The 56937-nt window shown below is 41.3% G+C and carries 46 protein-coding genes and 1 riboswitch; of the genes, 23 read left to right on the top strand and 23 right to left on the bottom strand.

Translation table 11 applies throughout. The features are described from left to right. Window positions 1-149: 149 nt before the first annotated feature. From dxs to xseB, 3 genes are read right to left on the bottom strand one after another with little or no spacing between them, the layout of a single operon-like run. Entirely contained in the window at window positions 150-2015 is a 1866-nt protein-coding gene (gene dxs / locus IEY48_RS13410; RefSeq protein WP_188921131.1) for a 1-deoxy-D-xylulose-5-phosphate synthase, read from the bottom strand. 22 nt (window positions 2016-2037) lie between these two features. Further along, window positions 2038-2919 (bottom strand): (2E,6E)-farnesyl diphosphate synthase, encoded by an 882-nt coding sequence (gene ispA / locus IEY48_RS13415; RefSeq protein WP_188921133.1) that lies wholly within the window; start codon window positions 2917-2919, stop codon window positions 2038-2040. Window positions 2920-2955: 36 nt separating this feature from the next. After that, the gene (xseB, locus tag IEY48_RS13420; protein ID WP_188921135.1) at window positions 2956-3192 is read right to left on the bottom strand and encodes an exodeoxyribonuclease VII small subunit; all 237 of its coding nucleotides are present in this window, start codon (window positions 3190-3192) and stop codon (window positions 2956-2958) included. Window positions 3193-3559: 367 nt separating this feature from the next. Here xseB and pomA point away from each other — a divergent pair, with 367 nt between their 5' ends. The 3 genes from pomA to thiI all read left to right on the top strand — a co-directional run bounded on the left by pomA (window position 3560) and on the right by thiI (window position 7058). Continuing rightward, on the top strand, window positions 3560-4327 hold the full coding sequence (pomA, locus tag IEY48_RS13425; RefSeq protein ID WP_188921137.1) for a flagellar motor protein PomA: 768 nt from the start codon (window positions 3560-3562) through the stop codon (window positions 4325-4327). Window positions 4328-4330: 3 nt separating this feature from the next. Continuing rightward, a complete protein-coding gene (locus IEY48_RS13430) occupies window positions 4331-5257 on the top strand; it encodes a flagellar motor protein MotB (RefSeq protein WP_188921139.1) in 927 nt (308 codons plus the stop codon). Window positions 5258-5603: 346 nt separating this feature from the next. Beyond that, entirely contained in the window at window positions 5604-7058 is a 1455-nt protein-coding gene (gene thiI / locus IEY48_RS13435; protein WP_188921141.1) for a tRNA uracil 4-sulfurtransferase ThiI, read from the top strand. 708 nt (window positions 7059-7766) lie between these two features. On the opposite strand, the gene IEY48_RS13440 is transcribed toward thiI, so the two are convergent. Next, complete coding sequence (locus IEY48_RS13440) at window positions 7767-8819, bottom strand: helix-turn-helix domain-containing protein (protein WP_188921143.1); 1053 nt, start codon at window positions 8817-8819, stop codon at window positions 7767-7769. Window positions 8820-8968: 149 nt separating this feature from the next. Here IEY48_RS13440 and IEY48_RS13445 point away from each other — a divergent pair, with 149 nt between their 5' ends. The 4 genes from IEY48_RS13445 to IEY48_RS13460 are packed head-to-tail and all read left to right on the top strand — an operon-like array spanning window position 8969 to window position 13143. Next, window positions 8969-11083: a TonB-dependent receptor domain-containing protein gene (locus IEY48_RS13445; protein ID WP_188921145.1), complete on the top strand. Its 2115-nt coding sequence runs from the start codon at window positions 8969-8971 to the stop codon at window positions 11081-11083. A gap of 12 nt (window positions 11084-11095) precedes the next feature. Next, window positions 11096-11734: a PepSY-associated TM helix domain-containing protein gene (locus IEY48_RS13450; protein WP_188921147.1), complete on the top strand. Its 639-nt coding sequence runs from the start codon at window positions 11096-11098 to the stop codon at window positions 11732-11734. A 15-nt stretch (window positions 11735-11749) separates the two neighbouring features. Next, window positions 11750-12250 (top strand): DUF2271 domain-containing protein, encoded by a 501-nt coding sequence (locus tag IEY48_RS13455; protein ID WP_188921150.1) that lies wholly within the window; start codon window positions 11750-11752, stop codon window positions 12248-12250. Window positions 12251-12285: 35 nt separating this feature from the next. Then, window positions 12286-13143 (top strand): DUF4198 domain-containing protein, encoded by an 858-nt coding sequence (locus IEY48_RS13460; protein ID WP_188921152.1) that lies wholly within the window; start codon window positions 12286-12288, stop codon window positions 13141-13143. Window positions 13144-13359: 216 nt separating this feature from the next. On the opposite strand, the gene IEY48_RS13465 is transcribed toward IEY48_RS13460, so the two are convergent. After that, window positions 13360-13584 carry a hypothetical protein gene (locus IEY48_RS13465; RefSeq protein WP_188921154.1) on the bottom strand — a complete coding sequence of 75 codons (225 nt, stop codon included), beginning with the start codon at window positions 13582-13584 and terminating at the stop codon, window positions 13360-13362. 178 nt (window positions 13585-13762) lie between these two features. Between IEY48_RS13465 and IEY48_RS13470 the strand changes: the two genes are divergently transcribed. From IEY48_RS13470 to rlmM, 4 genes are all read left to right on the top strand, one after another. After that, window positions 13763-14674 carry a transcriptional regulator GcvA gene (locus IEY48_RS13470; protein ID WP_188921156.1) on the top strand — a complete coding sequence of 304 codons (912 nt, stop codon included), beginning with the start codon at window positions 13763-13765 and terminating at the stop codon, window positions 14672-14674. After that, window positions 14655-15368, top strand: a complete 714-nt coding sequence (locus IEY48_RS13475; RefSeq protein WP_188921158.1) for an alpha/beta family hydrolase — start codon at window positions 14655-14657, stop codon at window positions 15366-15368. Before IEY48_RS13470 ends, IEY48_RS13475 begins: the two co-directional genes overlap by 20 nt. Window positions 15369-15389: 21 nt before the next feature. Continuing rightward, window positions 15390-15770 carry a DUF423 domain-containing protein gene (locus IEY48_RS13480; protein WP_188921160.1) on the top strand — a complete coding sequence of 127 codons (381 nt, stop codon included), beginning with the start codon at window positions 15390-15392 and terminating at the stop codon, window positions 15768-15770. A gap of 97 nt (window positions 15771-15867) precedes the next feature. Then, window positions 15868-16956: a 23S rRNA (cytidine(2498)-2'-O)-methyltransferase RlmM gene (gene rlmM, locus IEY48_RS13485; protein WP_188921162.1), complete on the top strand. Its 1089-nt coding sequence runs from the start codon at window positions 15868-15870 to the stop codon at window positions 16954-16956. Between the two features lie 88 nt (window positions 16957-17044). Here rlmM and IEY48_RS13490 read toward each other — a convergent pair whose 3' ends face one another. Next, on the bottom strand, window positions 17045-18055 hold the full coding sequence (locus IEY48_RS13490) for an isocitrate dehydrogenase (RefSeq protein WP_188921164.1): 1011 nt from the start codon (window positions 18053-18055) through the stop codon (window positions 17045-17047). A 380-nt stretch (window positions 18056-18435) separates the two neighbouring features. Here IEY48_RS13490 and IEY48_RS13495 point away from each other — a divergent pair, with 380 nt between their 5' ends. Continuing rightward, entirely contained in the window at window positions 18436-21240 is a 2805-nt protein-coding gene (locus tag IEY48_RS13495; RefSeq protein ID WP_188921166.1) for a S9 family peptidase, read from the top strand. Window positions 21241-21346: 106 nt separating this feature from the next. Here IEY48_RS13495 and xni read toward each other — a convergent pair whose 3' ends face one another. The 4 genes from xni to IEY48_RS13515 all read right to left on the bottom strand — a co-directional run bounded on the left by xni (window position 21347) and on the right by IEY48_RS13515 (window position 27425). Then, on the bottom strand, window positions 21347-22111 hold the full coding sequence (gene xni, locus IEY48_RS13500) for a flap endonuclease Xni (protein WP_188921168.1): 765 nt from the start codon (window positions 22109-22111) through the stop codon (window positions 21347-21349). Next, on the bottom strand, window positions 22111-23469 hold the full coding sequence (gene ppnN, locus IEY48_RS13505) for a nucleotide 5'-monophosphate nucleosidase PpnN (protein WP_188921170.1): 1359 nt from the start codon (window positions 23467-23469) through the stop codon (window positions 22111-22113). Before ppnN ends, xni begins: the two co-directional genes overlap by 1 nt. A gap of 62 nt (window positions 23470-23531) precedes the next feature. Next, window positions 23532-25088 (bottom strand): sensor domain-containing diguanylate cyclase, encoded by a 1557-nt coding sequence (locus IEY48_RS13510; protein WP_188921172.1) that lies wholly within the window; start codon window positions 25086-25088, stop codon window positions 23532-23534. A gap of 180 nt (window positions 25089-25268) precedes the next feature. After that, complete coding sequence (locus IEY48_RS13515) at window positions 25269-27425, bottom strand: tetratricopeptide repeat protein (RefSeq protein ID WP_188921174.1); 2157 nt, start codon at window positions 27423-27425, stop codon at window positions 25269-25271. A gap of 202 nt (window positions 27426-27627) precedes the next feature. Between IEY48_RS13515 and IEY48_RS13520 the strand changes: the two genes are divergently transcribed. Then, on the top strand, window positions 27628-29457 hold the full coding sequence (locus tag IEY48_RS13520; RefSeq protein WP_188921176.1) for a M61 family metallopeptidase: 1830 nt from the start codon (window positions 27628-27630) through the stop codon (window positions 29455-29457). 70 nt (window positions 29458-29527) lie between these two features. Here the strand turns inward: IEY48_RS13520 and IEY48_RS13525 are convergent, their stop codons facing one another. Next, the gene (locus tag IEY48_RS13525) at window positions 29528-30085 is read right to left on the bottom strand and encodes a glutathione S-transferase family protein (protein WP_188921178.1); all 558 of its coding nucleotides are present in this window, start codon (window positions 30083-30085) and stop codon (window positions 29528-29530) included. A gap of 9 nt (window positions 30086-30094) precedes the next feature. Beyond that, complete coding sequence (gene rdgC, locus IEY48_RS13530) at window positions 30095-31006, bottom strand: recombination-associated protein RdgC (protein WP_188921180.1); 912 nt, start codon at window positions 31004-31006, stop codon at window positions 30095-30097. Window positions 31007-31330: 324 nt separating this feature from the next. On the opposite strand from rdgC, the gene IEY48_RS13535 reads away from it, so the two are divergent. The 5 genes from IEY48_RS13535 (at window position 31331) to IEY48_RS13555 (ending at window position 38140) form a co-directional block, all read left to right on the top strand. Continuing rightward, window positions 31331-32275: a porin gene (locus IEY48_RS13535; RefSeq protein WP_188921183.1), complete on the top strand. Its 945-nt coding sequence runs from the start codon at window positions 31331-31333 to the stop codon at window positions 32273-32275. Between the two features lie 198 nt (window positions 32276-32473). Next, window positions 32474-33163, top strand: coding sequence for a phosphate regulon transcriptional regulator PhoB (phoB, locus tag IEY48_RS13540; RefSeq protein WP_188921185.1), 690 nt, complete (start codon window positions 32474-32476; stop codon window positions 33161-33163). 168 nt (window positions 33164-33331) lie between these two features. Next, on the top strand, window positions 33332-34627 hold the full coding sequence (gene phoR / locus IEY48_RS13545) for a phosphate regulon sensor histidine kinase PhoR (protein WP_188921188.1): 1296 nt from the start codon (window positions 33332-33334) through the stop codon (window positions 34625-34627). Between the two features lie 360 nt (window positions 34628-34987). Beyond that, complete coding sequence (locus IEY48_RS13550) at window positions 34988-35959, top strand: PstS family phosphate ABC transporter substrate-binding protein (protein ID WP_188921190.1); 972 nt, start codon at window positions 34988-34990, stop codon at window positions 35957-35959. Between the two features lie 381 nt (window positions 35960-36340). Next, window positions 36341-38140, top strand: coding sequence for a M1 family metallopeptidase (locus IEY48_RS13555; protein ID WP_188921191.1), 1800 nt, complete (start codon window positions 36341-36343; stop codon window positions 38138-38140). 1067 nt (window positions 38141-39207) lie between these two features. Here IEY48_RS13555 and IEY48_RS13560 read toward each other — a convergent pair. After that, window positions 39208-39693 (bottom strand): glutathione peroxidase, encoded by a 486-nt coding sequence (locus IEY48_RS13560; protein ID WP_188921193.1) that lies wholly within the window; start codon window positions 39691-39693, stop codon window positions 39208-39210. A gap of 152 nt (window positions 39694-39845) precedes the next feature. Between IEY48_RS13560 and IEY48_RS13565 the strand changes: the two genes are divergently transcribed. Next, entirely contained in the window at window positions 39846-41240 is a 1395-nt protein-coding gene (locus tag IEY48_RS13565; RefSeq protein ID WP_188921195.1) for a magnesium transporter, read from the top strand. Window positions 41241-41382: 142 nt separating this feature from the next. On the opposite strand, the gene IEY48_RS13570 is transcribed toward IEY48_RS13565, so the two are convergent. The 8 genes from IEY48_RS13570 to IEY48_RS13605 form a co-directional block, all read right to left on the bottom strand. Further along, window positions 41383-41544: a small highly charged protein gene (locus IEY48_RS13570; protein WP_188921197.1), complete on the bottom strand. Its 162-nt coding sequence runs from the start codon at window positions 41542-41544 to the stop codon at window positions 41383-41385. A gap of 312 nt (window positions 41545-41856) precedes the next feature. After that, the gene (locus tag IEY48_RS13575) at window positions 41857-42291 is read right to left on the bottom strand and encodes a copper resistance protein NlpE (RefSeq protein ID WP_188921199.1); all 435 of its coding nucleotides are present in this window, start codon (window positions 42289-42291) and stop codon (window positions 41857-41859) included. A gap of 200 nt (window positions 42292-42491) precedes the next feature. Next, window positions 42492-43619, bottom strand: coding sequence for a patatin-like phospholipase family protein (locus tag IEY48_RS13580; protein WP_188921201.1), 1128 nt, complete (start codon window positions 43617-43619; stop codon window positions 42492-42494). Between the two features lie 178 nt (window positions 43620-43797). Beyond that, window positions 43798-45513 (bottom strand): proline--tRNA ligase, encoded by a 1716-nt coding sequence (locus IEY48_RS13585; RefSeq protein ID WP_188921203.1) that lies wholly within the window; start codon window positions 45511-45513, stop codon window positions 43798-43800. Window positions 45514-45630: 117 nt separating this feature from the next. Next, window positions 45631-46242 (bottom strand): acyltransferase, encoded by a 612-nt coding sequence (locus IEY48_RS13590; RefSeq protein ID WP_188921205.1) that lies wholly within the window; start codon window positions 46240-46242, stop codon window positions 45631-45633. 4 nt (window positions 46243-46246) lie between these two features. Next, on the bottom strand, window positions 46247-47026 hold the full coding sequence (tsaA, locus tag IEY48_RS13595) for a tRNA (N6-threonylcarbamoyladenosine(37)-N6)-methyltransferase TrmO (protein ID WP_188921207.1): 780 nt from the start codon (window positions 47024-47026) through the stop codon (window positions 46247-46249). A gap of 95 nt (window positions 47027-47121) precedes the next feature. Then, the gene (gene rcsF, locus IEY48_RS13600) at window positions 47122-47517 is read right to left on the bottom strand and encodes an Rcs stress response system protein RcsF (protein WP_188921209.1); all 396 of its coding nucleotides are present in this window, start codon (window positions 47515-47517) and stop codon (window positions 47122-47124) included. Window positions 47518-47668: 151 nt separating this feature from the next. After that, a complete protein-coding gene (locus IEY48_RS13605) occupies window positions 47669-48079 on the bottom strand; it encodes an H-NS histone family protein (RefSeq protein WP_188921211.1) in 411 nt (136 codons plus the stop codon). 437 nt (window positions 48080-48516) lie between these two features. Here IEY48_RS13605 and IEY48_RS13610 point away from each other — a divergent pair, with 437 nt between their 5' ends. The 4 genes from IEY48_RS13610 (at window position 48517) to IEY48_RS13625 (ending at window position 53086) form a co-directional block, all read left to right on the top strand. Beyond that, the gene (locus IEY48_RS13610) at window positions 48517-49266 is read left to right on the top strand and encodes an electron transfer flavoprotein subunit beta/FixA family protein (protein WP_188921213.1); all 750 of its coding nucleotides are present in this window, start codon (window positions 48517-48519) and stop codon (window positions 49264-49266) included. Between the two features lies 1 nt (window position 49267). Then, window positions 49268-50191, top strand: a complete 924-nt coding sequence (locus tag IEY48_RS13615) for an electron transfer flavoprotein subunit alpha/FixB family protein (protein WP_188921215.1) — start codon at window positions 49268-49270, stop codon at window positions 50189-50191. A gap of 317 nt (window positions 50192-50508) precedes the next feature. Beyond that, window positions 50509-50723, top strand: a riboswitch (Lysine riboswitch). Between the two features lie 79 nt (window positions 50724-50802). Continuing rightward, window positions 50803-52362 carry a Na+/H+ antiporter NhaC family protein gene (locus tag IEY48_RS13620; RefSeq protein WP_188921223.1) on the top strand — a complete coding sequence of 520 codons (1560 nt, stop codon included), beginning with the start codon at window positions 50803-50805 and terminating at the stop codon, window positions 52360-52362. Window positions 52363-52507: 145 nt separating this feature from the next. Further along, window positions 52508-53086: a thymidine kinase gene (locus IEY48_RS13625; protein WP_188921217.1), complete on the top strand. Its 579-nt coding sequence runs from the start codon at window positions 52508-52510 to the stop codon at window positions 53084-53086. 135 nt (window positions 53087-53221) lie between these two features. Here the strand turns inward: IEY48_RS13625 and IEY48_RS13630 are convergent, their stop codons facing one another. Continuing rightward, on the bottom strand, window positions 53222-55012 hold the full coding sequence (locus tag IEY48_RS13630) for an acyl-CoA dehydrogenase C-terminal domain-containing protein (protein ID WP_188921219.1): 1791 nt from the start codon (window positions 55010-55012) through the stop codon (window positions 53222-53224). A gap of 375 nt (window positions 55013-55387) precedes the next feature. Further along, the gene (locus tag IEY48_RS13635) at window positions 55388-56581 is read right to left on the bottom strand and encodes a cation:proton antiporter (RefSeq protein WP_188921221.1); all 1194 of its coding nucleotides are present in this window, start codon (window positions 56579-56581) and stop codon (window positions 55388-55390) included. Window positions 56582-56937 lie beyond the last annotated feature (356 nt).

Genomic DNA, 56937 nt, shown 5'->3' on the forward strand with positions numbered 1-56937 from the left:
CGCATGATAGGACAGGGTATGTGTTCAGCAACTATGCTGAATGGAAGTATGCATGAGCCGTATACGAGGTCCGTACGTACGGTTCTGTGAGAGGGATGGGGCGGTGACGCCTCACCCTACTCGATTATGCTTTAAATCATCGTAAACCTTTATGCAATAAAGGCCTGGATTTGCGCCAAAATACCTGGAGCGTCCAGTTGCAGTTCTGCGGTAATTTCATCGGGTGAGCCGTGCTTAATGAACTCATCTGGCAAACCAATCAATAATACCGGTTTTATAATCCGCATCTTTTGTAGTGTTTCTAATACGCTAGAGCCTGCACCACCTAAAACGGCGTTTTCTTCAACAGAGACAATAATATCGTGGCTATTAGCAAGCTCTGCCAGTAAGTCGACATCCAAAGGTTTCACAAACCGCATATCTGCAACAGTGGCGTCAAGTTGCTCTGCTGCTTCTAGTGCTGCCGCTAGGGTGGTACCAAAGTTAACAATGGCTATCTTTTTACCCTGACGTTTTATTAACCCCTTACCTATCGGTAGGGCGGTCATCTGTTCGACTTGCTCTGCACCGGTAGCGCTCCCTCTTGGGTAACGTACAGCTGTAGGACCGTCTTGATAACAATATCCGGTATACAGCATTTGGCGACATTCGTTTTCGTCAGATGGCGCCATAATCACCATGTTAGGGATACAACGCATAAAGCTTAAGTCAAAAGCACCTTGGTGAGTTGGGCCGTCTGCACCCACAATGCCACCACGGTCAATGGCAAACAATACGGGTAAACGTTGCAAGGCAACATCATGGATTAATTGATCATAACCGCGTTGTAAAAAGGTTGAATAAATCGCAACGACCGGTTTCAGTCCTTCACAAGCAAATCCGGCGCCCAACGTTACGGCATGTTGTTCGGCGATGGCTGCATCAAAATACTGTTTGGGAAAACGCTGGGAAAACTCAACCATACCCGAGCCTTCACGCATTGCTGGCGTTATCGCCATCAACTTGTCATCCTGGGCTGCGACATCGCATAACCATTTACCAAAAACTTGCGAGAACGTCGGCAAGCCTGGCTTGGTTGCCGGCTTTTTAAATTGGCTAGGGTCAAATTTAGGCACTGCATGCCAGCCGATAGGATCTTTTTCTGCAGGCTCATAACCACGACCTTTCTTGGTCATGATATGCAGCATTTGTGGGCCTTTTAAATTACGCATATTACGCAGAGTTTCAACTAATGAATCCACGTCGTGGCCATCAATAGGGCCAATGTAATTAAACCCTAACTCTTCAAATAATGTGGCTGGAACAACCATACCTTTTAAGTGTTCTTCGGTGCGCTTGGCCATTTCTTTAATGACGGGCATGCCTTTGAGCACTTTTTTGCTGTTTTCGCGGATAGTGGTGTAAAAACGCCCTGACATCAATTGAGCTAAATGGTTGTTTAGCGCGCCGACGTTTTCAGAAATCGACATTTCATTGTCGTTCAACACAACCAGCATATCTTTGTGTAAATCACCTGCGTGGTTCATGGCTTCAAACACCATACCACCTGTCATGGCGCCATCACCAATCACCGCCACCACTTTACGATCTTCGGCTTCTTTTTCCGCAGCAACAGCCATGGCTAAAGCTGCACTGACAGACGTACCCGAGTGACCCACACTAAAGGTGTCGTATTGGCTTTCTTCACGCCATGGGAAAGGGTGCAAACCATTTTTTTGTCTAATGGTGTGCATACGTTCACGGCGGTCAGTTAAAATTTTATGTGGATATGCCTGATGGCCAACGTCCCAAATTAATCGATCAAATGGGGTATTGTAGACATAATGAAGGGCCACAGTTAATTCAACTGTGCCTAAGCCAGACGCAAAATGTCCGCTGGAAATACCAACAGACTGAAGTAAGAATTGTCTAAGTTCATCAGACACTTGTGGAAGAAGACCTTGCGGCAACTTCCGTAATTCTTCTGGCGTATTAGCTTGTGCTAGTACTGGGAATTTAGAAATATCGAAACTCATAGCGAGATATTCTGACTCTTTATTATAATCTTCGCTCAATAATGTAGCGGGCGAAGTCTGCAATTAACTGGCTATTGTATGGCAATTTAGTCAGCGCTGATAGTGCATCTTGTATTAGTTGTTCCGCACAGGCCTTTGCACCATCAAGACCCAACAGTTTCGGGAAGGTGCTTTTATTGGATTGCTCATCACTTCCTTGAGGTTTCCCAAGCTCTTCCGTGCTTGCGGTTATATCTAAAATATCGTCCTGAACTTGAAACGCTAAGCCTAAGGCTTGGGCGTATTGCATCATCAGTTGATATTGTTCTGCGGGTGCATTGGCTGCAATTAACGCCATTTCTACGGCACAGCTAATTAATGCCCCGGTTTTTTTATTGTGTAATTCGGTTAAGCGTTGTAGATCAATACTGTGATTCGTGGCGCTTAGATCAATGGCCTGACCGCCACACATGCCTTGATAACCTGCTGCTTTTGCTAATACTCTCACCATAGCAAGTTGTTGAGTGGGGCTTAAATCATCACTGATTGATGTCATGATTTCAAATGCTAACGTTTGCAGAGCATCGCCCGCTAAAATCGCTGTCGCTTCATCAAATGCGATGTGAACCGTAGGTTGGCCGCGGCGCAGAGCATCATTGTCCATAGCCGGTAAATCGTCATGGATTAATGAATAAGCATGTATGCATTCAATGGCAGCAGCAGCTTTGTCTAGAGCATTAATATTAACACTGAACATGTCACCGACAGCATAAACTAAAAAAGGGCGAATGCGTTTACCGCCCAATAGTGCGCCGTGTAACATTGCGGCTTTTAAATTGGGAGCAGCATCATCAAGTTGATTTAAATGCTGTTCAAGAATGGCATCAACTCGTTTTTGGTAAGTTTTGATTGCTTCAGCTAACACGTATTAAGACCTATGCTTCAATTTAACGAATTGAGATTATTCAGCGTCAACGGTAAATGGTGCGAGTTCGGCATCATTTTCATTTAATAAGATAGACACTTTTTGCTGAGCTTGTTCAAGCTTAGTTTGGCTTTGACGGACCAAATTAATACCACGCTCAAATTGTTTTAGCGCGTCATCAAGTGACACTTCACCTTGCTCTAAGTGAGCGACAATGGTTTCGAGCTCAGATAACGATTGCTCAAAACTGAGATTTTCTGGTTTTTTAGCCACGATTAATTTTCCTTTCTTTGCGCGTGTGACAAGGTATATCAGCCCAGCGTATCGGTCAAATACAGTCGTCGGTTATTTGCTCAACAGCACGCTTTGTTATTGAATTTTTTTAGAAACAATAAAATCGAGCTAAACTTGAGCCGACTTTGTCCGATAAAGAGTTAAGATTTTAAATTGTTAACGAAAATGATTTCTTGAAACACGTATTACTGATTATCATAATGACTTGAGAAACTTTTGCAGCAATGCAAAACGATTCACCTTATGATTGCATCATACGATTGATATAACATATCGAATTTACCGTGCGAAGCCGTTTTTAATAGAGCACAAAAAGCAGAGTCATCACTGCGATTGAGGAGAGGTTGTGGATTTAGCTACCCTAATAGGTATTATTGGTGCTTTTGCATTTATTATTGGCGCCATGGTGACCAGTGGCGGTATCGGTTTATTTATCGATGTACCTTCTGTATTGATCGTAATCATGGGCTCTTTGTTTGTTGTCATGATGAAGTTCAACCTAAAGCAATTTTTAGGGTCGATAAAAATCGGCATGAAAGCCTTCATGTTTAAAATTGATAAACCTGAAGATTTAATTGAACAATCTGTCACCATGGCTGATGCTGCCCGTAAAGGGGGGTTTTTGGCGTTAGAAGAAGCGGTGATCACCAATACTTTTATGCAAAAAGCGGTCGATATGCTGGTTGATGGTCACGATGGTGACGTGGTGCGTAATGCCCTTGAAAAAGATATCTCGTTAACCGAAGAACGTCACAAAATGGGGATCAGTATCTTTAAAGCCATGGGGGATGTTGCGCCTGCGATGGGGATGATTGGTACGCTGGTGGGATTAGTGGCCATGCTGTCAAACATGGACGACCCTAAATCAATTGGCCCCTCTATGGCTGTTGCTTTATTAACCACACTTTATGGCGCGATCATTGCGAACATGATTGCAATCCCGATGGCCGATAAACTGTCACTGCGCATGGGTGAAGAACTGCTTAATCGTAATTTAATTATGGATGCGGTGCTGGCGATACAAGATGGTCAAAACCCGCGAGTGATTGAAGGGTTTTTAAAGAATTACCTCGCTGAAAAACAACGTGCAATTGATACAACGGACGGAGAATAACTCATGGCTAAGGCCAAGTGTGATTGTCCACCAGCAGGCGCCCCTATGTGGCTGGCAACCTTTGCAGACTTAATGTCATTACTGATGTGCTTCTTCGTATTGTTGTTAGCATTCTCAGAAATGGACGTCATGAAGTTTAAGCAAATTGCGGGCTCGATGAAATATGCGTTTGGTGTACAAAACAAAGTTGAAGTGAAAGATATTCCGAAAGGAACCTCTGTCATTGCGCTTGAGTTTCGCCCGGGCAGACCTGATCCCACCCCGATTGAAATCATTAACCAACAAACTAATGAAATGACTCAGCCAACCATTGAGTATCAAGCCGGTGAAGAAGACAGTGCAGGTGGTACCCAAAAACAATCTGGTGAGCAACGTGGTGGTAATGCGGCCGCAACGGCGCAGCAAGAAGCGGAAGCCGTGAAAAAAGCCGCAGCATCAGCGCAAGAAAATATTAATGAACAAGTTAAAAAGATGGCCGAAAAGCTCAACGAAGAAATTGTTGATGGCGCCATTGAAATTGAATCACTTGGCCAACAAATTATTATTCGAATTCGTGAAAAAGGCTCGTTTGCGTCAGGTTCGGGTTTCTTACAACCTAAATTTAAGCCTATTGTGCGCTCTATTGGCGCATTATTAAAAGACGTGCCCGGTATTGTGACCGTGTCTGGTCATACTGATGGCGCGCACATTAGCAATGAGCTTTACAGTTCAAACTGGGAGCTCTCAAGCCAGCGTGCTGTTGCGGTTGCTGATGAATTGCGCCGAGTGCCAGGATTTGACGAAACCCGCATGAAAGTGGTGGGAGAGGCTTCTAACAGGCCATTAGTGCCCAATGACACCAATGAAAACCGTACGCGTAATCGCCGTGTCGAGATTTCAATTGAGCAAGGTAAAGCGAAAGAGTCAAACGAGATAACCGTGTCTGAATAAGCTTATTTCCTTATAAGTTGATCACCTTTAGTCGTGATACCCAAAGCGCAACCTGATAAGGTTGCGCTTTTTGTTATCAAAATGTTTTGTGAATGGTGCGACCTGCACAAAATGAATGATTAAAAAGTGAATATGTTTGGTTAATAGGCATCATTTGGTATAATCCGCGAATTATTGCTTACCATTTGGTGCCGATTTATCCATAAATCTGTATGTGCTAAATCTGTAAGCTGTTTTTCAATTTTATAATCAACGTATTACAACTCTTTGAGTTAGCCTTGCTAAGTACTTACTCGGTGCTTGCTAAGTGCTGTGCTATTGAATTTGTTATGCCTGCGGACGCCCCATGAAGTTTATTGTAAAGCTATACCCTGAAATTATGATGAAGAGCAAGTCGGTAAGACTGCGATTTACCAAAATGCTCGAAACCAATATTCGTAATGTACTGAAAAAAGTCGATGAAGATGCCAAAGTACAACGTTTATACGATCGAATTTTAGTGAAAGTGCCAGACAATAAACCTGAACTCATCGACGCGTTTGCTGAACGTTTAAGTTGCATTCCGGGTATTGCTCATGTGGTGCAAGTGAGTGAATACGCTTTTGATTCGGTCGATCATATTTATCAACAGGTGTTACCTAAATACCGCGATGAACTTGCCGGTAAAACGTTTTGTGTCCGAGTAAAGCGTTCGGGTAAGCATGACTTTAACTCTATCGATGTGGAACGCTATGTCGGCGGTGGTTTAAATCAGCACACTGACGCATTAGGGGTAAAGCTTAAAAATCCAGATATCACCGTGAATCTTGAAATCGATCAAGACAAATTATACATGGTCGAGCGTCGTATTGAGGGCTTAGGCGGTTTCCCTATGGCGACTCAAGAAGATGTGTTATCGCTGATTTCAGGTGGTTTTGACTCTGGCGTATCGAGCTTCCAGTTTATTAAAAAGGGTGCCCGTACCCATTATTGCTTTTTTAACCTTGGTGGTGCGCAGCACGAGATCGGAGTTAAGCAAGTGGCTTTTCATTTATGGCAAAAGTACGGCGAATCTCACAAGGTCCGTTTTGTTTCTGTGCCGTTTGAGCCTGTGGTTCAGGAGATCCTCGAGCGGATTGATAACGGACAAATGGGTGTTGTTCTTAAGCGTATGATGATGCGTGCTGCCACGCGTATTGCTGATAAATTTGGGATTCAAGCCTTGGTTACGGGTGAGAGTTTAGGCCAAGTATCTAGCCAAACCTTAACCAATTTAAACGTGATTGACCGCTGTACAGATTTACTGATTTTGCGTCCACTTATTGCGATGGACAAGCAGGATATTATTAATCAAAGCCGTGTGATTGGCACTGAAGATTTTGCCAAGTCAATTCCAGAGTATTGTGGCGTTATTTCACAAAAGCCAACCGTGAAAGCCGTGTTGTCTAAAGTTGAAAAAGAAGAGCTTAAATTCTCTGAAGACTTAATTGACCGTGTTGTTGATGCGGCCGTGGTGATGGACATTCGGGATATTGAAGCTGAAATGAATAAACAAGTCACTGAAACTGAAACCGTTAAAGATGTCGCGTCAGGTGAGATTGTCATTGATGTTCGTGCGCCAGAAGAAGAAGAGCGTGCGCCATTAGAAATGGATAACGTGATGGTGAAAACCATTCCATTTTTTAAACTCGCGACTCAGTTTGCCGATTTAGATAACAGCAAAACGTATTTACTTTACTGCGACCGTGGTGTCATGAGTAAGTTGCAAGCGCTGTACTTAATTGAGCAAGGCTACACTAACGTTAAAGTGTATCGCCCGTAAGCGTGAGGGTTGAGGCTAACCTTCCATTAATGTTGTGGGTTAGCCTAATGATTGGGTGGCTTAACCTGATAAGCTTATCGTGCTTCCCATACGGCAGGTTTCTTCAAATGTTAACAACGTGTATTTCGCTTATAGACAGCCAGTCCTGTAATCACCACAATGAATAAAAAACTTTATAAAATAAGATCAAACTGTTGTCTGTCAGTCCATCTCTAACAAGTTTTAGGGCTAAACTCATTTCATTTTCATCCACATTATCAAATTCACTATCAGTAAGTTAAATGGCTACTCAGTTCCATCATACTAACTGTGCGAACTTGAAAATAACGGATTCGCTCGCTTTTTTTGCTGTACGCGAAAAAGTTGCACCATTTTCTTTCTTTTCTAGAGGGGCCCCGAACATGCTGTCAATGCCATATAGACTCAAATTACGCCAATGAGGATATTCAGCACGGTGATGTCAAGTGGCGACTGAACGATGAAATATCTGCGAGTAACATTAATACCCAGCTTTTGGTAATTTATTCACATTATCAACCTATTTGGTCTGCACAATATCTAGTTGATTAATTGGAGAATGGATTGATGGCGAGATTAAGACCTGTGATCGGTAAATTACCGCAACCATGAGAATGCTTTCTTAAAGTAGCTAGCTTTTGTGGTTTGTTTTATTTCAGTGGAAAACTTTATGTAAATAAGTAGTATCAATTAACCAAAATGTTGCTTGCGTAATTCTGCTGGAGTGATACCAAAATGTTTTTTAAATGCAGTGATAAAACTACTAACATGAGTATAGCCTGCTGAAAATGCCACTTCACCTATAGCTAATTTATTAATAATAATGTCTTTTTTAGCTTTCTCTAAACATTTTTTTCGAATGTACTCTTTTGCCGTCATATTATATTTAACTTTGAAATGACGCTGAAGAGAGCTAATACTAACTCCCATTAGTACTGATAAAGTTTTTAATGATACTTTATCGTTAATGCTTCCATTAGCGAGTTGCTGTTCAAATATGACTTCAAAGTGGTTCACCGCAGGCTGTGAGTAGCAAGGTTTGACCGTTAGTGGTGCAGGTTCTGAAGATAATATTTTTACATCACTTTTAGTTTCTAACTCACTCAAGCTTAAGTGAATAAGCTTCCATGCATTTTGTTCAAATTCAAGCTTTTCAAGCATGGACGATGTCGTTTTATAGTTCATCATCTTTTGGGCTGATTCAAACCACATCGAAGTATGCATTAATTGTAATACTTGGTTTTTATTAGAAAAAATCTGTTCGATGTTTTGTATATCTTGTTTGTTTTGACATCTTTCTAATAGCCACGATTTGTCAATACTAATACTCAGTTTTTTCACCCGCTGTTGTTTATGTAAATGACGAGTAAATAATTCCGGACGATTAAGCAGGTTAAAGAAGACAACGCAAGGTGAGCCATTAGCTTTTGAAGTTTCTAAAGGTGAATTCAGTTTATTGGATTCAAAATGATACGAGTGTTGACCTAAACTAAATCTGACTTGCCCATCAAATAAAATATTAATATGTAAACTAGGTAATAATTCAACAGAGCTGGTGGCTTGCTGGTTTTCTATTACGTCACATGTATGTATCTGAATACCATTGGGTAAATGGCAGAAGTTTAATTTTCCTATAGCCAATATTTCATGTTTATTACTACAGCTTTGATGGCTAACATGGTTGATGTTAAGTAATTTACGTCCTAGTGCATTAGATGATATTTCAATATTATGACTAAACATGATGTTTTCCTGATAATGATGTCTTAATGGTGATTTATCAATATAAATTGACGATTTGGCAAATAACATAATCCGAACAAAAGAATAACACATTGTTATTATAATGATAATCATTACTATTAACCTTGATAATCCTATTAGGACATTTTATGTATCGTAAAACCTATTTAGCATTTGTTATTTCTGCATTTTTTATTGCTCCCCAAGCCTTCTCAGCTGAAGACAATAAGGTGGATGATGAGTCGATCGAAAAGATCACTGTTTGGAGTACACAAGTTAAAACTTCCTCGTTATATATGAGTGGAGATGCTATCGCCAGTAAACAAGCGGACCATATTTCTGATTTATTACGCACTATTCCAGGGGTCGATGTTGGTGGTGCACATTCTTTGAATCAACGTATCACTATCCGAAGTCTAGATGATAAAGATTTGAATATTAGCATTGATGGGGCGACTCAAAATAGTTACATGTATCACCATATGGGTAATTTACAGATCCATGCGGATATCCTTAAATCCGTTGATATTGACGTGGGAACCAACTCGGTTGTTGACGGTGGATTAGGTGGCTCTGTTCGATTTGAAACTAAGCAAGCGCGGGATTTACTTAAAAGTGGTCAGTCTTTTGGAGCTCGAGCACAATTCAGTGCAGGTGATAACTCTGGTAGTAATTATTCGTTGACCGGTTATGGCGTACTCGCAGAAGATTATGATTTTCTTGCTTATTACAATGCAGTTCAACGTGACAATTACGAAGTTGGTGGGGGCAAAATAACTGATGCTGACGGGGTTCTCATTCCGAATACAGATGGTAAGGTACGTGGTTTGGAAGGTGATATAGATGACGCCTTAATTAAATTTGGATGGAACATCAACGATAATCAACGCTTGTCGGTCAGTTATGAAAACTATAAAGACGAAGGTGATTATAGTTATCGTCCGGATATGGGCTTAGCTACAGATATTGCTATCACAGATTCTTTAGGCGTCCCTTTACTTTGGCCAACAGAGTTTACCCGTGAAACCGTTACTTTAAATTATGAAATTTTATGGGGCGAATCGTCACAATTAAAAACGGCAATATTCTCAAACACGAGTGAACTATGGCGAGATGAATCTGGTTATGCAGAAAACCCTAGTTTTGCATCGTCTGCTGGCATTATTACCGGTGAAGCAAAGAATACTGGTTTGAGTCTGCTAGGTGAATCAATGTTAACTACTGGCAACATTGAACATGATTTTACCTATGGTGCTGACATTGTTAAATATGAAACCGATTACTTAGCTGATTACAACACCAGTCCATCAGAAACCTCTGCAGAGCAAGCTATAGACTCAGCAATATATATTCAGGATAGGATAACAATAGGCGATTTTTCAATCATACCTGGTGTGCGTTATAACAATTATGATGTTGAATCTACTGTAGTGACAGATGTATATAACAATACTTCCTTTGCACTTGCTGCTGAGTATCAACCAATGGATGAGTTGGTGTTTAAACTGAGTGCCACAGAACTATTTAAAGGGCCTGAAATTGGTGAAGTATTTGTCGGCGCTGGATTATATGACACGGTTAACCCAAATATTGAAGCTGAAACAGGTGTTAATACTGAAGTTGCCTTTGCATATCAAGACAGTGTGTTAGGCGCGGATGCCTTTTCAATAGGGGCAACACTATTTCATACACAAATTGAAGATTATATTTATGACTATGCAGGTATTCCACCCAATGGTGATCAGGGCGACTGGAAAGACAATGTTGGTGATATGGAAATTGAAGGTTATGAGATTTATTTAGGTTATGAAAAGTATGGTTTAAATGGCCTGATTACCTATTCTTCTTCTCGAAGCGATCTCAAGGCGTTTGATGACTATGAAGTGCTAGACGGTGCTCGCATTGACCGCGAGCAAGGCAATACTATTAGCGCCAATATTAACTATGTATTTGATAGCATTAATCTAACCTTGAATTGGGATATCTTAGTCGTGGATGACTTAGATGCTGGTACCGATTTAGATGGGGCAACGGCAGACAACGCTAAAGATGGTTTTACAGTACAAAATATAGCGGCATCTTGGGTTCCTGAGTTTGCCCCAGATCTGACCGTGATTGTAGGGGTCGACAATCTATTTGATGAATACTATGCCTCACAATCTTCAAGAACAGGTAAATCTTTCCACCCACGTTTCGGAGACTTATACCTAACAGACTATGAGCCAGGTCGAAATATTAAAGCGACGCTTTCTTATCAATTTTAGGCGATTGATTGAGTGATTAATATTTTTCCTAAATGGCTTAAATCGACACAAGCTAAACGTATTTTTAGCTTGTGTCGATGGTTGCATATTTATATATCCGCCGCAGTATTTAGTTTGCTGATTTTCTTTTGTGTGAGTGGCATAACGTTAAACCATCCTAGCTGGAGTGATAGCAATGAAACTCAGGTTGTAGAGGTTGAGCTTCCACAAGAGCTGATTGAAAAAGTACAACAGCAACAGGAACTGCCACTGAACGCCATTCAACATTTTGTTGAGCAAAAAACAGGGCTTCATTCACCAAGAAATATTGATGTGTTGGTTGATACTGCAGAAATTACCTATGACTACCCAATGCCTGCGGGCTACACATTTGTCACGGTTTATGTTGATGACAACTTAATTGAAATTGAATTTCGAAAAGATGGTTTTGTTTCGCTAATCAATGACTTACACAAAGGTCGCCATAGTGGGATGTTTTGGAGTGGACTCATTGATATTTCGGCCATTTTGATGTTGTTGTTCAGTCTTACTGGGTTATTCATTCTGTTGCAAAACGTTAAACATCGCAGTAATGCGCTCGTTATTTTTGGACTTGGCACTGTTGCTCCTATTTTGTTCTATTTGCTTGTTGTACCCAGACTTTCGTTATAACCATAGGTAATCATAATGAAAAAAATACTATTTATTGCATTAACCGTTTTACCTGCCATGTTGTGGTTAAAGCCAGTTGATGCGACTGAAGTTGTTATTGATATAAATGTACCTGAAATAGACAGCTCGCCATATCACCGACCATATATTGCCGTATGGTTAGAAACCCCTAAACGTAAAGGCGTTCATACCTTTGCATTTTGGAAAGAACAAGAAGAGTGGTTTAAAGATCTACGCCAATGGTGGCGAAAAATAGGTAGAGCTAACACTCCTAATTTTGACTCTGTATCTGGGCCTACGCGTAAGCCGGGAGAATATCAATTAACTTGGGATGGCACCCTAAGTAATGGACAGAAAGTTTCGCCTGGTGAATATGTTTTGCATTTTGAATCGGTAAGAGAACAGGGAAGTCGTGAGTATTTACGACAACCAATTACCATTGCTGAAAATAAGACGCAAACGTTCACCTTACAAGGCAAGCAAGAACTAGGGCTGATCTCGATATCAGTGAAATAGAAAATACTACCTTTACTTTATTAAGGAAGATAGACATGATTAAACAAACCAAATTATATTTTGCTGCAGCCGTGGTTGCGGCAATGGGCATAAGTTCAATGGCTAGCGCTCATGAGCGTTTTGTATTGCCATCACATACCGTTTTGTCTAGTGAAAGCACTCAATTTGTTACGTTAACCTCCAGTATATCAAACGATATTTTCCACCCAGATCGCCCATTAGGTAATAATGAAAAAGGCATTGATTCGGGTGAGCTAGCACCATTATTTAATGTATTGCAAACGAAGGTTACTTCACCTGACGGACAGCTGACTGATAGCATTCAATGGCAAGCTTTTCACCGGTTGTCAGTCGCTGATGTTGAGTTGCAGAAAACGGGTACTTATCGTATTGCAATAGTGCAACCTGATATTGCGATGACAACCTACAAAGATGCTAAACAGGCTTATCAAAGAAAATTTGGCAAAAATCCAACGCTGCCAAGTGATGCAACCGATATTGTGCGTAGAACCACTGCATCTAGTGTTGCAACTTATATTAGTTTAAATCAACCAAGCAAATTAGCTCCCACAGGCAGTGGCTTAGAATTAAGTGGCGATACTCACCCTAATGACTTATTTGTTGCCGAGTCAGCTTCATTTCAATTATTGTTCGACGGCAAACCTAGCGACGAAAACACGCTTGTAAAAGTTATAAAAGGCGGCACTAGACATCGTAATTATAGAGCTGAGACAATTGTTCAATTGGATAAAGAAGGGCGTTTTGAATGGACTCCAGCCGAGTCTGGCTTTTATTTATTAGTGGCAGAAAAAGAGGTCAAAGTACAACAACCAGCAGAGGTTGATGTTAAGCATTTTAGCTTAAATTTAACGCTAGAGGTTTTTGCTGAGTAACTCAGAGAAGCCATTAATGGAGTGTTGATAGCGATATTAATGCCATTTTCAGTAAAGATTGAAGAGTTAAGTGTAGTTTGAGAGCTCCAGAAAGAAAATAGCGTGACTTTTCGCGTTATGGCAAATAAAGCAAGTGAGTCGGGTTAACCTATGATTTATAAACACAAAAAAACCGCATTTAATGCGGTTTTTTTGTGGCTGTGCACTGAATTGCGATTAGTTTGCTTGAGTTGCTTCAGAAGTTTTTTGTGCTTCTTCATTGTCTGCCACTAAAATACTGTTAACATCGTCATTGATATCAACTTTCATCGCTTCAATGCTTTGTGATAGCTCGGCATGTAAGTCGGCCATATCAATCGCTTCTAATTCGGTTGCTTGCGCTGTGCTTAATCCGATGAACGTTGTTAAGGAAATAGCAAAAACAGTTTTTAGGTTGAACATAGGGGGAAGCCTCCAGGCTAATTATTCACATTTGCCGGACTATCCCGATTCCCTCGTAGAGATTGTCCAACTGTATTTTCAATGCTGCTAATTTAACCAAATACAGTGTTCTTTACAAACGACAAAAAATAACGATAATCATTAGAAAAACTAATCAATAAACGAGAGACTGATCACTATGTCTAGACGATTGCCCCCGTTAAATGCTGTTAAAGCATTTGAGGCTGCAGCAAGGCATCTGAGCTTTACCCGCGCCGCAGAAGAGTTGTTCGTGACTCAAGCCGCGGTAAGCCATCAGATTAAAGCGTTAGAAGATTTTTTAGGGCTAAAATTGTTTCGACGTAAGAATCGATCATTATTGTTAACAGAAGAAGGTCAAAGCTACTTTCTCGACATTAAAGATATTTTTATTGAACTAGGTGAAGCCACAAATCGCTTACTCGCCCGCAGTGCAGTGGGTTCATTAACTGTGAGTATGTCACCGAGTTTTGCGATTCAATGGTTAGTACCAAGATTAGCTAAATTCAGTGAAAAAAATCCTGATATCGATGTTCGAATTAAAGCTGTCGACAGTGACACGAATTCATTAACCGACGATGTTGATGTGGCTATTTATTATGGACAGGGTAACTGGCCAGGGCTACGCGCCGATAAATTACGCAACGAAGTGCTGATCCCTGTATGTTCACCATTATTACTTAATGGCCCCAAACCATTAACTCACCCCAGTGATTTAAAGTTCCACACATTATTGCATGATGCAAGTCGCCAAGATTGGCAGGCTTGGTTTAGGCAATGCGGTGTGACAGATGTGAATGTTAATCAGGGGCCTATCTTTAGCCACTCATCACTGGTGCTGCAAGCGGCGGCACACGGTCAGGGGGTTGCATTAGGTTACAGTGTGTTGGCAAGGCCAGATATTAAAGCAGGGCGCTTGATTTGCCCGTTCTCTGAAGTACTGGTGAGTAAAGATGCCTATTACTTGGTGTGCCAACAGAATCATTCTGAAATAGGTAAGATATCGGCGTTTAGAGAATGGATGGTTGATATGTTTGCTGAGGAGTCTCGCAGTGAACTGCTTACCGGATAGCCCAACTGAGCTGGCGCAAGATTATGTTTTGCAGGGAGCTAAAAGTGATACGCTGATTATTTTTGCTCATGGAGCCGGTGCCAATATGCACCATGAGTTTATGGTCAATATGAGTGATAAACTGGTTAAAAACGGTTTTCAGGTGTATCGGTTTAATTTTTTATATATGCAAGCCAACATGCAAGATGGTAAGCGTCGTCCCCCTGACAGAGCACCTAAATTACTCACTCATCTTGAACAAGTATTGATTGATGTCGGTGAGAAAATTAAACAAGGGCTGATAAATCCCAAACGCATCGTATTAATAGGCAAATCGATGGGTGGACGAATGTCGGCCATATTAACCAGCGCTGAGCACGTATTTTTATCGGCTCAGGCTAAAGACATTGCGGCAAAAATTGCAGCGGTAGTCTGCCTTGGTTATCCATTTATTCCGCTTAAAGGCGGCGAGCCGCGTTTATCACCAATACAAACTAACCCATTACCAATACTAATCGTTCAAGGGGAGCGAGATAAGTTTGGCGGCCGTGAGCAAGTGCCGTCTTGGCCATTGTCAGAAAACACCTCCATATATTGGATTGGCGATGGTGATCATAGCCTGCAACCACGTAAATCTTCGGGTTATACACTAGAAGGTAATTTACAACAGGCCAGCGATGGCATCAGCCAATTTATCGCTTCAGTTCGTGTTTAAGCATCTTAAAAGGTAAATGAAATGAACAAAGGATTATTATTACTGGCAACTTTTAGTGGTTTTTTAGCGGTGTCACTGGGTGCATTTGGCGCGCATGGGCTTAAATCGATTGCCCCACCAGAGCTTGTTAGTATCTTTAAACTTGGGGTCGACTATCAGTTTTATCACACCTTTGCGCTTATCGCGCTAGCCTTCTCTGGCCATTGGATAACCTCAAAACTACTTAACTGGGCGGCTTATAGTTTTATTGCCGGAATCGTGTTGTTTTCAGGCTCGCTGTATTTATATGCCTTTACGGGTGCTAAATGGATTGGACCCATTACACCGTTAGGTGGTTTGTGTTTTCTGATGGGATGGTCGTTATTTGCTGTCGCCATTTGGCAATCAAAAGTAGCGAAATAATACCGCGGCTAAATTCTCCTTCCTTGTGTTTTTTTGGGTATAATAGCGGGATTATTGTCTCGCTATTAACGCGATCATCCTTACGCTAAGGCTCCAAATGAAAAACCTATTTCTATTTTGCCGTTCAGGTTACGAAAAAGACTGTGCGGCAGAAATTCAACAACGTGCTGCAGAGCTTAATGTCGGTGGTTTTGTTAAAACCAACCTAAATGATGCTTATGTTATTTATCAATGTTTTGAAGAGGATGGTGCGGATACTTTAGCTAAAGAGCTTGCGCTAAGTTCGCTCATCTTTACCCGTCAAATGTTTGCCGCAGGTGAGATGTTGTCTGATTTGCCAGAACAAGATCGTGTTAGTCCAATTGTTGCCGCGTTATCAGAGTTGTCTAAGTGTGGTGAGTTGCGGGTTGAAACACCTGACACCAATGAAGCCAAAGAACTGTCGGCCTTTTGCCGTAAATTTACTGTCCCGCTGCGCCAAGGCTTAAAAAAGAGTGGCGCATTGCTTGGCGCTGAAAACGACCGCCGTCCTATTATTCATGTGTGTTTTATTGGCCCAGGTAAAGCCTATGCGGGTTATTCGCTGAGTAACAATAGCTCTCCTCACTTTATGGGTATTCCACGCTTAAAAATGGCTGCTGATGCGCCGAGTCGCTCAAGTCTAAAACTTGATGAAGCGTTTGGGGTGTTTTTAACCAAAGAAGAGCAAGAAACTCGCTGTCGCAGTGGCTTAAATTCAGTTGATTTAGGTGCCTGCCCAGGCGGTTGGACGTATCAATTAGTGCGCCGCGGTATGATGGTGGCAGCAATTGATAATGGCCCAATGGATCCTAAATTAATGGAAACAGGCCAGGTTAAACATTACCGCGCCGATGGGTTTCGTTTTGAGCCACCGCGAAAAAATATTTACTGGTTAGTGTGTGACATGGTTGAAAAGCCAGCGCGTGTAGCTGAGCTAATGGAAGCTTGGGCAATTAACGGTTGGTTTAAAGAAGCTATCTTTAACCTTAAATTACCGATGAAGAGCCGCTATAAAGAAGTGAGCACCATTTTAGAAACCATGAGCACCATTTTAACTGAGAACGAAATTGACTTTAAAATGCAGTGTAAGCACCTGTATCACGACCGTGATGAAGTGACTGTGCATTTGTGGTTGTTCCCTGAAAAGGGCGTGAGTTACGCATAATTATCCCAATATAGATTAATATAAAAAGCCCGCTGATAATCATTATCAGCGGGCTTTTTGTTAAGCTTAAAAGCTTGCAGAAAAGTGCTTAACCTAAACGATCAAGTACCGCTTGGGTAAAGTCGGTAGTACCGTGAGTGCCGCCTAAATCGCGCGTCGTACGGTCGCCTTCTTCAATGACTGCTGAAACGGCATTGCGGATCATCTCAGCTTTGTCAGACATGCCTAAATACTCAAGCATTTGAATTGACGCTAAAATGACTGACGTTGGGTTTGCCAGGTTTTTGCCTGCAATGTCTGGGGCACTGCCATGTACTGCTTCAAAAATAGCAGCGTCACGGCCAATGTTAGCACCCGGTGCCATGCCTAATCCGCCGACTAAACCAGCGCAAAGATCAGACAAAATATCACCAAATAAGTTAGTGGTTACAATCACATCGAAGTTTTCTGGGTTCATGACTAATTTCATGCAAGCCGCATCAACAATCATTTCTTCGGTGGTGATATCTGGATAACGCTGGCTCACTTCACGTGCAACTTTCAAAAATAAACCTGAAGTTGATTTCATGATGTTGGCTTTATGAACAATCGTGATTTTTTTACGGTTTTCTTTACGGGCTAACTCATAGGCAAACGTGGTAATTTGCTCTGCACCCTGACGAGTAATAATACTGGTCGCTTCAGCGATTTGGCCGTCGTCTGACACTTTTTGGCCTAAACCTGAATACATACCTTCGGTGTTTTCACGAACCGTAATGATGTCGATATTTTCGTAACGAGCCTGAGTACCTTTAAAAGAATTAACCGGGCGCACGTTAGCGTATAAGCTGAATGTTTTACGAAGACTGACGTTAATTGAAGTAAAACCTTCGCCGACTGGTGTTGTTAAAGGACCCTTTAAGGCAATACGATTTTTTTCGATGAGGTCTAACGTACGTTGTGGTAATAACTCGCCGTGCTTTTCTAACGCCGTTAACCCAGCATCTGCAAATTCGTATTCAAAGTCACATCCTGCTTTGTCGAGGATTTTTAAAGCTGAATCGATGATGCTAGGTCCAATCCCATCACCTGGGATTACGGTAATTGTACGTTTTGGCATGAATAGTCCTTCCACGGTTGTGGTTACTGCAAGTGTTGAACCGCAAGCAAGGTTACGGTCAGACGACGATAAGATCCGTCGTTTTTCTGCGGCGTATTTTACCGACTTTTAACGTTTATTTACAGAAAATAGTGAGTGTTATCACATTATTTCCGTTATTTTTAAGTCAATCCTAATCCGATTGTTTTACTATGACTGTCAGTCAGTTCGACATAGGTTTAGTTTACGCTTACTCAAGTGGTAAGGTGAAAATTGATGTCGAATAGCTTATTCGGTGTGATGCTTTTATATAGACGACTTTGGTCGTATGCAGCTCAATGCGATATCGCCTCGCCATTGATCAAACAGACAATCCATCATGATAATAATTAGAGGAAACTGTGAAGGTATTTAACTTAATTCCACTGGCATTGTGCCTGAGTGTGAGTGCGTACGGTGTTGCGGCGCCCAATGCATTAACCATTGACGATATTATGCATTTTGAAACCCTGCAACAGCCGGTTATTTCAGATAATGGCAAGGTGATAGCCGTAGAGGCTAAGCCTGACCGTGGTGATAGTCGTGCATTAGTGCGTTTTAATGACAACAGTAAACACTATCAAATTGACCGTGGCAGCAATGTTAAGGTCAGTGCAGACGGACGCTTTGTATTAGCCACCTTGCAAGCACCTTTGTTTGAGCGTGAAACAGAAAAAAGTGACGATTTACCTCATTCTATTATGCTATTAGCCACTGACACAGGTAGTCAGCAGCAGTTCGATAATGTCGACACTGCCGTATTCAGTCACGATGGCGGCTATTTATTGGTTAAGCATAAGCCTGAAGATAAAAAAGCTGAGTCGGATGAGTCTGCAAAAAATGAGCCTGTAAAAGAGAGTAAAGACAAAAAACAAGATGATGACAAAGAGGTTGATAAAGCCGATCTTGGCACTCAAGTCACCCTGGTTAAGCTTGACACTAATCAGCAGTTAACATTAGACAATGTGAGTCAATTTGCTTTTGATAAAGCTGGTGGTTTGTTAGCGGTGTTACAAAATGACTCGCAAGAGGCGTTACATCAATTAACCCTAGTAAAGCTTGACTCATTAAGTCCTGAGACATTATTTACCAGTGAGAGCGAGCAGCTTGAAGCACTTGCCATCAGCGATGATGGCCACTTTGTGGCTTTGACTAAAGGCGATGCATCAGTTGCACGTTATGGCCGCGAACATAGCCTTTTAGTGCTTGATATTAACACCAGTAAGCAGCAATTGTTTACTGGCAATAACGCTTGGCGATACAACCAACACTCGAGTTTACAGTTCTCTAAAGACAGCCAACGTTTATTTGTTGGCAGAGTCCCTAGCGTGGCCCAGCAAGCTGAGTTAGCTCAGTACAAACAAGCTGAAGATGTGTTTAACCCTGAGATCATAACGGCTAGCAAGCAATTGCGTGTCTGGCATGGTGAAGACCCTAAAATTAAACCACAAGAAGTGAAAGAGTACGCCAAAGAGTTAAAACGTACTTACCTTGCGGTGTTGCATCTTAATTCAAATAAAATACTGCAATTGGCCGACCAAGCAGTGCCTGATGTGACTTATGGCGAACAAGCTGATTATTTACTGGCAAGCTCAGATGTGCCGTATCAAAAAATGATCACCTGGGCTGGGTTTTACCGCGATGTGTATCTGGTTAATTTGAACACAGGCAACAAGCAGCAAATATTGGTACAGCAGCCTAGTGATGCCATGCCTACCTTGTCGCCAAACGCAAAGTTCCTCGCTTATTATCAGCAGGGCAGTGTGTATTTACGTGATATTTCATCGGGACGTACCGTTAACTTAACACAGAATATCTCTACGCCTTTTGCCGATGAAGATCATGATTATCCTAGCGCTGCGCCCGGATACGGTTTTGGCCCTTGGCTTGCTGATGACTCTGGCATTACGTTTTACGATAAATATGACATGTGGCAATTTAATACCACGTCACATAAAGGCTTTATGCTCACCAGTGGTGAAGGGCGTAAGCAAAAAATTCAATTTAGAGTGGTTGGGCTGGCTCAACAAAATCGTTTACCCGCGACCATTAGTCAAGGTCAAAAAGTCATATTACAAGGTTATAGCCATACCACTAAAGCTGACGCATTTTATGCTGCAACTGTGGGGCAATCTGCTGTTAAGCGTGTAACCGATAGTGACAGTAAATTAACCTTATTAGCCCGTGCTACCGAAGCAGATACTGTAGTGTTTTCAAAACAACGCTATGATTTGTATCCAGACTTGTACAGTGCAGATGTGAATAGTGTACAAACGGCCACTCAATTAACCACACTTGATGCTCAACGTAACGACTTTGCTTGGGGTAACGCTGAGTTAGTGCATTGGCATGATGGCGATGGTGTTAAAATGGATGGCGTGCTCATTAAGCCGAGTAATTATCAGGAAGGTAAAGCGTATCCAACCATGGTGTACTTTTATCGCTTTATGAGTGACAGGTTACATGCATTTCCTGATATGAAGCTCAACCATCGCCCTAATTTTGCCTGGTATGCCGACAATGGTTATGCCATCTTTTTACCTGATATTCGCTTTGAAGTCGGTTACCCAGGTATTTCGTCGGTAAAAGCATTAACCGCCGGTGTGCAAAAACTGATTGAGATGGGCGTGACCGATCCTGATGCAGTGGGTATTCAAGGCCACTCGTGGGGCGGTTATCAAAGTGCTTATGCCGTCACCCAAACCAATATCTTTAAAGCGATCGTAACTGGGGCGCCAGTATCAAATATGACCAGTGCATATAGTGGTATTCGTCATGGTTCTGGTTTGGCTCGCCAATTCCAATACGAAACCGGCCAAAGCCGAATTGGTGGCAGTTTATTTGATGCTCCGCAAAAGTACATTGAAAACTCACCGGTATTTTATGCCGATCGTATTCAAACGCCCATGATGATTATGTTTGGTGATAAAGACGATGCAGTGCCTTGGGAACAGGGGGTTGAGTTGTATTTAGCGATGCGCAGAGCGGGTAAAGATGTGGTGTTTTTACAATATCAAGATGAACCTCATCACTTGAAAAAGTACCCTAATAAGCTCGATTACAGCATTAAAATGAAACAATATTTTGATCATTATTTAAAAGGCGAACCTGCACCTCAATGGCTCAAGCAGGGTGAAGCGTACCAGGAGTACAAAAAGGTCGATTAACCATTAGTGCTTATCGCTGCTACAAAAAAACGCCTCAATATCATAGATACTGAGGCGTTTTTTTATCATTTTAGATGTGCTTTTTATGATTAGAGGGGTAATCGAGTTACTCCGCGCTCTTAACTCTAAATTGCTTTAAGTTCACATTGAGAGGAATATCGGTTTGCAGTTGAGCAAGCTTGTAGCTTATCCGCGCCATGTCTTTGCCCTCAGCAAGCTTTTGCGCCTGTTTCGCCCCTAGGTTATCAAGCGAGCGATATAAATTGGCAAGAGTTCTAAATTTATTGAGTAAGTCAGCTGCCGATTTGGGCCCAATACCGGCAATGCCTGGGATTTTATTGCCTGTGTCTCCTGCCAGCGCAATAAAATCGAGTAGTTGATATTGTTCAACTCCGAGCTTTTTTTCATATTGCTGGATATCAAACGTCTGCTGATTAAAGTGATCCCATAAGGTGAGGTTTTTAATCGGTAGTTGGCTAAACCCTTTGTCGGTAGACACGATAACCACTTCACCATTGTTGCTGATCACTTTGGTCGCAATCGTCGCAATCACATCATCTGCTTCAGATTGGGCATCAAATGAATGAATATCATGTTCAGCTAAGGTGGCTTTTATCTGTGTTAACCCATCGCTTAACGCGGCAGGCATTGGCTTGCGACCCTTTTTATAATCTTCGTACAGCACCTTGCGCCAGGATGTTTCATTACCATCCCACACCACGATAATGTGTGTGGGTTGGTGCTGCTTAAGCATTTTTTGCGACGCAGCCAGTGAACGTTGTTGCACGTTAGCTATGTCATTTTCATCAGGCAACGCCGCATGGATACGGCGAACAAGGTTTAATCCATCAATAATCAGCAGTTTATTCATTAGTTTTTTATTATGTTGTAGCAGGGCTCATAGGCACTGCCGGGTAATTTCATTCGTTGTTGTTTTACAAATGCCGTTAATAAGTTATCCATCATGCGCATTAATTCTATATCACCTTGGATATTAAAGCGCCCATGTTGTTGAATAAGTTTTATGGTGTCACTTTTTACATTACCGGCCACAATGCCTGAAAATGCTTTACGTAAGTTAGCTGCAAGTTCGGCCTTATTGTCTTGAAAGTATAAGTTCAAATTTGCCATAACTTCATGGGTTGGATCAAAGGGTAATTGAAATTCTGGCTCAATTTTAAGTGACCATTGGTATTGATAAGCGTCACCTTTGTTCTTGCGATAGTTTTTGACCTCACTCATTCCTTGTTTCATTATTTGGCCAACTTGCACAGGGTCATCAATAATGATTTGGTATTTACTCTGGGCCTCTTTACCTAACGTTGCACCGATAAAGGCATCTATTTCGGTAAAGTACTCAGCGCTTTGTGCTGGACCAGTTAATACCAATGGGAATGGGGTATTACAGTTATCTTTGTGTAATAAAATACCTAGAAAATACAGCAGTTCTTCAGCGGTACCGGCGCCACCAGGAAAAATCACAATGCCGTGGCCAAGGCGTACAAAGGCTTCAAGACGCTTTTCTATGTCGGGTAAAATCACTAATTCATTAACAATTTGATTAGGCGGCTCTGCAGCAATAATACTGGGCTCTGTTAAACCAATATATCGGGCAGTGTGTACTCGCTGTTTGGCATGGCCAATCGTCGCCCCTTTCATGGGGCCTTCCATTGCGCCAGGGCCACAACCTGTGCAAATATCAAGGCCACGTAATCCCAATTGATAACCTACATCGCGGGTGTATTGATACTCCACTGGGTTGATACTGTGCCCACCCCAACATACCACAACATTAGGGTCTTTCATGGGGGAAATGGCCTGCGCATTACGTAAAATATCGAATACCACATTGGTAATGTGGTTGGCGTTGGTGAAATCGATGTGTTTTAAATTTTCGTATTTATTGCTGATGTAAATAATGTCACGCAGCACGGCAAATAAGTGCTCTTGAATACCCACAATGATTTCACCATCGACAAAAGCTTGCATTGGTGGGTTGATTAATTCAATTTGAATGCCGCGTTCACGCTGTAAAATATTGATATTAAATGATTCATAGCGGTTAAACAGCTCTTCTGAGCTGTCACTAATTAAGCCTGAGGCGAGTACTGCGAGGGAGCAATTGCGGTATAACTGGTAGAGGTCACTTTTGGCCCCTTGTCTTAAACGTTCGACTTCTAATTGGGACAGTTGGTCTAAACTACCACGTGGACTAATTTTTACGATCATAAGCAACTCCTTTGGACTCGAATGTTTGATATCGAGTCCAAAGAAAATGAGTTTGGAATGGACTAGATATCAATAACGACTCGGTCTCTACCGTTGTTTTTTGCTTGGTATAAGGCTGCATCGGCTCGTTCGAATGCTTCTTCGAGCGTCTCATTTTCCATTACTTGAGCAGCACCTATCGATAATGTAACTGTAATCCTCTGATTTTTAAACTTAAATGGAATATTTTTGATTTTTTCTCTAACCCGGTTAAGCATCAATGAAATGTGCTCATCGGTAATGCCCGGTAAAAGTAAAACAAACTCTTCACCGCCATATCTCGCCACAAATTCACTGTCGCGCAGTGAATTTTTTAATGCCATGGCAATCACTTGTAAGGTTTTATCGCCGGTACTGTGACCAAAGTTATCATTGATTGTTTTAAAGTGGTCAATATCGGTTACCGCAATCCACAGTGGCGACTTAAAACGCATATGATTACGGTATTCTTGCTCCATTCTGTCTTCTAGCGCGGTACGATTAGCGAGTTGAGTCAATGGGTCAAGCAAGTTGAGCTTTTGGTGTTCAAACAGTTTTTCTTTGTAGCTATTGGCTTCATTGCTCATTGCGTTGAGCTCTTTACGCATAGACTCAATTGATTTACGTAAAATCGCCTGTTCACGTTGCTCTAGTGCCTCTTTACGCGATAATGCGTCACGTAAAGACGATAGCTGAACAGTTAGTTGGGTTTTAAGCTCGTTAATATTATCAACATCGGTAACCAATTCATCAGCATTGTTGACGCGTAAGTTAATCTCTTTGTTTAATTGACCTTTAAGCTGTTCACTACGCTGACTATTATTATAGGTGCTGTTGACCACATCACGCACAATGGTTAATGCATCGTTTAGGGCGAATAAAAAGTCTTGTGAAGCGGTTTTCTCACGTGCGATGTTGTCTAGCAACAGGCTGAGGATCGTTTGGTATGACTCAAGTAAAGTATCAACACTGATGTCTGAAAGTAAGACTTCTTTAAGGACTAAGATTTGATCGCGTTGATCTTTTCTAAACTCAACCTCGGCTATTTTAGCGGCCAATTCTTTAGCGAGTTGTATGTGCTGTGGCAATATGTCGTAGTCGTCAGCGCCTGCGAATTCTTGTTTTAAAATCTCTTCGTAAAATGAAACTAGCTTTTCTACTTTGGGAATGTATTCCCATACGGTATGAAATGGCTTATTAAGCTCTTGCTTAAAGTAGGTGATTTCTTTTTTTAGTTTGTCTGGTACAGCGTTAACCCGCTGGATTTGACGGATCACTCGAGACAACCCTACACGGCTATCCTCTAAGCGCGACATGGTGTGGCTGTATTGTGATTTTAACAGGCGCTCAATATCGACCAATTCTGGTAATGCTTCATCGACTTGCTCGAAACTTTGCATATGATGACGCAATTTAGCCAGTTTATTGTCGAGCTCCAAGTTTTGTCCTTTACAGGCAAGACTAAGGTGACTGATAAACTGGATCAGCGTTTTTAGTTTGTCATTACGATCTGTGTTGATGTCTTCAAGCGCGAGTTTGGCCGCATGAAGTTTTTGTTTCATCAACGATATTTGTGAAATCGTAGTCTCAGACTCTTTCATTATTGCATTGCCTACTCATGATTCGCTTGCGATTTGCAAGCCATTGCCACAATCCTAGTGCTAAAGCAGGATCTCTATTGGGTATATATTATAGCGATAATATCCCAATAATGTTGTGCAACAAATCTAATAGTCGAGAAATAATAATAATTTACATATAAGTGCTACTTTATTAAACAATTAACATTTGGGCCAATTGATGTCTAAACTGTTGCGATTACTTTCGGCGCGAATAATCCCTCGATTCAACGCTTGAGTTAAGTTCAGGTAAAGTGGCGGCATAAAAATAGCGGCTGGAGCAAAATTAAGTGGTCTTAATGACACATAAGCAGGTTTTTCAGTAATATCCATTGCTGCCGCTAATGCATATTGTAATGTTTCGAAATGTAACTCTGCACTAATATTAACATCCGGATTACCTAATAAAGGGAGGTTAATATGGCCAATGCTGGCTTGATGTATATTTTGTAACTGTGCAAAATTAGGGATGTTGCTTTTTACGTCTTTCAATTGTTCAAGACAAGTTAACAATGCCTCATATATAAAGTCGGCATCGTGTTGTTGATTAAAATAACAGGCAAACACACCTGATCGTATTACAAAAACATCGGTGCCTAAGTGTTGGCTTAGTTGTTTCATAAACGAATGTATTAATGTCACTGACTCAGTTAGTCCCAACTGCATATCAATATTATTTAATTCGTTAATATTGATTAGAGCCAAGGTTTTTGGTTCAGATTGTTCCATGGTTGCCAGCGTTTCGATAAACGCCCGATAGCCAGGTGATTGTGATAAAGGCTCAAGATGATTAATGATTTGCGAGGCTTGATGTTGTTTGGTTTTGTGTTTCAAGTTTCGATATAAAAAGACCACTGTGATTAAGGCTACACCAATTAAAATCAATAATGACATAATGATCAATTGATTGCGTTTGTTTTTAGCCGATTGCAGTGCTAACTTATTGTTAAGTAATGTCAATTCGAATTTTAGTTTTTGTTCTGTTAATTCTGAGCGGCCATTGTTGGCTTGCTTTTTGTCTTCAACCGATTGAGTTAACGCGATAATGGTTTCAACACTATCGATTGCCGCGTTAAGATCATTAATGCCCCGATAAGCTTTTGATAAATAACCTAAAGCTTCGATTTGAACATCAATCAATTTTTTTTGTTTAGCTAACTCAATGGCTTTATTGGCATGGTCGATGGTTTCTGGCCATAATTGTTGATCGGCACTCACTTGAGCAAACAGTAATTCATTATGGACCAAGTAATGATTGGTTTTATGAGCTCTAAAAATATCATTGGCCTGCTTTAAGGCACTGATTGCTGCAGGGTAATTTTTGAGTTTTGAATAGACTTCACCTACATTATGAAAATTGAGGCCCACGGCAATGTTGTTACCTACACGCTCATTTACTTGCTGTGAATTTAAGTAGTAATCAATTGCTTTGCTCCATTTTTCTTGAGCGGCATAAATCATCGCAATGACATTTAACGTTTCTGCTAGATAGCTTTCATTACCTAGTTTTTGCAATATTTCAGCGGCGTCATGGGCATATTTTAATGCGTCATCCCACTGTTCTAAATCGCGATAGGTTCTTGCTAAATTGATTGATGTTTGTGATTTTAATGAAAGGTAATTAAGGCCATTGGCTAAACGAAATGCTTCGGTGAAATGTAACAACGATTTGCTCATGTCACCGCTACGATTATAATATTTACCTAATGCGGCTTCCGATTCTGCGATAAAATAATCGTTGTGAAGTTGATAAGCAATTTCACGGTATTGATTTAAATGCGACAACGCCGGCGCGGGTTGCAATAACATCATTTGCAGACTGGCCAGGTGTTCATGCAGGGTGTATTTAAATAAGATTGCTTCAAGGCTTACGTCTGAGTTTATTTTATTAAAAGCCTCCATGTATTCAGCCACGACTGATTGGTATTGCTTGTCTCTTCTGGCTTTCAGTCTTGCTTTGAGCATAATCACCATTGCTTGCTCAAAGGCTGTAGAATCAATTGAATCAAGTTGTTTTATCAAGAGTTCGGCATCTTCATATTTGCTAGAAGATTGCAAATTGGCTTCTAAATTCAAGCGAGCTAACACTTCTAAATTACGGTGTAATTCATCAGGTTTATACCCTAAATCATCTGCGACTTTGGCAAATTCTTGTGGGGTAGTAAACGATAATGGAAATTCTGTTATCTTGGCAATTTTGGCGTATAGCTTAGTTGGATTTTCTCTAAAGTCGATTTCTTGTTGTTCAAGATCTTTAGCTATCACGACTTGGCAAAAAATGAATGGCAATAACAAAAACACAATAGCAAGTCGTAGCATAGCCGCAAAAATCCTTAATATAGTTCATAAAAGTAGCCCTATTGATATGGGTAAAAGTGTGTGAAATCAATAAGTGTTTAACCATGTATTGGCACTTTTTGTAATCAATCGTAAATGGCCACTTTGTAAATTAGCGTAGATTGTTATAATTGTTCGGAATTTAAAATAAAAACAAATAGAATCATACCAGAAGGAACTTAGAGTGAAACCCACTTCTCTAGCTATTTTAACCTCAAGCGCGCTTTTTTCGATGTGTTTATCTGACCCTTCATTTGCTGACGTTGATTACCATATCGATATTAATCAACCTGTGCACCATTTAGCGCAAGTTAGCGTGTCTTTTCCTAGTACCACGTCTTCGCAATTGACCGTCAATTTACCCGTGTGGCGTACGGGGCGTTATCAGGTTTTACCGATTGCTGATGGGGTAAGATTATTTAGCGCAGCAGACCGTAACGGAAACGCTTTACCTTGGACTCGCACCGCCAGTGGTGAATGGACTATTGATTTAGCTAAACCTACAGCAGTAACCATAACCTATCAATTACATGCCAATGAACTTGCTGACCGCTTACGTCATATCGATGACAGCCATGCCTACTTAGATGCCAGTGGCGTTTTTATGTATAGCCCTGAATTTCGTCTACAACCTGTCAATGTTGATTTAAGCGTACCTACAGGTTGGCAAAGTTTTTCTGGAATGGACAAAGGTGCTACAGCCCATTCATTTAAAGCGGCTAACTATGATGTATTAGTAGATTCGCCAATTGAAACTGGTATTAATCAACATTTCAATTTTGAGGCCAATGGCCGCGATTATGATGTGGTTTTCTGGGGGGAGGGCAATTATGACACCCAGCAAATTTTAACGGATTTAGCTAAAATCAGTGGTCAAGCGTCGATGATTTGGGACGATTATCCGTTTGAACGTTACGTTTATATGGTGCATGCCACAAATGGTGCTCGCGGCGCGACTGAGCACCTTAATTCTACGGTTATTCAGTTACCGCGCTTTAATTTTCGTGAACGTGAAGATTATTTACGCTTTATTAGTACGGCATCTCATGAGTTTATCCATACCTGGAATGTCAAAGCCTATCGTCCAGAAGGGCTAGTACCGTATGACTATCAAAACGAAAATATGAGTGAGCTATTGTGGGTTGCAGAAGGTTCAACCAGTTATTTTCAAAACCAATTACTGCTCCGTGCTGGCGTTATCACAGCCAAAGAGTTCTTCAAAGATTTAAGTCAGAGAGTGGTGTTAAATCAACAAAATCCTGGGCGTGATACTCAATCTGTTGCAGAGGCCAGTTTAGGGCAATGGAGTAGCACCTGGGGGGATTATGCGGTAAACCACAGCGTTAATATTTATTCAGAAGGCTATTTAGCCTCAATGGCATTGGATTTTAGTGTGTTGCAAGACAGTGATTTAGCGCATTCATATCGCGATGTACATAAAGCGTTATATCAGAATTTTAAAATTCCGATGGGTTATAACGTTGAAGATGTACAAAATATTTTAACAACACTTACTGGTAAAGATTATCAACCCTGGTGGCAAGAGTTTGTTAACCAACCTTTTAGCTTAGACTTCGACCAACTGTTATCTCAAGCGGGTTTAATCACAACCTATGGCGATAAGCCAAAATCCAAAGTGGATACAGGCATGAGCTTATCTGGATTACATAACGACTTAATACTGGCAACAGTGGCTAAAAATGGCCCAGCTTGGCAAGCTGGATTAAGTGCGGGAGATGAGCTCGTTGCAGTAAATGGATTGAAAGTTACGGCAGACGGATTTACGAAACGTTTTGATGATTTTAACCCTGGCGATAAGGTTAAATTAACCGTATTTAGCAATGACAGGTTAAAGGAGGTCAATATTTTATTGGCTGAGCAACCAAAGGGTACATTGTCGATTACCGCTGTTGAGCAACCCAGTGTAGCGCAAAAAGCCTTTTTTAAAGCTTGGCTTGGTATTGATTGGCCGTTTGATGCCGAAGGTAAGTGGATTAAGAGTGATGAAGCTTAGTTAGCTTAGTGTTCATAATAAAAAGCCCTGTTATTTCAGGGCTTTTTTAATTGCTCAAGATTTAGTTTGATTAAACTGGCGGGGCAGTTTCACTAAAAAATGGTTCTCGCTCAATGGCCGCTAAAAACAGTTTCAATCTTGGGTAGCTGTCGATATTGATCCGTTGTCGATATACGGCCCAACTTAAATAACAGCCTAAGCGTATTTGAACATCATCATAAGGACCATGAAGTGGTAGTTTGAGCTGTTCTAATGCGACTAGAATCGACCCAATTCGCTGCGACTGTCTGAGCGTATATTCATAGCGTTCGATGTCGACCCCATCTAGTGCTAAGAAAAACAAGTTGATTGTGCTATCGAGTGCAGTGTTCACCAAGCAATACTGGTCGAGTTCAACCGCGCTTTCAATAAAAGGCTTGTCAGACTTCTGGCGAATATAACGCAATATGGCACTAGAATCGTTCAGTGTTAACTCACCATCTTGTAAAAATGGCACCCGTTTTGTTGGCGATTTTGTGGCGCTGGCAGCTTGATCTGTTTCGATAAATTCATAATCGAGGGTTGATTCAAGTAATGCAATGCGGCAATGGCGCACAAATGGCGAAGTATAACTACCGTATAGCTTCATATGATGTCCTTATACACTTTGTTCAAGTGGACCAAAAGCTTGATTAAGCGCATTAATAAACGCAACTAGCTCGCTGCCCATTAAGGCAAAGTCAGCATCTAATCGTGCGAGAGGATCTTCGGTACCCACCTCATCATTACCTGCTCTAAACTCTTCTGAAAACTTAATCCGTTTAACGCTGGCGTCAGATTGCATCACAAATGCAATAGATTGAGCAAAATGTAAGGCTAATTTATGCACTTGTTTGCCCGTAGCAATATGAGCTAGCACTTCATCTTCCTGGAGCACTTGCTGTTTAAAGCGCACGATACCGCCTTCATCAGATTCAGATTTCAGTTCTGCTTCATCTTGCATTTCAAACGGAGCTGGCGCTTCGCCTGCTTGCAACCATTGCGTTAAAGTCGATTCGATTGGGGTTGCATAGCTTAATGGGATTACCGGTAAACTGCCGATGGCTTTACGTAATAAGGCTAATAACTCTTCTGCTTTGGTTGCACTTGAGCTGTCAACTAAGATCATCTCCAGTTCAGGCATAATCAATGCGTGAGTTTGGCTGCGGCGTGAAAATGCACGTGGCAACAAGGTGGTGGTGATCTCGTCTTTAATGTTGTCTTTTTCTTTTTTGGTGACTTTACGGCTTTCTTGATCTTCTATTTCAGCCACTTTTTCATCTAATGCCTCTTTAATGACTTGGCTTGGTAGAATCTTTTCTTCTTTGGTAACACAAATCAAATGGCGATTTTCAGCGCTATGAACTAATGCCTGACCTTTTTTGCCTAGGGCATTTGAAAAGCCAAACTTACTGATGTCTTGGCTTGAGCAAGGGGAGAAGGTGAAGTCAGCTAAGGCCGTTTCTAATGTTTCGGTGTCGGTGGTAAACGGTTTATTGAAACGGTACAGGGTGAGATTTTTAAACCACATAGAAGGCTCTCATTAATTATCAGGAAAATTCAGTTACCGCAGTTTACGGGATAGATGCTAAGCGGTAAACCTACAAAAAACACCTATCAACATCTTGATAAAAACCACTCACTGCAGAATTCATCAAACTGTCACATTTGGTTTTTGTCGCATCAAACCGCTATTGCAGCTGTATTTCAAGCAATGTTAATCACTTGTATCAAGCAAATATCAGCAAATCGTTAATTAATGAAATATTTCTGAAACATTCGCAAGGCAGAATTCCGCTCGTTCCGATACAACACTCCGTAATAACCATGACGATTAATACGTCAAAAGGATGAAATGATGAATGCTTTTTGTAAAACTCTTTTAGCCTCTGCAATGGCAGCAACGCTTGCTTCAAGTGCTTATGCGGCAGAACCCTTAAAGGTTTATGGCAAATTAAATGTTACTGCGCAGTCTAATGATGTTTCAGGTGAAACTGAAACGACTATTGAAAGTAATGCATCACGTTTTGGTGTCACTGGTGAGTTCGAATTAAGCACGTCTTTAGAGGCTTTTTACACTATCGAGTATGAGGTTAATACTGGTGATGAGGACAAAGAAAACTTCCTCGCTCGTAATCAATTTGTGGGGTTAAAAGGTGATTTTGGTGCGGTTTCTGTGGGTCGCAACGATACCATGCTTAAAGTCTCTCAAGGTAAAGTTGATCAATTTAATGATCTATCTGGCGATTTGAAAACCATGTTTAAAGGCGATAACCGCATGGCACAAACCGCAACTTACTACACACCTGAGTTTGGTGATTTTCAAGCGGGTGTGACCTATGTTGCTTCAGGCGATTCAGACCAAGTTGTTGGAGATAACAGCTCAGGTGAAGACGGTGTAAGTATGGCTGTTATGTATGGAGATGCTGGACTTAAAACGTCTTCAATCTATGCCGCAATTGCCTATGATTCAAAAGTAAAAGGTTACGATACTGCTCGTGCGACTGTGCAAGGTAAAGTAGCAGGGTTAGTGCTTGGGGCGATGTACCAACAACAAGAAGCACTCGATAGTGGCATAAAAGATGATGGCTTCTTATTAAGCACGGCTTATGGCATCAATAATGTCACCTTAAAAGCTCAGTACTTAGACATGGAAAACAAAGGTGATTCATGGTCTGTGGGTGCAGATTACAAACTCGGTAAACCAACGAAGTTATTTGCTTTTTACACTGAAAACACCTTTGATTCAAATGACCAAGATGATGCTTATGTTGGGATCGGTATCGAACATAAATTCTAAGATTTGCTTATTTAATTGCGTCAATTCATGACATGTTTAAAAAAGGGCTTTGGCCCTTTTTTTGTTACACGGTTTTAACAGCAATTAAGTTTTTATGACAAAAACTGTTTTTTACTGCCAATATTAGCGTTGAGATCATGAAAGTGTAATAAAAGTGTCTAATAATACCCTTGTGGCAAATTAATGTAGAAACTCAAAATGACAGCTAGGATTTTAATAGTAGAAGATGAATCAGCAATTCGTGAGATGCTGACATTTGTGATGGATCAACATGGTTTTACGACAGCTGCAGCTGAAGATTTCGATTCAGCTATTGAGTTGCTTCAAGAACCGTACCCAGATTTAATTTTACTGGATTGGATGTTCCCTGGTGGCAGTGGTATCCAATTGGCAAAACGTTTAAAGCAAGACGAGTTTACCCGTCAAATCCCCATCATTATGCTTACTGCGCGTGGTGAAGAAGAAGATAAAGTTAAAGGCCTAGAAGTGGGTGCTGATGACTATATTACTAAACCTTTTTCGCCTAAAGAATTAGTGGCAAGGATAAAAGCTGTGTTGCGCAGAAGCGCACCCACACGCTTAGAAGAAACCATTGATGTGCAAGGACTGCAGCTTGATCCCGTCAGTCATAGAGTGACGGTGGGCGAGGCGGTACTTGATATGGGGCCGACTGAGTTTAGATTATTGCACTTTTTTATGACTCACCCAGAGCGTGTGTATAGCCGTGAGCAGTTACTCGATAATGTTTGGGGCACCAACGTCTATGTGGAAGATCGCACTGTTGATGTGCACATTAGGCGTTTACGCAAAGCGGTAGAACAAGGTGGGCACGATAAGTTAATTCAAACTGTTCGTGGTGCTGGTTACCGTTTTTCAACCAGAATGTAATGCGTTTTGGCAACCATGAAGCTCTGTTTGTATAAACAGAGCTTTGCTCTTGTTTGTTGCCTAGCCACAATAGTTAAATTAGGCTATCTTGTGGTTCCTCGTTACTCCTAATAATCAGTAACGACACTTAAGGTGTTGGCTGCGTTACTTTTCGCAATTAGGTTGCTTATGCTTAACTCGTATTCTGGATTCCGGTTATTTTTTCGTTTAGCACTGTTACTGACTTTATTTCTGTGCGTGGGTGCTTTAGTAGGCCATATTGCCATCGTCACTTTATTGGGGACCATTGGTTTACTTGCTTGGCATTATCGTCAAATTACCCGGCTAAACTTTTGGTTATGGAAAGACAAAAAGTTAACGCCGCCTCAAGGTCAGGGCAGTTGGGAAGGCGTATTTAATGGTATTTATCGTTTACAAGGTAAAAACCGCCGTCGCGTAGGGCAATTAGCGACGTTACTTGCGCGTTTTCGTCAAGGTGCAGAGGCGTTGCCTGATGCTGCTGTGGTGCTCGATGCTGAACTTAACATTTTGTGGTGTAACAAACTGGCTCAATTAATTTTAGGGTTTGTGTGGCCGCAAGATAGTGGGCAGCGAATTGATAACCTTATTCGACACCCTGACTTTTCTGATTATCTTAAAAGAGCAGATTTTAAAGAACCGCTTGAAATGCCGTCTCCTGTTTCAGATAAACGCTTACTCGAAATTCGTTTGATGATTTATGGTGATAGGCAATTGTTATTGATTGCCCGTGATATTACTCGTATCCATCAATTAGAGGGGATGCGCAAAGATTTTGTTGCTAACGTATCGCATGAACTTAAAACACCTTTAACCGTGTTACAAGGTTATTTAGAGATTATGCAAAGCATGGAGGAAGACGACTCCCCAAATCAAAAGCCGTTGTCGTTAATGCAGCAGCAAACCCTAAGAATGCAATCGATGGTAGAGCAACTATTAGCCTTGTCGCGGATTGAAGATGCCGTTGATGTTGATTTATCGAAAACCGTCAACATGAAGTTGATGATGGACATATTAAAAGAAGAAGCTAAAGCACTTGCAGGTGATGAATATACTTTAGTGTTTAATTGTGAAGCGGGATTAAACACTCATGGTAATGAAGTACAACTAAGAAGTGCATGTTCTAATTTAATCTCCAATGCACTGCGTTACACCGCTCCAGGTGGGGTGATTACGGTGACGTGGCGTAGCGTTGCGACCGGAGGGTTATTTTCAGTTAAAGATACCGGTGTCGGCATAGCGCCGCAGCATATTAACCGATTAACTGAGCGTTTTTATCGAGTTGACGATGCGCGGTCAAGTAAAACCGGTGGTACAGGATTAGGATTGGCGATTGCTAAGCATGCGCTAAGTCATCATCACAGTGAGCTTAATGTGACCAGTGAGTATGGCAAGGGCAGTACTTTTAGTTTTATTATTCCGCTCCACTTGCTTGATAGGCAATAGCGATATCTAAAAAGCAGCTTGGCTGCTTTTTTTATTTCTGCGTTATTTCAAGTAAGTTTAATTTTGTTCCAAGATAGGCATACCTTGAATTGGTATAAGATATTTACTGTCATAAAACACGTCCTATTTTAGTCATTTCCGAGATAAATCGTGCCTACGGGATAAAGTTTAGGCTCAAAGGTGTAATGTATTTTATTTAAGCTGTTGATTAGTAAGGGTTGTAGTGTGTTACTTACCCATAAGACAGTTTTATTACCTGTGTCATATAACTGTCATGTCTGCGTCATAGACTTGTCATCAATGAGGTCGATACTGACTACGTTTTAAAAACATTAGTAAGCATAATACTGGAGCAATACAATGAAACTGAAAAAACTTGTCGGCGCGATTACCCTAACAGCCGCTGGTGTATTCTCAGCAGCATCTATGGCTGCTATTGACCAAACTTTACCAGTGTACGAAAAAACAAGTGGTGTTTCTGGTAACTTGTCTTCTGTTGGTTCAGACACTTTAGCAAACATGATGACGTTATGGGCTGAAGAGTTTAAGCACATCTATCCAAACGTGAACATCCAAATTCAAGCAGCTGGTTCTTCAACTGCGCCTCCAGCACTTACTGAAGGTACTTCTCAGTTTGGCCCAATGAGCCGCAAAATGAAGCCTAACGAAATTGAAGCATTTGAAAAGCATTATGGCTACAAGCCAACAGCTGTTCGTGTGGCAATCGATGCTTTAGCTGTTTTTGTTCATAAAGATAACCCTATCGATGGCTTAAGCCTTGAACAAGTTGACGGTATTTTCTCTTCTACACTTAAGTGTGGCGGTGATGATGTTTCACGTTGGAGTGATGTTGGTTTAGACGGTAACTGGAGTGCAAAAGATGTTCAGTTATACGGTCGTAACTCAGTTTCTGGTACTTATGGATACTTTAAGAAAGTAGCCCTTTGTAAAGGTGATTTCCGCTCTAACGTTAACGAGCAACCTGGTTCAGCTTCTGTTGTTCAGTCTGTATCACAATCTTTAAATGCGATTGGTTACTCAGGTATTGGTTACAAAACTGCTGGTGTGAAAGCGGTAGCTATCTCTAAGAAAGGTGATAAGTTTATTGAAGCAAACGCTGAAAATGCTGCTAACGGTACTTACCCATTATCACGTTACCTCTATGTTTACGTGAACAAGCACCCAAATAAAGATCTAGCGCCTATGGATCGTGAGTTTTTACGTTACATTCTTTCTCAGCAAGGTCAGCAGGTTGTGTTAAAAGATGGTTATGTTTCACTACCAACGACAGTGGTAAAAAAAGATTTAGAAAAGTTAGGTGTTAAGCTTTAACATCTAGCTATTCAAATTAAAAAGGCCTCTTTTGAGGCCTTTTTTGTGTCTGTTTTATATCGAAAAAAGACAAAAAAAAGCAACCTAACATTGAGGTTGCTGCTATTGCTAAGGGCAATACTGTTGATAGATTATCTTTACTATCCAATAGGAGAATGATGATGAACAAAAAAACGCTACTAGCTACAAAAAATAAGTAATGCAAATTCGGTTCATATATTCAGACTAGGGTATTTGAATTAAGTTCAACATTATTTAAAAAAATATCAGTTATTTTTAAATAAATTTCTTTAGCGTGCTATTTTTGCTCTGTGAATATCATGTTTTATTATACGATGATGTTGAAAAAGACTAATTTATTCAGAATTTTAAGAGGTGTATGTGGCAATTCCGTGGGATGTAAATCAAGATTATCATTCGAGCGCTAACACTGACTCATTATGTGTGCATCATCTAGATATTCGGTTACAAGTTGATTTTGACTCTCAACAATTAACCGGAAAAGTGAGCTTGTCTTTCACTCGTAAGCAGAAGCAATCGACATTGATACTTGATTGCCGTGACTTGCTCATTGATAGCATTACTGATCTTGAAGGCCAGTTACTGACATACCAGTGTCGCGAAGTTAATACTATTGTTGGGCAGCAATATCTTATTGAGGTTGGGCTAACAATCACTGAAGTAGTGGTTCATTATCGTACGTCCTCTTCAGCGCAGGGATTGCAGTGGTTAACTCCAGAGCAAACCTTAGGGAAGCAATACCCTTATTTATTTAGTCAATCTCAGCCAATTAATGCCCGCAGTTGGTTACCGCTACAAGACACCCCAAAAGCGCGAATTACCTTTAATGCTACTGTCAATGTACCAAAAGGCTTTCGTGCAGTAATGAGTGCCACTAACAATCCGCAAATGCCTGATGATGGGGTATTTTCGTTTTGTATGGACAAACCTATCCCAACTCATTTACTTGCGATAGCTGTGGGCGATTTAGCTTTTAAGGCTACAGGCCCAAGAAGTGGTATTTATACCGAACCCGCCTTACTTGATGCCGCAGCGCGTGAGTTTGAAGATACTGAAGCAATGATCCAAGTAGCAGAATCTTTACTTGGACCCTACGCGTGGGGGCGATATGACATGATTGTGTTGCCACCCAGTTTTCCGTTTGGCGGCATGGAGAACCCCATGCTAGCGTTTATGACACCCACGTTAATCGCAGGGGATAAAAGTTTAGTGTCGACGGTGGCACACGAACTTGCACACTCCTGGACAGGTAATCTTGTCAGTAATGCCACTTGGCGAGATTTATGGCTAAACGAAGGATTTACCACTTATTTTACCAATCGAATTGTTGAAGCGGTTTATGGTAAAGAACAGGCTGAATTAGAGTGGGTGATTGAATATGGCCGGCTTGTTGAAGAAATGCAGTCAATGCCTCTTGCTGAGCAAACGTTACCCGCTAATGTGCAAGATCGCGATCCAAACTTAGCCTTTAATCGTTTCACTTACGACAAAGCTTCTATGTTTGTCCATGAACTTGAAAGTCGGTTAGGGCGAGCAGCCTTTGATCTATTTTTGCGCCAATATGTTGAACACTTTGCATTTAGCGCCATTACAACCGAGTCATTTGTGGAATATGCTCAGCAAACATTGTTAGTCACACATGGTGATAAACTCAGTTTAAATGTGCTTAATGAATGGATTTATGGACAAGGATTACCTGATTGGTTTGTGGCTCCAACCTCCACCAGTTTCGATAAAGTGAATGCTGCCTTGGCGGCATTTATTGGAGGCGCTCCTGCGCATACCTTAGCGGTTGCGCAATGGCGAGTACATCATTGGCAATACTTTTTAATTAAGCTTCCTTTGGTTGTCAGTCAATCGATGTTGCTAGACTTAGATGAGGCATTTCAATTAACGGGTCATCAAAATGCTGACATTGCATGTGATTGGTACCGGGTGGCTATCCGCAATCATTTTGATCCGGTTTTACCAGAGTTATCAATATATTTATGCAAAATCGGCCGAGGGAAATTTGTTAGACCATTGTTTACTGAGTTACAAGTTGCAGGATATAAGCAAGAGCTTGTCACGATTTACAATCAAGCCCGTCTTGGTTATCACCCATCATTACAAGTGCAATTAGATGCATTGTTGCGGGTTGATATTGGGTTGATAGGATAAAAACGAGATAAAAAAATGGCAGCCTATTGGCTGCCAAAATAACTCTTTACGGGTTGTCATCAACAGTGCGCTAGCGTGTTAATACTTCCCAATGGGGATGATGAACAATAAACATTAAAAACAATAGCCGTAACTCAATCCTAACCTTAGTTGAGGTGAACCGTTGAGTTGCATAAAATTAAACTACGGGGGAGAAGCTTACTTTTACTAACTCGCACTCACATCAACTGAATATAATCCGTTACACATTAAGCGTTACATATATTCAGACTGGGCTTTATTGGAAAAGTTCACTGCTGTGATTAAAATTTTTTAAATGATTAAAAAAAGCGTTCTTTTTGCCCTGAATTTAGTCAATGAATGACGTTTGATTTGCTTTTTTTGCCTTACATTTTTGTGACTTAGCAACGTTATATGATGATTAGATTAAATGTTTGTCGTGATTATCTGCAGGTTTTTAGTGTTGATGAGTCATTTTTTGATGAAAAAAAAGCAAAAAAAAGGGCAACCTAATTAGGTTGCCTAAGTCGTTCTTTGCGGGATGTGATTAACAGTGCGCTAGCGTGTTAACACTCCCAAATAGGGATGATGATGAACAATGAATCTAAAACTGTGTAACAAGACAAAAAGATGGAGATGATATCTTTGTGTCTACAGGTGAATAACGTTGGATGAAAACGTTACAATCAGCTGTGTCTTTCATGCTACATAAATTAAGACTCAGGTTTTTTTTAAAAGTTCACGCAAATTGAAAATTTTTTTAAAAAACGTAATCGTGTGGAATCGCAATGAACTTTTAGGCATAAAAAAAGGCAACCAACTGATTGCCTATCGATCGACTTAGCGATCAAGGGGACCGCGCTAGAAGTCCCAGGGAGATGATGAACAATAAAAGTAATTTCACTGTTATATATTTTGAGTGTTGTTACGTAAAAAAGTTCAATGTTTAAGAGCTTTTTATGCATTTAATTGAAATTAATTTTTTATTCCTATTAAATTAATAGCTTATTTTTTCATGTTTTCAAGCTTGCTGCATACCTTTACAAGCGTAAACCTAAGTCTAAAGGCTAGCCAAGCAGCTTTTCTATGGTAGTCCTCAACTCTTCAGGTTTGGTTGTTGGTGCATATCGCTCAATAACATGGCCTTGCTTATCAACTAAAAATTTAGTGAAGTTCCATTTAATCGATTCGCTGCCTAATAACCCTTTTGCTGATTGCTTAAGGTGTTGGTATAGAGGATGACTATTGGCACCATTCACTTCAATTTTGCTAAACAGTGGGAAGGTCACACCGAAGTTAAGTTCACAAAATTGACTAATTTCAGCGTCATCACCTTGTTCTTGCTTACCGAACTGATTGCACGGAAAGCCTAAAATGACCAAGCCTCGGTCTTTGTATTGTTGGTAAAGAGACTCTAGTGCCTGATATTGCGGGGTAAATCCGCACTTACTGGCAGTGTTAACAATCAACAAGACCTTATCTTTGAACGTTTCCATGGCAACGTCATTGCCTTTAATATTTTTTACTGTGATTGGATAAATAGCATTGCTCATCAACGAACTCCTTAGTGTAAAATATTGACTATAATATAGATCTTAATAGTTAGCAATTAAGTTGCGTGCAATTTAATTTATCTATTTGCTTATCAATAACAATTTCAATATAGTTTGCGCTTATTTGGCTATAGAGAATTAGGGGCGGGCTTATGAATGATTTAAAGAACGAACTTAACTCTGATGAAATCGACTTAAACTCATCCCCACAAGCTGATGTTAGTCAGGTGGTGCTTCAACTCACTGAAGTTGAAGGAGAAGAGCAGGCCGAAGTGTTTAGCGAAATCCTTATCGATGCTGAACCCGGCACCATCGCACTATTACTCGAATCGTTACCACTTGATGAACGTTATGAACGTTGGCAACAAGTTGACGTAGAAGAGCGTGTCGATGTCCTTAACTTAATGCGTGCAGATCCTCGTTTAGGCATTTTAAAGAAAATGCCCGACGAGGAACTGGATTTACTCTTTTCGCAATTAAGTCCAGAAGATCTCATTGAGTGGAGTGACTCGTTACCCGACAATATCACCGATCGTGCTTTGGCACAGATGGGTGAGCGTCAACGTAAACACTTTGAGCTATACGATCAATATACTGAAAATGAAATTGGTCGTTATGCTGATCACCAAATGCTAGCATTAAATCCAACCTCTACGGTGGCGCAAGGGCAGCGATTTTTTAGACGTATCGATTTAGATTGTAATGACCACTTATTTTTAGTGGACAACAATGATAAATATTTAGGTACAGTGCGTCGTTACGATGTATTTAAAACGGCCGACACAAACACTATTCTGCAATCATTAAAGTGGGATGACAGCCGTGTTATCTCCGCTGACTCGTCTTTGATTGAAGCCGCAGAGGCCATTGAGCACAGTCGTGAACTTGAATTGCCCGTGGTCGATGAAGAGGGCATTTTGATTGGCCGTATGACACTTCGTACTGCGACAGCTTTAGTGCGTGAACATTATGAAGCGCAGTTAATGGCAACAGCCGGTATGGATGAGCATGACGATTTATTTGCGCCGATTGTTGTAGGTGCCAAGCGCCGTGCGGTATGGCTAGGGATTAACTTACTCACGGCCTTTTTAGCGTCTGCTACGATTGGTATGTTTGAAAATGTATTATCTCAAGTGGTTGCATTGGCGGTGTTGATGCCTATTGTTGCTTCTATGGGGGGGATTGCCGGGAGTCAATCATTAACGCTGATGATCCGTGGTATGGCGATGGGTCAAATTACCGCGGGTAACGTGATGTCGTTAATGAAAAACGAACTGGGTATTGGCGCACTCAATGGCACCTTATGGGCCATAGTTATTGGGATCATTGCGGGCTGGTGGTTTGGAGACAATGTTATGGGGATCGTGATTGCCTGTGCGATTTTGATCAACATGGCAGTCGCCGCCATTGCTGGGGTCATGGTGCCAATGGTGTTACAGCGTTTTAACCAAGATGCTGCGTTATCGGGTTCTGTGATTTTAACTACGGTTACTGATGTTGTTGGTTTTTTCACTTTTTTAGGTTTGGCTTCAATACTTTACCTATAAAAATTTGGTTTAAAACCCAATTAACCATAACATGTGTTTTGATATAAAGATGGTCTTGAATTACTCAAGGCCATTTTTTTGCAACAAAAAAGCAAGTTGCGAGCAACTTGCTTTTTAAACTTGATGAGAAAACCTTATTAGTTTATTTCCACTTAGCAGGTGCAAACTCCACTTCAGCGTTATCGTCAAAGTAACGGCGTTTAATATCACGACGACGTTGTTTTACTTTTTTCGATTTTGGTTTTCCCTTGATGTTATCGCCCCATGGCGCATCATCTTCATCAAATTCAAATGAGTGTGACATTTTCAACATTCCAGATAACTGTACCGCTGTTGGTACAACTTCTTTTTACCTAAAGTTAATAATAAGCTAAAGCAAAATATTTCATATTTCACGGTAAAAATTATTGCACGTTGTAATGACATTGATATGACAGCTCAATTTAGGCCTTAGTATTTAATTCTTGTTCGTGTTGAAATTGTTTAAGGCACAAAGAAAGCTGTTGTTGCCATGGTTTAGTGACTGTCGAGTGAGACTTTAGCGCCTTTACCGCGCAGCATGCGGGGTGCCGCTGAAAGTTGTTCTTATGAAATGAGATTAAAGCCGAGTTTATCTTTAGTATTGCTCTGGTGGATTGTTTTTTAGATGTTCTTTAGTTGTTATTTTGTTTACTCGATATCGTTCGGCATCGGGCCCGGTAATTCGGTTAAATTGAACATCGAGTAGGTATAAATGTTCGGAGTAAACTTGATAAATATGGCCTCGGTCTAAAATGATGATATTACCTGTGTTATCCCACTTAAAGGTGCCGTTACCGCTATATGGATGCGGGTCACTGCCTAGTCTAACTGTGTGAATAATATAATGATTTGGTAATATCAGCTCTATTGTGGTGTCCATGCCATCACAGCTAGGGCAAGGAAAGACGCCGTGATATATCCCTTGCCACTGCAACGTATTTCTACTGCTGGTGGCAATATCTTCAACTGATGGGGCTGGTTGGCCGCATCCTAGTAATAACAAAATCACTATAAACGATACATTTTTCATCTAAATTCCCTTTAGATATAAAATTGTCGTGACGATTAGGGGTTACGTTCCAATGCAGTTTATTGTTTTTACACTGTCATGATAAATTGCACTTTGTATTACCCATAGCCTAGGTAGGACTGATAGTGTTTTCAAACTCTAATCTAATAGATAGAGTTAAGCACAACTTTAGTTATATCACATATATTAAATCTGAGTAGTTATACTTTAGTTTGGATATTGAAGAATTGTTTAATTTCATCTATTTGTGCCATAGCATCTTGGTAACCTAAATCGATTAATGTTGTTGTATAGCTTTTTTCAAAGAGTAAATAGGACACGATACTTGAGTCTGATTGTCTATTAATGCCAAAAAACTTTAACAGGGTTTTGATTGCAAAAGGCATGTCGTCATAAAACCGTGCGGCAATACGGCTTAAATCTTGACTGGGTTTAATCACTAATGTGTCGATATGACGTAAATTTAATGAGTCTCTGTCTTCAGGGGTGATTTTAGATAATGTGTTATTGACTCGTTGCAGCCGCTCTAAATCACTATTTAAGGTGTCAGAGAAAATAGTATCGAGTAAGTGACCCACAATTGTGGCTGTTTTTGGATGGTATTCAAACTCAATGGGAAAGTGTTTGTGCGGACTATCTAAATTAATCACAAATATTTTGCTAGCCCCTAAATGTATTGGGCTAGAAAGTGGAGACAATTGATGTACAGACCCGTCACCATAATAAGCTTGGTTTAACTTAATCGATGGAAATACCATGGGAATGGCTGAACTGGCGAGTAAGTGCTCAGTATTAAGATGGCTACGTGAGCCAATTCTTCTTGCGCGTTGCCAATCTTCAATGTATTGATTACCTTGATAAAAGCTGTATGAGCGTGAGTTGTTGTAGCATGAGGCATCAATGCTGATTGCTTTTAGTGCATTATGGCTAATGTTGCGGTCAATTCGTTCAAAATCGATAAGATTATTAAGCAAGTTTCTTAACGGTTGGTTATCAAGCAGGCTACCCGCATCGGTATTGACTTTATCATCTTGTAAGCCTTTGATTGCCATTCTGCCTAAGTGCCTCAGCACTTTCGGTATTTGGGTATGATAAACTTTGCTTGTTTCAAAATGGCGCCACACCCAATCAAGCTTTTTGACCCCTAAATGAAAACAAGAGGCATGGGTTGCTAAAGAGGTTGCATTAATGGCCCCAGCAGAAGTGCCGCAGATGATATCGAATGGAACATGATGGTTGCGTGGGTAAAATTGCACTAACGCCTTAAGCACACCAATTTGATATGCCGCTCTAGCGCCACCTCCACCTAAAACTAATGCTGTAGACACTGGTAATCTATATCCTTTGTGCGTAGATAAGAAACCATACTAGTATGAATTCTTTTTTTATGACACACCAGTGGGAAGGTCATTAACTCTCTCATAATATGAAAACTTATACGGTGCCCAATAAAAAACGCACTATAAAGTGCGTTTTTTGGGACTTTGGTGACAGCGCTAAATTGAGTTAACCTTTAGCTGCCGTTGTTAAAAATTCAACAATCTGGTCGAATGGGATATCTTGTTTTTCACCGGTACGGCGGTTTTTATATTCAAATACCCCAGCATCGATATTACGATCACCAATGACCACAACATGCGGTAAACCCACTAACTCCATATCAGCAAACATCACGCCAGGACGTTCTTTACGATCATCCATTAGCACTTCAACACCAGCTTCAGCTAAGTCTTGATATAGTTTTTCAGCAATGTCGGCAACGCGATGAGATTTGTGCATGTTCATCGGTAAAATACCGACTGTGAACGGCGCAATCGCTTCTGGCCAAATAATGCCTCGGTCATCGTTGTTTTGCTCAATCGCGGCAGCGACAATACGGCTCACACCGACACCATAACAACCCATCAATAACACCTGAGCTTTACCGTTTTCATCTAACACAGTGGCATTCATGGCTTCTGAATAGTTGGTGCCAAGCTGGAAGATATGACCCACTTCAATGCCACGCGCCATAGCATAAGTGCCTTGGCCGTCAGGTGTAGGTTCACCCTCTACAACATTACGAATGTCTGCAGCAGTCGCTAATGGTAAGTCACGTTCCCAGTTAATGCCGAAATAGTGCTTATCTTCTGTGTTAGCACCAGCGGCAAAGTCGCTCATTACTGCAACGCTATGATCGATAATAATTGGCATATTTAGGCCAACAGGGCCTAATGAGCCAGGGCCAGCACCCACAGCATCACGAATTTCAGCTTCTGATGCAAACTCGAGTGGTGAGGCAACAAGGGCAACTTTTTCAGCTTTGATTTCGTTTAGCTCATGATCGCCACGCACAACCACAGCCACTAAAGGCGCGTCTTCGGTTGCGCCCTTAACGATTAATGTTTTAACGGTTTGGGTAATCGCAACATCAAATTGTTCGACTAATTCGGCAATGGTTTTTGCATTAGGGGTATCCACTAACGTCATCTCTTGCGTTGCAGCTGCACGAGTTTGCGTTGGGATTGGCGCTTCAGCTTTTTCAATATTAGCGGCGTAATCACTGCCTGTTGAGTAAGCAATTAAATCTTCACCACTGTTTGCTAATACATGGAACTCATGCGACATGCTGCCACCAATTGAGCCAGTGTCTGCAAGAACAGGGCGGAACTCTAAACCCATGCGAGTTAGAATATTGCTGTATGCGGTATGCATCGCATGATAAGTGCTGTCCATGGTTTCTTGATCTAAATGGAAAGAATAGGCATCTTTCATTAAGAATTCACGTGCGCGCATCACACCAAAGCGTGGACGAACTTCGTCACGGAATTTGGTTTGTACTTGATAAAGCGTCAGCGGTAACTGTTTGTATGAGCTAAGTTCTTTACGCACTAAGTCAGTGATCACTTCTTCGTGGGTTGGTCCCAATACGAAGTCACGATTATGGCGGTCTTGAAAACGCAGTAATTCAGGCCCAAACTTTTCCCAACGGCCGGTTTCAACCCACAAGTCTGCCGGTTGAACCAATGGCATAAGAATTTCAATGGCACCTGTTTTGTTCATTTCTTCACGAACAATGGCTTCTACTTTACGCAAAACACGTAACCCAGAGGGCAACCAGCTGTAAAGACCTGATGCGTTACGACGGATCATACCCGCGCGAAGCATTAACTGATGACTAATCACCTCTGCGTTTGCAGGGGTTTCTTTTTGTGTTGAAAGCAGGTACTTACTAACTCGCATTACCAATGTCCAAAATAGTAGCTATGAATGAGCGTCATTTTAGCACCTGCATCAATGATGTCACCTGCTAATTCGGTTCAAAATAAGGCTTTAGAGACTTTAATTGCACCGCGGGACTTATTTATCTCGTCTATCACCGATGACTCGAGCAGGATTCCCTGCAACAATGGCATATTCCGCTACATTTTTGGTGACAATGCAACCCATGCCGATAACGGCATGGTTGCCAATGGTGACACCGTCAACAATCCCTGCCTGTGCACCAACCCAAACATCCTCTCCAATAACCACCCCTTTAGAGTGTGAAGCTTGTTGATATATCGGAGTATCAGGTGACATGCCATGATTAAACGCGTAGATAGTGACGTTATTGGCGATACGCGTTTGATGACCAATGTGTATACCATGACGACCGCCATCTAAGCTACAACCGTGATTTATAGCCACTTCATTGCCGAGTGTAATAGGGCCATGCATAAATACATCGGCACTGATCATACATTGATTACCCATGGTGATATCTCGGCCTGGTTCGGCAAACAATTGCGCCTGCGGAGCGATGAAACACTGCTCACCGATGTGAATAGTCTCAAGAAGGCAAAGTTGTTGTTGAATGTCATCTTGCCAGGGTTTTGCCCATTGCAGGTGTTTAGGCTTGAGAGAGAAATACAGCCAAGGCATCCAAGATAGTCGTTTTTTGTGCTGAGTTTGGTAATCGATTTCAGCCATTAAACTAATCCTTTAGCAGTGCAACTGAAGTGGGCTTTAGATCTAACACTTCAATGACGTTATCAGTAACGTGCCAAAAGATGTCTAAATCGTATAACGCAACCTGATATAGCTTAGGGTCATCCTTGGCTTTTTTATAAGCTGGGCGAGGGTCTTGTGATAATACTCCACTAATAAGCTCGGCTAAGCCTTGATAGTGTTCTTGAACTTGATATTGGGCGATTTTTTCAGCTGCCAGTTTTGTGTATTTCACCGGTATCAGTATGGGTGCATCTTGGGCGATACCGCCTTTAGCATCGGTAATGGCATCAGAGAAAGGGACATAGGGTTTAATATCAATAATGGGAGTGCCGTCTAATAAATCCATCCCTGAGATCTTTAAACAGACTTTACCGTGGCGTTGCACAACACCATGTAGTTTGACCACAGACTGACCAATACCGTTAGGTCTAAATGTTGAACGTGTAGCAAATACGCCTAGTTTTTCATTACCACCTAGACGAGGCGGGCGCACTGTGGTTTTCCAGCCTTGAGATAGGTTTTCATGAAAACAAAAAAGCAACCATAAATGCGAATATTGTTCGATGCCTCTGACTGCATCGATATGATTAAATGCTGGCTCAAATTCAATATACCCAGTTGCATTAACAAGTCCAGGTTGGCGCGGAATACCAAATTTTTGCTTGTAAGGGGTTCTGCAAATGGCGACCGCGTTTATTGTGTTGGTAAAAGACGCGTTAAGTGCAGGTTTTTCGTTATGAGTTTGAGCGGCATCTTGAGTCATGCAATACCTGAAAGAAGCTAACCAAAATTAAGAGAAGTCAATAATAACAGATGGGCCAAGTGTATGACTCACCTGTTTGGTAATCGGTTTAATGGTTATTTGTTTTCTGCGGTTTTAATGGCTTGGCCAACACAAAGTGTACGACTGTAGCAACTGTTGTCTGGCTCGTTAATCATAAAGCAGCTTTTAACCACAAATCCATTCGCACCTATGTCTGCTGCCGCACGTCTGGCATTACTGCGCGCATCAGACATGTGAGGAGGGGCATCTTTTTCAGTTTCTTGGCAAGCTTCACCTTCTACTAAACCTAATACTTCAAAGTTACCTGTAGGTTGCACATCGCCGTCGTACAACACCACATCACCGACTTTAAAGTATTCATTAATGGCTTTGCCGTCTAAATTACTCTTGAATACATAATCATTGGCACAAGCGCTCAATAATAGCGCAATACTTGAAACAACCCATGCTTGTTTAACTGAAAAAGTCATAGCCGTAGCCTTTATTTAAATAAGTAATAATCTGCCGTTTAAGTTTACCTTTTATGGTGGCGATGATAAAGCATTCAAATAACATAAAAAAAGGGCTTACCTAAGTAAGCCCTTTGTTATTAATGTTTTACTACTTTGTTGCCAAGTTTTGTTATTCCATACCAGGAATTAAAAATTGGTCCATGCTTTTACCGCTATCAACTTCTTTTTTGAATACCGTTGGCATGCGGCCTTGACCAGTCCATTGGATTAATTCACCGTCAACAGTGATTTGATATTTTGGTGGACGCGGTGCGCGTTTTGTCTTTGTTGCTTTAGGTGCAGATGTCACGTCACCTAAATCTTCAATAGATAAACCACTGTTTTCGATTTGAGCTAGAATTTCAGCAATGCGAGCATTACGTTCAGCATTTGCTTCAAGTTCTAATTTTTCTTCCTCTTCGCGGTCAGCAATAATTTTTTCTAACTTAGCTGCCGTGTCTCGTAAATCATCAAGAGATAATTCCTTTACTGCAGCTTTAAAGCGACGACCGTGGGTTAAAATATCTAAAAAGTCACTCATGTTGTTTAGTTTCCTAATGATTTTTTTTCATAAAATGAAAAGTGATAAAAGTTAAAATGTCCAACGTACAAGGTCAATTTCAGTATTGCATGTGGTTTATTTAGGTCGTTATTATATATTTTTATGAGATTTAATCTCAGTAGAATACCAATATAGCTTTAATTAATACTGAATATAAGTGTAATAATAGAAACTATTGCGCAATGGATCAAATTAAATTAACGATATAATAGATTATTTTAAATAATTGAGCGTATATTTCGTTATCTGCTTTATGACATGTTTAGTTAAATTGCCACAAACAAAGCTAAAAAAATCTAAACAAGCGTTTGAATGTGATTGACGTTAACGTTAACAGGCCGTAAAGTGAACCCATCTTGCATTGGCTATAGCCAGTGTGTTGTCCACATACATTGAAGGTGTAGGAAGGAAAACCTATGAAAGTATTGGTACCTGTTAAACGCGTAGTCGATGCCAATGTGAAAGTCAGGGTAAAAGCTGATAACACAAATGTTGATACGACAAACCTTAAAATGGCATTAAACCCATTTTGTGAGATTGCAGTAGAAGAAGCCGTTCGTTTAAAAGAAGCTGGCATCGCGACTGAAGTTGTTGTGGTGAGTGTGGGCGCTAAAGCGGTGCAAGAGCAATTAAGAACCGCGATGGCATTGGGGGCCGACCGCGCAATACATATCGATACCGACGAGGATTTAGTTCCGTTGTCGATTGCCAAGCTGTTAAAAGCGGTACAAGAAAAAGAGCAAGCACAACTGATTCTGTTTGGTAAGCAATCCATTGATGGTGATAACAACCAAACCGGCCAAATGCTTGCGGCATTAACCGATATGCCACAAGCAACATTTGCTTCAGAAGTGAAGTTAGATGGTGACAAGGCAACGGTAACACGTGAAATCGATGGTGGTTTACAAACGTTAAGCATGCCTTTACCGGCTATTGTTACCGTTGATTTACGCTTAAATGAGCCACGTTATGCATCATTGCCAAATATTATGAAAGCGAAACGTAAACCACTCGAAACCTTAGCGGTAGCCGATTTAGGTGTGAGCTTAAAAGCGCATCAAACCGTGTTAAAAGTGACTCCACCTGTGGATCGTAAAGCGGGCATTTTAGTGTCTTCAGTTGAAGAATTGGTTGAGAAGTTAAAAAACGAAGCGAAGGTGATCTAATATGGCCATTTTAGTATTAGCAGAACACGATAACGTCAGCTTAAAAACTGATACGGCAAAAGTGGTCAGTGCAGCAACGGCCATTGGTGGTGATGTACATGTATTGGTTGCCGGTCATGATTGCGCTGTGGCGGTAACTGCCGCACAAAGCTTAGCGGGTGTGAGTAAAGTGTTGGTTGCGGATAGCGCAGAATATAGCGCGCAATTGGCTGAAAATGTATCAAAATTAGTTGTTGAACTTGCCGCTGATTATGATCATGTATTGGCAGCGGCGACCAGCGTAGGTAAAGATACTTTACCGCGCGTTGCTGCATTATTAGATGTATCACAAATTTCTGAAGTCATTGAAGTGGTGAGTAGCGATACTTTTGTTCGTCCAATTTATGCGGGTAACGCATTGGCAACAGTGCAAAGTTTAGATGCTAAAAAAGTCATGACAGTGCGCTCTAGTGCATTTGATGCTGCTGCTTCAACCGGCAGCGCAGAAGTCGTTAACCTTACTCAGGCTATTGCTGCGCGCACAGAGTTTGTATCGCAAGCGTTAACTGAATCGGCTCGTCCAGAGCTGGGTAATGCTGGTATTATCGTATCAGGCGGCCGTGGTATGGGCAGTGGTGAGAACTTTGCTATTTTAGAACAGCTTGCCGATAAGTTAGGCGCTGCAGTGGGTGCATCTCGCGCGGCTGTTGATGCTGGCTTTGTACCTAACGATTTACAAGTCGGTCAAACGGGTAAAATCGTTGCGCCAGACTTGTACATTGCAGTCGGTATTTCTGGTGCTATTCAGCATCTTGCCGGTATGAAAGATTCAAAAGTGATTGTGGCTATTAACAAAGATCCTGAAGCACCGATATTCCAGGTGGCTGACTATGGTCTAGTGGCTGATTTATTTGAGGCAGTCCCTGCACTAAACGGCCTAGTTTAAGGGGACGAGGGTTGTCTTGAAGGTCAAAACCTTTTGGATAGTCTGTTCACCTATTTAAAGGTTTCTACTTTATTTAAGTAGAAACCTTTTTTATTGCTCATTTTGCAACGAATACCAATCCGTAATAGATCAGTTGCTGGTTTTGTACTCAGAGTCTTAGTGTCTATTTGATTTAAAAACGTTAAACTAATGCTATATACTTGTGGTTAACGTGGTGCTTTTGTTATTGAGACAGCATTTTTGCGTTTTTTTACTAGCACTGTATGACCCATTTATGATTTTATATTGGCGCTTTTTGTAATGTGGTTCTTACAACAAGCAAAAGTAGAGGTGCATTGCATAAGAGTCGTGTTGAATTGGGTGATTCCGATAATTCAGCATAAAAGGATGCAATGCCGAAATAAATGAGTTGATCAACCTCATTTGTTGGGGCAGTTCTCGAAAGGGACTGCACTGTCATAGTGTTTTTATCGACATGATAAAAAATGATATTCATATTAAATGGGTATAACTGTGGAGTGCTACTAGTAATGTTAATGCATACACTTTCTGTGTATGTTTAGCCTTATTTCTAGTTTTTCTCCATTCGTATCCCACGAAGAAATAATTAAATTATGATAATAAGTTATGCCGATTCGGCACTGTCTGTTTTGCCACCTGTTGTGGCGATTACACTGGCCATATTAACCCGTAAAGTCCTGCTTTCTTTAGGGGTAGGCATTATTTTTGGTGCGTTATTACTGACTGATTTTTCATTGCTTAGCAGTGGTGAATATATTGCGACAACGGTGAGTCAGTTAGTGTGGAAAGATGCAGCATTGAATAGTTGGAACGTCTACATTTTAGGCTTTTTAATTGTATTAGGGATGATCACTGCATTAATTACCGTGAGTGGTTCTGCCCGTGCGTTTGCTGATTGGGCTAAATTGCGTATTCGCAATAAGCGCGACGCTAAGTTAATGACCATGTTTTTGGGCTGTGTGGTGTTTATTGACGATTACTTTAACAGTTTAGTGGTTGGTTCAATTTCTCGCCCTATCACTGATCGTTATCATGTTTCTCGCGCAAAACTTGCCTATATTCTTGATTCGACCGCAGCGCCAATATGCGTTATCTCTCCGGTTTCTAGCTGGGGCGCTTACATTATTGCATTAATCGGCGGTATTTTAACGGCGCACGGTTTTGCTGATACAGGTCATTTGAGTGTGTTTATACAAATGATCCCAATGAACTTTTACGCACTTATTTCGTTATTGTTACTTTTATGCGTGGCAACATTTAGCTTAGACGTTGGGCCTTTACGTCAGCATGAGTTAAATGCGCTTCGTGGCGATTTATTTGACGAATCTAAAGGCCAACCGCCAGGGGCGACAGCTGACTTGCCTGAAGCCGATACAGGTAAAGTGATTGGTTTATTCTTACCTATCGCGATATTAGTGTTTGCGACTGTGTATTTTATGGTGTCTAGCGGTGCAGATGCATTAGCGTCAAGTGAGTTACCTTTTAGTGTATTAGGTGCATTTGAAAATACCGATGTCAGCTCATCACTCTTTTTTGGTTCTATTGTGGGCTTTATTGCTACTGTAGTACTTGCTATTAAGCAGAAAGTGGCATGGTCGATGTTATTACAGGGCATGCGAGTTGGTGCACTTTCAATGTTACCAGCGGTCTATATCTTATTGTTTGCTTGGACGATTGCAGGTGTGATTGGCGAGCTTGAAACCGGTAAATATATGGCGAGCTTAGCCACCGATAATATTCCTTTTGCACTATTACCCGCAGGGTTATTTTTATTAGCGGGCGTAACGGCATTTTCAACTGGGACCAGTTGGGGGACCTTTGGAATTATGCTACCCATTGCCGCAGATATGGCCATGGGCAGTGACAGCACCATGATGTTACCTATGTTGGCCGCTGTGTTGTCTGGCGCGGTATTTGGCGATCATTGCTCGCCGATATCGGACACCACTATCTTGTCATCAACGGGGGCGAGTTGTCATCATATTGACCATGTTGTGACACAATTACCTTATGCGCTCATCGCTGCGACTATCAGCCTAGTAGGTTATACTGTTTTAGGGTATACCGCATCGCTAGTGGCAGGACTGATAAGTTGTGCGGTGTTGTTTGTGTTGAGTATTGTGATACTGCATTTTTGGGCTAAAAAGTAATCTCAAGCTTAGAGTCAAACCTCATAAACGTTGCGTATAAAAAAATGCCGTATTCATAACGAATACGGCATTTTTGTTTGTTGTTAGCATGTTAAACCAGTTACTATAAGCCGCATAAATTGACCAACGATTAGGACACTAAATTTTGGCGCAACTGTACTTTTATTATTCGGCGATGAATGCCGGTAAATCGACTTCATTGCTGCAGTCTTCTTATAATTACCGTGAGCGCGGGATGCATACCCTAGTGATGACGGCGTCGATAGACAATCGTTATGGTGTCGGCAAAGTGTCATCCCGTATTGGTATTGAAACAGATGCGCAGGTATTTGGTAGTAATGATAATTTAATTGAACTTATTTCGACTTCTCATGATGAGAAAAAAATCCATTGCGTACTGGTCGATGAAAGTCAGTTTTTGAGTAAAGAGCAAGTGCGTCAGTTAACACATGTGGTCGATAATATGGATATTCCCGTGTTGTGTTATGGGCTGCGTAATGACTTCCAAGGTGAACTGTTTCCCGGTAGCCAATATCTATTAGCCTGGGCAGACAAATTAGTAGAGCTTAAAACGATTTGTCATTGTGGCCGTAAAGCAAACATGGTGGTAAGACTAGACCATGAAGGTAAGCCTATGCGCGAAGGTGAGCAGGTTGCCATTGGCGGGAATGAAAGCTACGAGTCAGTTTGCCGTAAGCATTTTCGTGAGTTTTTGTGGGATTAAGGCTAAGCTGTCATTTGCTGTGTAATGTAGGTAAATAAATAACCCGAGTTCAGGTTAAATACTAAAAAGCCGCCTCAACTTAGTGAGGCGGCTTTTTTGTGTGTCACTATTTATTGAAATCGGCTTCGGCGAATATTAAAAATCGGCGTCTGTGAAATCGACAATATCAGCACTACTAGATTCAATTTGTTTGCGTAAGCTACGAGTTTGGCTCCCCCAATAACTCATAAAGAACTGTGCTGTTTTAAGTTTAGCTTGGTAAAAGCTTGTCTCTTCAGTACCGGCTTCTATCGCTGCTAATGACGTTGCAGCAACACGAGTCCACATCCAGGCAAGGGCACAAATACCGAATAACTGCATATAAGCCATTGATGCCGCGCCAATTAAGTCGGGGTTTTTACTGGCTGATTGCACAATAAATCCGGTGGCTTTTTCAAGATCGCCCGCCGCATCCATTAACCCAGCAAGATAAGGTTTCATTGCATCATTAGCAGCATGTTGCTGTACGAGCTCTTTGACCATGCCAGACCATAGCGTTAATGCAGCGCCTTTGTCTGCCAGTAATTTACGGCCAACTAAATCAAGTGCTTGTACACCGTTAGTGCCTTCATAAATCATCGCGATACGAATATCACGAACAAACTGCTCCATACCCCATTCGTTAATATAACCATGGCCGCCATACACTTGTTGCGCATCTACGCAGGCTTTAAAGCCCTGGTCGGTAACAAACCCTTTAACAATGGGAGTGAATAGCGCGGCAAGTGCAGAGGCTTGTTTCGCTTTAGCAGGATCGGTATGACGCTCTGCTTCATCAAGCCATAATGCTTGTTGGCCCATTAGCGCGCGAGTCCCTTCATTGAACGACTTTTGTGACAACAGCATACGGCGAACATCACCATGCACAAGCAATGAGTCAGCGGCTTGGTCTGGTTGTTTAACCCCACTTAAAGCCCGGCCTTGGATACGTTCTTTGGCATAAACTAAGGCATTTTGGTATGCAATGTCTGACACGCCTAAGCCTTGAATACCAACACCTAAACGCGCTTGGTTCATCATGGTAAACATGGCTTTTAGGCCTTGATGTGGCGCGCCAACGAGTTCACCTATTGCACCATCAAAATGCATCACACAGGTCGAGTTACCGTGAATGCCCATTTTGTGCTCTAAACCGGTAGCACTTAATGTGTTGGCTTCACCTAAGCTGCCATCGGCATTGACTAAAAACTTAGGTACGGCAAATAACGAAATCCCTTTTACGCCTTCAGGTGCATCGGGTAGGCGAGCTAATACTAAGTGAATGATATTGTCGGCTAAGTCATGATCGCCAGATGAAATGAAGATTTTTTCTCCGCTAATGGCATAGACATTATCAGCCACAGAAACGGCTTTTGTACGCAGTAACGCTAAATCAGTCCCGGCATGAGACTCAGTTAAGTTCATGGTGCCAGTCCATTCACCGCTCACCAATTTGGCGAGGTACTTTTGTTTAAGCGCATCGCTACCATGTACATGAATTGCTGAATATGCACCATGGGTTAACCCAGGGTACATTGCAAATGCCATGTTAGTGGCTGTTTTCATTTCGGTCGCAAATGTACCAATAACCTCAGGTAAGCCTTGGCCGCCAAATTCAGGGTCGCATGTTAATGTGGCCCAACCATCTTCAACATATTGTTTGTAAGCTTGCTTAAAGCCTTTGGGTGTAATAACTTTTCCGTCAACCAGTTTACAGCCCTCTAAATCACCGCTGGCATTGAGTGGCAGCATAATGTCGGTGGTAAAGTCTGCAACGCCTTGCAAAATCGCGTCAGTGAGATCGGCATCTATTTCATCAAAACCACGTAAATCAGTTTGTTGATAGATGTTCAGCAATTCAGACAAAATGAATTGGTAATCACGCAGAGGAGCTTGGTAAATAGGCATAAGTCATTCCTTGGTTGGTTATTGCTTTTACGGTTTGAGTGACCGAGGTCATCGTCACTGGTCCGATGTTTGTTTTGTTAGTCACCTAACATACCCAATTTCGAGTAAAAACTCAGTATTATTTTTACGTAAGCGTAAACTTATTTATTAAGCGTTAATGTCACGATGAATTGACTGTGAACATTGATACCCATAGTTAGTTGTAAAAGATCATATGTATGTGAAAACAAAATGGGTTAAGTCATGTTTATTGATAACTTAAATGCGCCATAAAATAAGTGCGCAAGTTGGCTTATAAACCGAGGGGAGATACTGCAGATAAAAATGATGTCATTTAGATAAAGCACTGCAATATATTCTTAAATAACGGCGGTATTACTTGGATTGTCGACGTAAGGTCAATTTTAACATTAGCGGCCCAATAAGTGTCGTTAAGGCTATTACCATGACTAAAATCGCAAATTCTTTCGGGTGAATAACCCCAAGCTGGCGGCCCATTTCTGCAAATACGAGTCCTACCTCACCACGGGGAACCATTGCCGAACCGACAATACACCTTTCTTGCCAATCGGAGCTGGCAGTGAGTCCTGCAACAAACTTGGCCGCAACAGCAATTAACGTTAATCCCAACAATAATAGCATCCCCATTAAGCTTAAATCTAACTGACTAATATCAAGACTAATTCCCACATAGACAAAAAAGATAGGGCTGAATAATTGCACTAAGGGTTTGGCTGATTCTTCAAGTTTATGGGTAAAAGCAAAAGGGTTTTTGAGATATCGATTAAAGGGTGAGGTGAATTGTCTTGATAAGCCCATGCCTACAGCAAAGCCGCCTAAAATGGCCGGCGTGCCAAACCAGTGGGCTAACCAGGCAAATAGACAAATTAATGTCATAACGACCATGACTTCATAGCCCGGAATACTGGCTTTAAGGTGCAACCATCGAGTGAAATAAATAATGCTTCTCACTAACGGCGGGCTTAGCACAATAAATGCTGCAATCATGGCAAATAGCAGCAAGGTTGAGCTAATTGAAAACTCGCCTGATGAGGAAAAATTAAACAGCACGCTTAATAAAATCACCCCGACGATATCGTCGATAACGGCAGCGCCAAGAATGATATGCCCAGCAACACTTTGCGTTTGATTATTTAAGCTTAATACTCGCATTGAAATGCCAATGCTGGTGGCCGTGAGGGCGCAGCCAAAAAATAGTGCGGTAAAGGGAGGGATAGAAAGCCAATACATGCTGGCAACACCGCAAGCCAATAACGGAATACCAATACCTAATAACGCGACACGCATTGCTTTACGGCCAGAATGTGCCAAACGTTTGATTGAGGTTTCACAGCCGATATCAAACAGCAGTAATATTACACCTAGTTCGGCAATAATGGCTAAGGTGCTGTGCGGGGTCACCCAATTGAACAATGACGGGCCAATAACAATCCCCGCGGTGACTTCTCCCACCACGCTCGGAAATCCTAATTTAGCACTCAACTCACCTAATAAGCGGCCCGCAACAAGCATGGCGAAGAGTGACAGGACAAAGCTATCAATTGCCATCAAATTTCCTCTGAGTAGGGCAATATCTATTTGATTGCTTTGATCTAACAAAGTTGATGTTGATCAATTATTGTATCGATACTTATGGATAAAGTTACGCTATTGGCTAAGCTAAAGATAGTTGTTAGCTCACGTTTTATTGAGAATGTTATTGCGTATGTTGCAGTCGTTAATGTTGAGGTTATGGGGGCTGTTTCTGTTATATCGCGACGATATTGATATGCGAAAAATATATACCCAATCAACTTGAAGATCCGTGTTTCAGAGCTTCACCGTGTTTTCAATACTAGGCGCGTTAATGCGGTAATGTAGGTACCTTATAAATTAGCGCAACAACGTAGTGGGAACACGGTGAA

Source organism: Shewanella saliphila (assembly GCF_014648295.1).
Taxonomy (GTDB): domain Bacteria; phylum Pseudomonadota; class Gammaproteobacteria; order Enterobacterales; family Shewanellaceae; genus Shewanella; species Shewanella saliphila.

Coding starts and splice junctions, on each gene's coding strand:
- dxs (WP_188921131.1), bottom strand. CDS start 2,015: ATGAGTTTCGATATTTCTAAATTCCCAGTACTAGCACAAGCTAATACG.
- IEY48_RS13430 (WP_188921139.1), top strand. CDS start 4,331: ATGGCTAAGGCCAAGTGTGATTGTCCACCAGCAGGCGCCCCTATGTGG.
- thiI (WP_188921141.1), top strand. CDS start 5,604: ATGAAGTTTATTGTAAAGCTATACCCTGAAATTATGATGAAGAGCAAG.
- IEY48_RS13440 (WP_188921143.1), bottom strand. CDS start 8,819: ATGTTTAGTCATAATATTGAAATATCATCTAATGCACTAGGACGTAAA.
- IEY48_RS13445 (WP_188921145.1), top strand. CDS start 8,969: ATGTATCGTAAAACCTATTTAGCATTTGTTATTTCTGCATTTTTTATT.
- IEY48_RS13455 (WP_188921150.1), top strand. CDS start 11,750: ATGAAAAAAATACTATTTATTGCATTAACCGTTTTACCTGCCATGTTG.
- IEY48_RS13460 (WP_188921152.1), top strand. CDS start 12,286: ATGATTAAACAAACCAAATTATATTTTGCTGCAGCCGTGGTTGCGGCA.
- IEY48_RS13465 (WP_188921154.1), bottom strand. CDS start 13,584: ATGTTCAACCTAAAAACTGTTTTTGCTATTTCCTTAACAACGTTCATC.
- IEY48_RS13470 (WP_188921156.1), top strand. CDS start 13,763: ATGTCTAGACGATTGCCCCCGTTAAATGCTGTTAAAGCATTTGAGGCT.
- IEY48_RS13480 (WP_188921160.1), top strand. CDS start 15,390: ATGAACAAAGGATTATTATTACTGGCAACTTTTAGTGGTTTTTTAGCG.
- rlmM (WP_188921162.1), top strand. CDS start 15,868: ATGAAAAACCTATTTCTATTTTGCCGTTCAGGTTACGAAAAAGACTGT.
- IEY48_RS13490 (WP_188921164.1), bottom strand. CDS start 18,055: ATGCCAAAACGTACAATTACCGTAATCCCAGGTGATGGGATTGGACCT.
- xni (WP_188921168.1), bottom strand. CDS start 22,111: ATGAATAAACTGCTGATTATTGATGGATTAAACCTTGTTCGCCGTATC.
- ppnN (WP_188921170.1), bottom strand. CDS start 23,469: ATGATCGTAAAAATTAGTCCACGTGGTAGTTTAGACCAACTGTCCCAA.
- IEY48_RS13510 (WP_188921172.1), bottom strand. CDS start 25,088: ATGAAAGAGTCTGAGACTACGATTTCACAAATATCGTTGATGAAACAA.
- IEY48_RS13515 (WP_188921174.1), bottom strand. CDS start 27,425: ATGCTACGACTTGCTATTGTGTTTTTGTTATTGCCATTCATTTTTTGC.
- IEY48_RS13525 (WP_188921178.1), bottom strand. CDS start 30,085: ATGAAGCTATACGGTAGTTATACTTCGCCATTTGTGCGCCATTGCCGC.
- rdgC (WP_188921180.1), bottom strand. CDS start 31,006: ATGTGGTTTAAAAATCTCACCCTGTACCGTTTCAATAAACCGTTTACC.
- IEY48_RS13535 (WP_188921183.1), top strand. CDS start 31,331: ATGATGAATGCTTTTTGTAAAACTCTTTTAGCCTCTGCAATGGCAGCA.
- phoB (WP_188921185.1), top strand. CDS start 32,474: ATGACAGCTAGGATTTTAATAGTAGAAGATGAATCAGCAATTCGTGAG.
- phoR (WP_188921188.1), top strand. CDS start 33,332: ATGCTTAACTCGTATTCTGGATTCCGGTTATTTTTTCGTTTAGCACTG.
- IEY48_RS13550 (WP_188921190.1), top strand. CDS start 34,988: ATGAAACTGAAAAAACTTGTCGGCGCGATTACCCTAACAGCCGCTGGT.
- IEY48_RS13560 (WP_188921193.1), bottom strand. CDS start 39,693: ATGAGCAATGCTATTTATCCAATCACAGTAAAAAATATTAAAGGCAAT.
- IEY48_RS13565 (WP_188921195.1), top strand. CDS start 39,846: ATGAATGATTTAAAGAACGAACTTAACTCTGATGAAATCGACTTAAAC.
- IEY48_RS13570 (WP_188921197.1), bottom strand. CDS start 41,544: ATGTCACACTCATTTGAATTTGATGAAGATGATGCGCCATGGGGCGAT.
- IEY48_RS13575 (WP_188921199.1), bottom strand. CDS start 42,291: ATGAAAAATGTATCGTTTATAGTGATTTTGTTATTACTAGGATGCGGC.
- IEY48_RS13585 (WP_188921203.1), bottom strand. CDS start 45,513: ATGCGAGTTAGTAAGTACCTGCTTTCAACACAAAAAGAAACCCCTGCA.
- IEY48_RS13590 (WP_188921205.1), bottom strand. CDS start 46,242: ATGGCTGAAATCGATTACCAAACTCAGCACAAAAAACGACTATCTTGG.
- tsaA (WP_188921207.1), bottom strand. CDS start 47,026: ATGACTCAAGATGCCGCTCAAACTCATAACGAAAAACCTGCACTTAAC.
- rcsF (WP_188921209.1), bottom strand. CDS start 47,517: ATGACTTTTTCAGTTAAACAAGCATGGGTTGTTTCAAGTATTGCGCTA.
- IEY48_RS13605 (WP_188921211.1), bottom strand. CDS start 48,079: ATGAGTGACTTTTTAGATATTTTAACCCACGGTCGTCGCTTTAAAGCT.
- IEY48_RS13610 (WP_188921213.1), top strand. CDS start 48,517: ATGAAAGTATTGGTACCTGTTAAACGCGTAGTCGATGCCAATGTGAAA.
- IEY48_RS13615 (WP_188921215.1), top strand. CDS start 49,268: ATGGCCATTTTAGTATTAGCAGAACACGATAACGTCAGCTTAAAAACT.
- IEY48_RS13630 (WP_188921219.1), bottom strand. CDS start 55,012: ATGCCTATTTACCAAGCTCCTCTGCGTGATTACCAATTCATTTTGTCT.
- IEY48_RS13635 (WP_188921221.1), bottom strand. CDS start 56,581: ATGGCAATTGATAGCTTTGTCCTGTCACTCTTCGCCATGCTTGTTGCG.